Source organism: Streptomyces sp. PH10-H1, assembly GCF_030063355.1.
GTDB lineage: Bacteria > Actinomycetota > Actinomycetes > Streptomycetales > Streptomycetaceae > Actinacidiphila.
In genome coordinates, this window is the sequence record NZ_JASISZ010000017.1 from 30,501 (window position 1) to 87,284 (window position 56,784).

At 69.8% G+C, this 56,784-nt stretch carries 56 protein-coding genes, 1 tRNA gene and 1 pseudogene; 38 read left to right on the plus strand and 20 right to left on the minus strand.

Annotated features, from left to right (window positions below):
* From QMK24_RS13455 to QMK24_RS13470, 4 genes are all read right to left on the minus strand, one after another.
* Nucleotides 1–583, minus strand: a 583-nt coding sequence (locus tag QMK24_RS13455) for a DUF2637 domain-containing protein (RefSeq protein ID WP_283465917.1), incomplete at its 3' end; no start/stop codon positions are given.
* A 38-nt stretch (nt 584–621) separates the two neighbouring features.
* Nucleotides 622–2,010: an ATP-binding protein gene (locus QMK24_RS13460; RefSeq protein ID WP_283466039.1), complete on the minus strand. Its 1,389-nt coding sequence runs from the start codon at nt 2,008–2,010 to the stop codon at nt 622–624.
* Nucleotides 2,011–2,015: 5 nt separating this feature from the next.
* The gene (locus QMK24_RS13465) at nt 2,016–2,204 is read right to left on the minus strand and encodes a hypothetical protein (RefSeq protein WP_283465918.1); all 189 of its coding nucleotides are present in this window, start codon (nt 2,202–2,204) and stop codon (nt 2,016–2,018) included.
* Complete coding sequence (locus tag QMK24_RS13470; protein WP_283465920.1) at nt 2,201–2,533, minus strand: SCO3933 family regulatory protein; 333 nt, start codon at nt 2,531–2,533, stop codon at nt 2,201–2,203. The genes QMK24_RS13465 and QMK24_RS13470 overlap by 4 nt, the downstream gene beginning before the upstream one ends.
* Before the next feature lie 192 nt (nt 2,534–2,725).
* Between QMK24_RS13470 and QMK24_RS13475 the strand changes: the two genes are divergently transcribed.
* A complete protein-coding gene (locus tag QMK24_RS13475; protein ID WP_283465923.1) occupies nt 2,726–3,556 on the plus strand; it encodes a GntR family transcriptional regulator in 831 nt (276 codons plus the stop codon).
* A gap of 544 nt (nt 3,557–4,100) precedes the next feature.
* Here the strand turns inward: QMK24_RS13475 and QMK24_RS13480 are convergent.
* Together QMK24_RS13480 and QMK24_RS13485 are read right to left on the minus strand one after the other, a co-directional pair.
* Nucleotides 4,101–4,316: a DUF397 domain-containing protein gene (locus QMK24_RS13480; RefSeq protein ID WP_283465926.1), complete on the minus strand. Its 216-nt coding sequence runs from the start codon at nt 4,314–4,316 to the stop codon at nt 4,101–4,103.
* Complete coding sequence (locus tag QMK24_RS13485) at nt 4,306–5,151, minus strand: helix-turn-helix domain-containing protein (protein ID WP_283465928.1); 846 nt, start codon at nt 5,149–5,151, stop codon at nt 4,306–4,308. Before QMK24_RS13485 ends, QMK24_RS13480 begins: the two co-directional genes overlap by 11 nt.
* A gap of 569 nt (nt 5,152–5,720) precedes the next feature.
* Here QMK24_RS13485 and QMK24_RS13490 point away from each other — a divergent pair.
* The 5 genes and pseudogenes from QMK24_RS13490 to QMK24_RS13510 all read left to right on the plus strand — a co-directional run.
* Entirely contained in the window at nt 5,721–5,960 is a 240-nt protein-coding gene (locus QMK24_RS13490; RefSeq protein ID WP_283465930.1) for a DUF7848 domain-containing protein, read from the plus strand.
* A 444-nt stretch (nt 5,961–6,404) separates the two neighbouring features.
* A complete protein-coding gene (locus tag QMK24_RS13495) occupies nt 6,405–6,680 on the plus strand; it encodes a putative ATP-grasp-modified RiPP (protein ID WP_283465932.1) in 276 nt (91 codons plus the stop codon).
* Nucleotides 6,681–6,691: 11 nt separating this feature from the next.
* Nucleotides 6,692–7,651, plus strand: coding sequence for an ATP-grasp ribosomal peptide maturase (tgmB, locus tag QMK24_RS13500; protein ID WP_283465933.1), 960 nt, complete (start codon nt 6,692–6,694; stop codon nt 7,649–7,651).
* A 91-nt stretch (nt 7,652–7,742) separates the two neighbouring features.
* Nucleotides 7,743–8,768, plus strand: a complete 1,026-nt coding sequence (tgmC, locus tag QMK24_RS13505) for an ATP-grasp peptide maturase system methyltransferase (protein ID WP_502989144.1) — start codon at nt 7,743–7,745, stop codon at nt 8,766–8,768.
* Between the two features lie 166 nt (nt 8,769–8,934).
* Nucleotides 8,935–9,138 (plus strand): annotated as a pseudogene (locus QMK24_RS13510) (S16 family serine protease); the annotation flags it as partial.
* 112 nt (nt 9,139–9,250) lie between these two features.
* On the opposite strand, the gene QMK24_RS13515 reads toward QMK24_RS13510, so the two are convergent.
* Nucleotides 9,251–10,120, minus strand: coding sequence for a lysozyme (locus tag QMK24_RS13515; protein ID WP_283465935.1), 870 nt, complete (start codon nt 10,118–10,120; stop codon nt 9,251–9,253).
* Between the two features lie 211 nt (nt 10,121–10,331).
* Between QMK24_RS13515 and QMK24_RS13520 the strand changes: the two genes are divergently transcribed.
* Entirely contained in the window at nt 10,332–10,757 is a 426-nt protein-coding gene (locus tag QMK24_RS13520; RefSeq protein ID WP_283466042.1) for a MarR family winged helix-turn-helix transcriptional regulator, read from the plus strand.
* Nucleotides 10,758–10,823: 66 nt separating this feature from the next.
* Here QMK24_RS13520 and QMK24_RS13525 read toward each other — a convergent pair whose 3' ends face one another.
* Entirely contained in the window at nt 10,824–11,594 is a 771-nt protein-coding gene (locus QMK24_RS13525; RefSeq protein WP_283465936.1) for a hypothetical protein, read from the minus strand.
* A 369-nt stretch (nt 11,595–11,963) separates the two neighbouring features.
* Between QMK24_RS13525 and QMK24_RS13530 the strand changes: the two genes are divergently transcribed.
* From QMK24_RS13530 to QMK24_RS13550, 5 genes are read left to right on the plus strand one after another with little or no spacing between them, the layout of a single operon-like run.
* Nucleotides 11,964–14,342, plus strand: coding sequence for a nitrate- and nitrite sensing domain-containing protein (locus QMK24_RS13530; RefSeq protein ID WP_283465938.1), 2,379 nt, complete (start codon nt 11,964–11,966; stop codon nt 14,340–14,342).
* A complete protein-coding gene (locus QMK24_RS13535) occupies nt 14,339–14,872 on the plus strand; it encodes a roadblock/LC7 domain-containing protein (RefSeq protein ID WP_283465939.1) in 534 nt (177 codons plus the stop codon). The genes QMK24_RS13530 and QMK24_RS13535 overlap by 4 nt, the downstream gene beginning before the upstream one ends.
* Nucleotides 14,872–15,261, plus strand: a complete 390-nt coding sequence (locus QMK24_RS13540; RefSeq protein ID WP_283465941.1) for a DUF742 domain-containing protein — start codon at nt 14,872–14,874, stop codon at nt 15,259–15,261. Before QMK24_RS13535 ends, QMK24_RS13540 begins: the two co-directional genes overlap by 1 nt.
* On the plus strand, nt 15,242–15,850 hold the full coding sequence (locus QMK24_RS13545) for a GTP-binding protein (RefSeq protein WP_283465943.1): 609 nt from the start codon (nt 15,242–15,244) through the stop codon (nt 15,848–15,850). Before QMK24_RS13540 ends, QMK24_RS13545 begins: the two co-directional genes overlap by 20 nt.
* A 40-nt stretch (nt 15,851–15,890) precedes the next feature.
* Complete coding sequence (locus tag QMK24_RS13550) at nt 15,891–17,126, plus strand: styrene monooxygenase/indole monooxygenase family protein (protein WP_283465945.1); 1,236 nt, start codon at nt 15,891–15,893, stop codon at nt 17,124–17,126.
* 50 nt (nt 17,127–17,176) lie between these two features.
* Here QMK24_RS13550 and QMK24_RS13555 read toward each other — a convergent pair whose 3' ends face one another.
* The 5 genes from QMK24_RS13555 to QMK24_RS13575 form a co-directional block, all read right to left on the minus strand.
* Nucleotides 17,177–18,289, minus strand: coding sequence for a C40 family peptidase (locus tag QMK24_RS13555; protein WP_283465947.1), 1,113 nt, complete (start codon nt 18,287–18,289; stop codon nt 17,177–17,179).
* Nucleotides 18,290–18,465: 176 nt separating this feature from the next.
* Complete coding sequence (locus QMK24_RS13560; RefSeq protein ID WP_283465948.1) at nt 18,466–19,701, minus strand: PQQ-binding-like beta-propeller repeat protein; 1,236 nt, start codon at nt 19,699–19,701, stop codon at nt 18,466–18,468.
* 197 nt (nt 19,702–19,898) lie between these two features.
* Nucleotides 19,899–20,195, minus strand: a complete 297-nt coding sequence (locus QMK24_RS13565) for a DUF8847 domain-containing protein (protein WP_283465949.1) — start codon at nt 20,193–20,195, stop codon at nt 19,899–19,901.
* Complete coding sequence (locus QMK24_RS13570; protein ID WP_283465950.1) at nt 20,192–20,947, minus strand: TetR/AcrR family transcriptional regulator; 756 nt, start codon at nt 20,945–20,947, stop codon at nt 20,192–20,194. Before QMK24_RS13570 ends, QMK24_RS13565 begins: the two co-directional genes overlap by 4 nt.
* Before the next feature lie 94 nt (nt 20,948–21,041).
* Entirely contained in the window at nt 21,042–21,944 is a 903-nt protein-coding gene (locus QMK24_RS13575; protein WP_283465951.1) for an AurF N-oxygenase family protein, read from the minus strand.
* 133 nt (nt 21,945–22,077) lie between these two features.
* Between QMK24_RS13575 and QMK24_RS13580 the strand changes: the two genes are divergently transcribed.
* The 3 genes from QMK24_RS13580 to QMK24_RS13590 all read left to right on the plus strand — a co-directional run bounded on the left by QMK24_RS13580 (nt 22,078) and on the right by QMK24_RS13590 (nt 25,413).
* Nucleotides 22,078–23,193 carry a ferritin-like domain-containing protein gene (locus QMK24_RS13580; RefSeq protein ID WP_283465952.1) on the plus strand — a complete coding sequence of 372 codons (1,116 nt, stop codon included), beginning with the start codon at nt 22,078–22,080 and terminating at the stop codon, nt 23,191–23,193.
* A 73-nt stretch (nt 23,194–23,266) separates the two neighbouring features.
* Entirely contained in the window at nt 23,267–24,406 is a 1,140-nt protein-coding gene (locus QMK24_RS13585; RefSeq protein WP_283465954.1) for a CapA family protein, read from the plus strand.
* Nucleotides 24,407–24,645: 239 nt separating this feature from the next.
* Complete coding sequence (locus QMK24_RS13590; RefSeq protein ID WP_283465955.1) at nt 24,646–25,413, plus strand: polysaccharide deacetylase family protein; 768 nt, start codon at nt 24,646–24,648, stop codon at nt 25,411–25,413.
* 39 nt (nt 25,414–25,452) lie between these two features.
* On the opposite strand, the gene QMK24_RS13595 is transcribed toward QMK24_RS13590, so the two are convergent.
* Together QMK24_RS13595 and QMK24_RS13600 are read right to left on the minus strand one after the other, a co-directional pair.
* Entirely contained in the window at nt 25,453–26,904 is a 1,452-nt protein-coding gene (locus tag QMK24_RS13595) for a penicillin-binding transpeptidase domain-containing protein (RefSeq protein ID WP_283465956.1), read from the minus strand.
* Complete coding sequence (locus QMK24_RS13600; RefSeq protein ID WP_283465957.1) at nt 26,901–28,253, minus strand: FtsW/RodA/SpoVE family cell cycle protein; 1,353 nt, start codon at nt 28,251–28,253, stop codon at nt 26,901–26,903. The genes QMK24_RS13595 and QMK24_RS13600 overlap by 4 nt, the downstream gene beginning before the upstream one ends.
* A 95-nt stretch (nt 28,254–28,348) precedes the next feature.
* Here QMK24_RS13600 and QMK24_RS13605 point away from each other — a divergent pair, with 95 nt between their 5' ends.
* The 3 genes from QMK24_RS13605 (at nt 28,349) to QMK24_RS13615 (ending at nt 30,413) form a co-directional block, all read left to right on the plus strand.
* Nucleotides 28,349–29,002: a pentapeptide repeat-containing protein gene (locus tag QMK24_RS13605; RefSeq protein WP_283465960.1), complete on the plus strand. Its 654-nt coding sequence runs from the start codon at nt 28,349–28,351 to the stop codon at nt 29,000–29,002.
* Between the two features lie 9 nt (nt 29,003–29,011).
* The gene (locus QMK24_RS13610; RefSeq protein WP_283465962.1) at nt 29,012–29,500 is read left to right on the plus strand and encodes a glutathione peroxidase; all 489 of its coding nucleotides are present in this window, start codon (nt 29,012–29,014) and stop codon (nt 29,498–29,500) included.
* A 280-nt stretch (nt 29,501–29,780) separates the two neighbouring features.
* Nucleotides 29,781–30,413, plus strand: coding sequence for a hypothetical protein (locus tag QMK24_RS13615; protein WP_283465963.1), 633 nt, complete (start codon nt 29,781–29,783; stop codon nt 30,411–30,413).
* Between the two features lie 646 nt (nt 30,414–31,059).
* Here the strand turns inward: QMK24_RS13615 and QMK24_RS13620 are convergent.
* Complete coding sequence (locus QMK24_RS13620; RefSeq protein ID WP_283465964.1) at nt 31,060–31,860, minus strand: LuxR C-terminal-related transcriptional regulator; 801 nt, start codon at nt 31,858–31,860, stop codon at nt 31,060–31,062.
* Between the two features lie 670 nt (nt 31,861–32,530).
* Here QMK24_RS13620 and QMK24_RS13625 point away from each other — a divergent pair.
* A complete protein-coding gene (locus QMK24_RS13625; protein ID WP_283465965.1) occupies nt 32,531–33,376 on the plus strand; it encodes a metallophosphoesterase family protein in 846 nt (281 codons plus the stop codon).
* A 271-nt stretch (nt 33,377–33,647) separates the two neighbouring features.
* Here the strand turns inward: QMK24_RS13625 and QMK24_RS13630 are convergent, their stop codons facing one another.
* Nucleotides 33,648–33,938 (minus strand): hypothetical protein, encoded by a 291-nt coding sequence (locus QMK24_RS13630; RefSeq protein WP_283465967.1) that lies wholly within the window; start codon nt 33,936–33,938, stop codon nt 33,648–33,650.
* 7 nt (nt 33,939–33,945) lie between these two features.
* Between QMK24_RS13630 and QMK24_RS13635 the strand changes: the two genes are divergently transcribed.
* Nucleotides 33,946–34,584, plus strand: coding sequence for a helix-turn-helix transcriptional regulator (locus QMK24_RS13635; RefSeq protein WP_283465969.1), 639 nt, complete (start codon nt 33,946–33,948; stop codon nt 34,582–34,584).
* Between the two features lie 248 nt (nt 34,585–34,832).
* Here the strand turns inward: QMK24_RS13635 and QMK24_RS13640 are convergent, their stop codons facing one another.
* Nucleotides 34,833–35,168, minus strand: coding sequence for a LuxR C-terminal-related transcriptional regulator (locus QMK24_RS13640; RefSeq protein ID WP_283466043.1), 336 nt, complete (start codon nt 35,166–35,168; stop codon nt 34,833–34,835).
* 95 nt (nt 35,169–35,263) lie between these two features.
* On the minus strand, nt 35,264–36,115 hold the full coding sequence (locus QMK24_RS13645) for a helix-turn-helix domain-containing protein (RefSeq protein WP_283465970.1): 852 nt from the start codon (nt 36,113–36,115) through the stop codon (nt 35,264–35,266).
* On the opposite strand from QMK24_RS13645, the gene QMK24_RS13650 reads away from it, so the two are divergent.
* The 4 genes from QMK24_RS13650 (at nt 36,055) to QMK24_RS13665 (ending at nt 40,384) form a co-directional block, all read left to right on the plus strand.
* Complete coding sequence (locus QMK24_RS13650; protein WP_283465973.1) at nt 36,055–36,447, plus strand: VOC family protein; 393 nt, start codon at nt 36,055–36,057, stop codon at nt 36,445–36,447. The genes QMK24_RS13645 and QMK24_RS13650 overlap by 61 nt on opposite strands.
* Nucleotides 36,448–36,620: 173 nt before the next feature.
* Nucleotides 36,621–38,249: an acyl-CoA carboxylase subunit beta gene (locus QMK24_RS13655; RefSeq protein ID WP_283465974.1), complete on the plus strand. Its 1,629-nt coding sequence runs from the start codon at nt 36,621–36,623 to the stop codon at nt 38,247–38,249.
* Between the two features lie 5 nt (nt 38,250–38,254).
* Entirely contained in the window at nt 38,255–38,542 is a 288-nt protein-coding gene (locus QMK24_RS13660; RefSeq protein WP_283465975.1) for an acyl-CoA carboxylase epsilon subunit, read from the plus strand.
* Between the two features lie 120 nt (nt 38,543–38,662).
* Nucleotides 38,663–40,384, plus strand: coding sequence for a hypothetical protein (locus tag QMK24_RS13665; RefSeq protein WP_283465976.1), 1,722 nt, complete (start codon nt 38,663–38,665; stop codon nt 40,382–40,384).
* 147 nt (nt 40,385–40,531) lie between these two features.
* Here the strand turns inward: QMK24_RS13665 and QMK24_RS13670 are convergent.
* Nucleotides 40,532–40,603, minus strand: a tRNA-Arg gene (locus tag QMK24_RS13670).
* Between the two features lie 231 nt (nt 40,604–40,834).
* Between QMK24_RS13670 and QMK24_RS13675 the strand changes: the two genes are divergently transcribed.
* The 14 genes from QMK24_RS13675 (at nt 40,835) to glyA (ending at nt 56,735) form a co-directional block, all read left to right on the plus strand.
* On the plus strand, nt 40,835–41,278 hold the full coding sequence (locus QMK24_RS13675) for a response regulator (protein WP_283466045.1): 444 nt from the start codon (nt 40,835–40,837) through the stop codon (nt 41,276–41,278).
* Nucleotides 41,279–41,470: 192 nt separating this feature from the next.
* Nucleotides 41,471–42,478 carry an ArgS-related anticodon-binding protein NrtL gene (gene nrtL, locus QMK24_RS13680; RefSeq protein WP_283465977.1) on the plus strand — a complete coding sequence of 336 codons (1,008 nt, stop codon included), beginning with the start codon at nt 41,471–41,473 and terminating at the stop codon, nt 42,476–42,478.
* A gap of 14 nt (nt 42,479–42,492) precedes the next feature.
* A complete protein-coding gene (lysA, locus tag QMK24_RS13685) occupies nt 42,493–43,884 on the plus strand; it encodes a diaminopimelate decarboxylase (RefSeq protein ID WP_283465979.1) in 1,392 nt (463 codons plus the stop codon).
* 112 nt (nt 43,885–43,996) lie between these two features.
* Nucleotides 43,997–45,289 carry a homoserine dehydrogenase gene (locus QMK24_RS13690; RefSeq protein WP_283465981.1) on the plus strand — a complete coding sequence of 431 codons (1,293 nt, stop codon included), beginning with the start codon at nt 43,997–43,999 and terminating at the stop codon, nt 45,287–45,289.
* A 6-nt stretch (nt 45,290–45,295) separates the two neighbouring features.
* The gene (thrC, locus tag QMK24_RS13695; protein ID WP_283465982.1) at nt 45,296–46,387 is read left to right on the plus strand and encodes a threonine synthase; all 1,092 of its coding nucleotides are present in this window, start codon (nt 45,296–45,298) and stop codon (nt 46,385–46,387) included.
* A 252-nt stretch (nt 46,388–46,639) separates the two neighbouring features.
* Complete coding sequence (thrB, locus tag QMK24_RS13700; protein WP_283465984.1) at nt 46,640–47,563, plus strand: homoserine kinase; 924 nt, start codon at nt 46,640–46,642, stop codon at nt 47,561–47,563.
* A gap of 375 nt (nt 47,564–47,938) precedes the next feature.
* Nucleotides 47,939–50,059 (plus strand): transcription termination factor Rho, encoded by a 2,121-nt coding sequence (rho, locus tag QMK24_RS13705; protein ID WP_283465985.1) that lies wholly within the window; start codon nt 47,939–47,941, stop codon nt 50,057–50,059.
* Between the two features lie 216 nt (nt 50,060–50,275).
* The gene (locus tag QMK24_RS13710; RefSeq protein WP_283465986.1) at nt 50,276–51,400 is read left to right on the plus strand and encodes an LCP family protein; all 1,125 of its coding nucleotides are present in this window, start codon (nt 50,276–50,278) and stop codon (nt 51,398–51,400) included.
* A 191-nt stretch (nt 51,401–51,591) separates the two neighbouring features.
* Nucleotides 51,592–51,819: a 50S ribosomal protein L31 gene (rpmE, locus tag QMK24_RS13715; protein WP_138355974.1), complete on the plus strand. Its 228-nt coding sequence runs from the start codon at nt 51,592–51,594 to the stop codon at nt 51,817–51,819.
* A 108-nt stretch (nt 51,820–51,927) separates the two neighbouring features.
* Nucleotides 51,928–53,016, plus strand: coding sequence for a peptide chain release factor 1 (prfA, locus tag QMK24_RS13720; protein WP_283465991.1), 1,089 nt, complete (start codon nt 51,928–51,930; stop codon nt 53,014–53,016).
* A gap of 56 nt (nt 53,017–53,072) precedes the next feature.
* A complete protein-coding gene (gene prmC, locus QMK24_RS13725; RefSeq protein ID WP_283465993.1) occupies nt 53,073–53,918 on the plus strand; it encodes a peptide chain release factor N(5)-glutamine methyltransferase in 846 nt (281 codons plus the stop codon).
* 127 nt (nt 53,919–54,045) lie between these two features.
* Nucleotides 54,046–54,693, plus strand: a complete 648-nt coding sequence (locus QMK24_RS13730) for an L-threonylcarbamoyladenylate synthase (RefSeq protein ID WP_283465995.1) — start codon at nt 54,046–54,048, stop codon at nt 54,691–54,693.
* On the plus strand, nt 54,690–55,328 hold the full coding sequence (locus tag QMK24_RS13735; RefSeq protein WP_283465997.1) for an arsenate reductase/protein-tyrosine-phosphatase family protein: 639 nt from the start codon (nt 54,690–54,692) through the stop codon (nt 55,326–55,328). Before QMK24_RS13730 ends, QMK24_RS13735 begins: the two co-directional genes overlap by 4 nt.
* A 93-nt stretch (nt 55,329–55,421) precedes the next feature.
* Nucleotides 55,422–56,735 carry a serine hydroxymethyltransferase gene (gene glyA / locus QMK24_RS13740; RefSeq protein ID WP_283465999.1) on the plus strand — a complete coding sequence of 438 codons (1,314 nt, stop codon included), beginning with the start codon at nt 55,422–55,424 and terminating at the stop codon, nt 56,733–56,735.
* Nucleotides 56,736–56,784 lie beyond the last annotated feature (49 nt).

The window sequence follows — 56,784 nt, forward strand, 5'->3', positions numbered from 1 at the left end:
GGAGTTCCGGTTCGGGGGCCGTCAGGACCACCGGGGCGGTCTCCGCCGGTCGCGCGTCGGGAGGGGCGGGGGCCGGGGCGTCAAGGGGTGCTGCGACGGTCTCCAGGACTGTTGCGGGGGCGGGCGTTGGGGCAGGGGCGGGGATCGGGGCCAAGGCGGCTGTGTGCGCCGGGGCGGGGGTGGTCAGGGTGTGGAACTGGCGCAGGAACTGGGGGCCGACGTGTCCCCAGCCGAGGAGCAGGATCGGGGCGACGGCATCGACGGCGGCGCGGCCCCACAGGCTCAGGATCAGCGGTTCGGCGATGTTCAGGCCCAGGGTGAGCAGGCCGCACAGGTGCATCAGGCGCGTTCCCGCCCTCAGCTCACTGGCGGGCACGCCGCGCAGTGACAGGTAGCGCAGGGCCACCAGGAGCCCGACGACCGACAGGTCCACCATCGGGGCCACCAGGGGGGCGACCGACCGGGAGACGCCCAGGCGCAGGGCCAGCGCCCAGACGTTGCCGAAGGAGAACACGAACGCCAGCAGGGCGATGGTAGCCATGACGGCGGTCACGGTGCGCTGCGTGAAACGGTCCTCACCCATCGGTTCAACTCTTTCCTTGTCGTGGTGTTGGGTGGGGGTCAGGCCAAGGTGTCGGTGGTCATGTCGGGGTCGTCGGCGAAGGAGGGCTTCCAGTCGATCGGGCCGGGGTAGCAGTCGAGGAACGCGGCCGGGTCCAAGGTCAGGTGCGATGTCGCTTCGGCGATCCGAGCGGCGTCGGCGTCCGAGACCTGCGGAGTACGCACGCGGGTGAAGCCCTCACGGCCCTGGAGGGACATGGACGCCACCCCCACATAGGCCGGGTCCTGGAGGTTGACCGGGTTGGCGTCGGGCCAGTTGCGGATGTCGTCGCCCAGTGCAGCCACGGCCGCTTCCGTCGTCTTCTGCGCGAAGGACAGCCCCAGCGCGCAGACGTCGCGGATGAACGTGGGGATGGCGTCGCCGGTCGCCTTCTGCGTGGTCAGGATGACCATCATCCCGACACTCCGACCCTTCTTGACCAGGTCTTCCACCAGGCGGGCGTTCTCAGCCGACAGCTTCGCGAGCTGCTTCGTCTCGGCGTCGTTGCCCTTGTAGTCCCGGAAGTAGGTGTGCGCCTCGTCAATGATCAGGATCGTCAGCGGCCAGATCTCGGAGGGGCCGCAGTTCCACATGTTCTTCGTGCCCAGCACGCCCCGGATCGCCGAGGAGCGCGAGCGCCGCAGCCGCACCAGCCGCTTGAACAGCTCGTTTGCCTCGCCCAGGTCGTCACCGGCGAACGCGAACAGCCGGGACCGCAGGTCTGCGTAGTCCCCTTCCTGCGAGGTGGACACCTTGCCGTCGGCAACGGCGAACTGCACCGCATCCGAGGGTCCGAAGTCGCAGATCAGCCGGTTCAGGGTCGAGGTCTTGCCGGTGCCGGGCAGGCCCGCGATGCAGACCCCCGCCACGTTCGCCAAAGACAGCACCACGTCATCGGCGTACTCGTCGATCCCCAGATCCCAGGCGGTGATGTCGTAAGGCGGGAAGCCGGTGGGCACGTGCATGGTCGGCAGCGTCAGCGGGTCCAGGCGCACGCCCCGCACCACCACCCGCCCCGGACCGTCGGGCAGGACCGACACGCGGGTGCAGCGCCAGGCGTCGGCCAGGAACCGCGCCGACTTCTGGAACTCCTCCAGTCCGACCTTGGGCAGGCACTTCGCCCGCACGATCACCCCGTACCGGTCGGGGATGACCTTGATCTTGGGGACCAGGACGCGCGGCGGGGGCGTCTCGCCCTTCTGCGCCAGCATTCCGGCGATCAGGGTCGGGGTCTTGTCGGTGACCGACAGGCCCGTCATCTTGGCGAGCCGATCCCAGCCGTAGCGCACCCGCATCGCCTGGCGGACGCTGGCACGGGTCTCGCGGTCGTAGCGCACATAGCGCACCAGTACGAACAGGAGCCACGCGGCGACGAGCACCGCCAGCACCAGGGGGATGTTCACGATCATGTCGCTCACCGCGTGTCCTTCGGGTCGTAGATGTCGATGGTGACCGGGGATTCCAGGTCCGCCAGGTCCCATGCGATGTCCGGGGGGAAGCCCGCCAGGAGCAGGCGCGCGGCAGGGGAGATGGTCAGGGTCAGGCGGGGCCCCGCCCCCCTGGAGGGGGGCGGGAACGCGGAGTCGTCTACCGGGTCTTTCACGCGACGAGGTCCAGGCGGGCCGCGCGGTAGGCGACGCCGTCGGACAGGTTGCCGTTGAAGATGCGGGCCCAGGGCGTTGCGAACAGGTCCACCGGGCGGACCATCACGCCCGGCTTCAGTCCCTCGGGGATGCCGGACTGCGCAACGGTGATCTTCAGGATCTCCGCGCGGCCCTCCTCCATGAGCATCACGGTGACCGTGTAGAGGTGTTCGCCGGTCTCGCGGTCGGTGGCGATCTCGCCCGTCTGCGGGTCCTTGATCTTCACCGTCGCGTCGGTGCCCGCCAGGTAGTTGGTGATGGGCAGTACTGCCACGCGGATGCGGGTCATGGACATGGTGTCGATCCCTTGTTTCGTGGGCCGCTTGTTCGGCCTGAGATGACCATACTGATACACCCGCACGGATGCAACAGTGATACGCATGGCTTCTCATGCACCTGCTTTAGTCGCACGGCTGCCAGAGTGAGACGCGGACATGCGCAGGTGTGTCATGCGATCGGGCGCGCCGCTACCCTTGGAAACATGACACTGCCGCTCGAAGAGGACCCCCGGCCGCCGTTCGTTCAGGCCGCCGAGGTCTTGCGCAACGCGATCTTGGAAGGTGAGTTCCAGCGCGGCGAGAAGCTCCCTTCCGCTCGCATGCTGCAAGGCCGCTTCGGCATTGCCAGCTCAACCGTGCAGAACGCCCTGCGCGTCCTGAAGGACGAGGGGCTTGTCTACTCGGTCATGGGTAGGGGCAGCTACGTCTGCGACTGGCTCAACGCTCCCGTCAAGCCACAGCCCGAGATCCGCAAACCGGACCGGACAGAGCGACCCGTCACACCACCGCAGGACCACCGGCCGCCCTACATCCAGACTGCGGACGCACTGCGAAAGCAGATCCAGGACGGCGACCTAAGCCCAGGGGCCCAACTCCCGTCCGCGCGTGAACTCCAAGAGCAGTTCGGCATCGCAAGCGCCACGGCGCAGAACGCGCTGCGTGTGCTCAAGGAGGAGGGGTTGATCTACTCGATCCAGGGCCGAGGTGTCTTCGTTCGCAAGATCAGCAGCACCCGCGAGGCAATCAAGCATTGGGATAGAAGCGCTGAACGTGTGATGGCCAGGGCACGCGCCGAAAAGGAAATGGTCGACCAGAGCGGTAAGAGCGATGAGGAGGTGGCCGCAGAGGTCGAGCAGGCAAAGGCTCGACTGGCGAAGGCCCGCGCCGACCTCGACGCCGTCATGGGTCAGCTCAGCGTGCTGGTCGAAGACCAGAAGCGCCGCAAGCGCCTTCGGGGTGAACGCTCCCCTGAAGACAACGCGAAGGCCGCCCAGGAACTCCGCGATCGACTCAACAAGCCGAAGTACAGCTGAGCGGGCGATCCCACGACAGCAGCGCCCGAGCTGTTCAAAGTTTCTTTACTGGATCAAGGCGGCCCGCTGTCGCGGGCCGCGCGCGCCCGGCTTCCGGGCCGCCGCACGCTCAAGGCGTTCCGCCCCGCTTAGCGGCTGCCCTGCGTCCGGGCGCGCACCATCGGCGACCCATGGATCACATCGCCTCACGTCAATACAGCCCTCACTCCGAGGGACCAGGGGGCCGAGCACACGCGCGCCGTCGTCGTGGTGAGAGGTCGTCGGGTCGCGGGGCAGGTCCCTCGCCGATCGGCCCCCGGAGGCGTACCAGGAACCTCCAGGGGCCGCCAAGGCCAAGCGCGAGCGTGCCGGGGGCAGCCTTGGCGGCCCCTGGAGAACCCTGGTGCGGCGAAGCTGCCCGACCGACGAGGGACCCACCCCGCTCAGGCCCGCAGCCTGCCGGTGCCCAGCCAAATCGGCCGGCCGCGAGCTCACCGGCCAAGCAGCACGAAGCCCCCCAGGGCCAACTAGCGGCACTGGGGGGCTCTGTGGCGATGAGGGCGCGTCAGGCGGTAGGGAACTCGCCCGCTGCTACCGCGCCGACGAAGGCCGCGAAGGCATCGGTGGTGAAGACGAGCGCCGGGCCTGCCGGGTCCTTCGAGTCTCGCACCGGGACGACGCCCGTGAACCCGTCGGCAACTTCGATGCAGTTGCCGTCGTTCCCGCCGCTGTATGTGGACTTGCGCCAAGACGCTGTACTCAGGTCGAGATCATTCTTCATGGTCGTATTCCTTCGCCGCCGAGCGGAGCAGGGCCAGGGACGCCTTCGGCGGCAACGCGGCGGCCCGTGCTAGATCGTAGGACGCGGTGCACCGCGCCACGACAGCAGGATCATCCAACAGCTGGCCACTGTGAGGACCCTCTATGTACGCGACTGGCGGGGCATCCTCGAACGTCATGAGGGTCATGCTGCCTTCCATCAGGGCGTGCGCTCCACTGGAATACGGCATGACCTGGACCAGCACCTTCGCCCGTTCGACAAGCGAGACAATATGGCGGAGCTGCGCGCCCAAGATGTTCGAGTCTCCAACCGTACGGCGCAGAACGGATTCGTCCATGATCGCCCACAACAGGGGCGCTGTTGTGGCATCCAGGGCGCGGGCACGATCCATGCGGACCTGAACCCTGGTCTCCGTCTCTTCTGGGCTTCGGAAGGGCTGTGCCGCCTGGAAGACGGCGCGCGCGTAGTCGGCGGTCTGGAGCAGCCCAGGAACGAGGATGGCGCTGTACTCGGTGAGCGTGACGGCAAGGGGCTGGAGTTCCGCGACGGAAGCGAAGTAGTCGGCATACGGGCTGCTGTTGACCAGCTCTTCGCACAGGTGTTCAAAAAGTCCGTCGGTCGTAAGCGTCGTGTCGAACCGTCGGGCTAGGTCGAGCTGTGGTTTGCGGAGCGCACTCTCAAACTGGCCGATGTACGAGCCAGAACAGAACACGAGTTCGCCTAAAGCCTCTTGGGTGAGCCCTGCGCGCTCCCGTTGCCGCTTCAACTCCGCCCCGAAGAAGCGCCATCCGACCCGCGCACCACTGGCTCCCCTGGCTGGCACCTCGTTCGGCATCGTGCAAGACCCCCGCTCTACAGCGCTGTTGTAATGCCCCTACCCATACCGAGAGTAGCGCCGGACCGGTTGTCTGGTAACGAAGACGGCGGAGAGCGACGAACGGCGGATCATGGCCACTCAACCCACGGGTACCCCAAACCCACAGCAGCAAGCGGAACTTGCCCTCGCTGAGTTGAAGGACGCTCTGACGAGAGCAGGCATCACCCTGCCTTCGCTCGGAATCGACTACGTCCCAGCCATAGGCGGAATGATGCTCGTCTCGCTTGGACGAGCCCGCCCGGACGTGGTCCGGGAGCTTGCCGCCGTGATCCTCAAAGGGGCGGGGGAGTGACCGCCATGGAAGCGGAAGCCCCTACCTACGCCGTGGGTGACCTCGTTCACGACACGAGGCGCGACCGCATCGGCACCTTCCAGGGGACATGGAGCGGACGTGTCTACCTACGCCCTGTGTCCGGCGGTAGCGAGTGGGACGCCCGGCCGGACGAGGTTGAGCCCGCCGATGACAAGGACCGGCTTCGGGCACGCGTCGCCGAAGCCAACGAGGCATCACGTAGCGGGTGGCACTGATGGGCACCACGACGACGATGCGGTTCCGGAACTATGAGATCAAGCCCGACGCTACCGGACAGGTCACGATCGGCATGGCCTGTGTCAGCGGAGACGACTGCACCGAGTCGTCAGGGCGGCAGACCGAGCCTGAGAAGGTCGGCAAGTGGGCAGCCCAGCACATGCAAGACACTGGCCACACCCGCTTCCAGCGGCGCTACTCGGACCGCGTCACGGTCGAGCTGGGGGAATGGCTGTGACCACGGCAACCCACCTCGTCATACCTGGAATCGCCTCATGGGCGCGCGGCGACGCGCCAGACCCGCCGACGACCGACGACGGCAACACCTGGACGCACGGCAAGTGCTGGTTGTACTGCCAGCAAGAGACGCGGGTGATGTGGATCGGACCTGCGACGGTCGCCGGTGCCAACGCTCCGATGTTCGCGTGTGCCGACTGTATCGGCCGACTTCATGACCTCGTTTGGGAGTCCACACGTCAAGCCGACCGGCTTGCCCGCCGTGCCGCCAGTCCCGCCCCCGCCGAAAGACCTGTAGAGCCGCCTGCCGACCGTTCCCGCTCCGGTCGGCACCGTGCGCGCTCCGGGCTCTTTCGACGCCCCTAAGCCCCCGCTCCGGCCATGTGTTCCCCCACCATGGACCGGAGCGGGTCCACCCATCAGCACCACGCCATCCGTAGGAGGAATGTTGAGCGTCACCACCGAAGAGGCCCAGGCCGGTTCGCCCGCTCCCTGGGGCATGAGCCGCTTGGCCCCGATGCGCAACGGCGAACCGTCGCTGTGGCAGTACGAGGGCATCGACCCGCAGACCCAGACCGGCCGATGGAGCGGCCCTGACGGGCAGAGCGGCCCGGCCGAGCTGGGCAAGCACGGCACATCCGTCAACACCTACCCGCCCACGTCGATCGGCAAGGACGGCAAGACCGACCCCGACAGCGGCCACGACGCCACCCAGGATTAGGAGGTAGGACCATGGACGGACGCCCGGTGCTCGTCGCAACCGAGTACGAAGACGCGACCGCCGATCTCGTCATAGCGGAGTTGAACCGTCGCCGGGTGCCCGTCCTACGGTTCGACCCCGGACGCGACTTCCCGCGCTCAGTGACGCTCTCCGCCCACACCGGCCTGAACGGGTGGGGTGGTCAACTGACGAGCGGAGAGCGAACTGCCGACCTCTCGCAGGTGCGGGCTCTGTACCACCGACGCCCCAACGCCTACGGCCAGGCCGAGGACGACCAGGGCGCGAGGTTCGCCGCCCAGGAGAACCGGCGCGGCCTGGGCGGGGTTCTCGCCGCGCTTCCGGGGTGCCTGTATCTCAGCCACCCCCAAGCCATCGCGCGCGCCGAGTACAAGCCCGCCCAACTGGCCGCAGCAGCCAGGTTGGGGCTCACCGTGCCGAGGACCCTGATCACTAATGATCCGGCCGAAGCGAAGTCCTTCGCAGCCGAGCAGCCGACGATCTACAAGCCCTTGCACGCCGCCGCCTACGAGGTGGACGGCGAACCCGCAGGCATTTGGGCCGCCCGCGTCGAGCCCGGGGAGATCACTGACGCGATCAGCCACAGCGCCCACCTGTTCCAAGCCCAGGTGGACAAGACGTCGGACGTGCGCGTGATCGTCGTCGGGGAGCAAGTCATGTGCGCCCGCATCATCTCCCCGCCCGGCGTCGTGGACTGGAGGGCCGAGTACCGGAGCCTCGCCTACGAGGCGATTGACTGCCCGCCGGAGATACGCGGCGCGCTGCTGGGCTTCGTCGCCGAGTTCGGGCTCAGCTTCGGCGCGTTCGACTTCGCCGTGACCGCAGACGGCACATGGTGGTTCCTGGAATGCAACCCCAACGGCCAGTGGGCATGGTTGGAATCGGCAGCAGCTCTGCCGATCACCGTGGCCATTGCAGACCTGTTGGAGATCGGAGAGACCAAGAGTGAGTAGCGAGAACTCGTCAGAAGCATCACGCGCCGGGCTCGCGCATCAGCTCACCGCGTCGGGAGTGCTGCACACTCCGGCGTGGGAGGCAGCCGTGATGTCCGTTCCCCGAGAAGCTTTCCTGTCCGATGGGTGGTTCGAGCACGAGGGCGGAGGCTGGTACCGGCCCGCGTTTCTCTCAGACTCTGCGGAACGGCTCGGTCGGGTCTACGAGGACGACACCTTGGTCACCCAATTGGCCGGCGCAGTCTTCCCCCGCCAGGTCGAGGGACGCATCACGCAGCACCCGTCCTCTTCGTCCACCCTTCCCAGCTTGGTCGTGCGGATGCTCGAAGCGCTCCAGGTGTCCCCCGGTGCCCGAGTCCTGGAAATCGGCACCGGCACCGGCTACTCCACCGCCATGCTGACGCACGTACTCGGCGACGAGCAGGTGACATCCATCGAGGTGGACAGGGACGTGTCCTCACGTGCCTCAGTGGCCCTCGCAGGGCTGGACTACTGGCCCACCCTGATCGTGGGGGACGGGCTTGTCGGCTACAAGGACGGCAGCCCGTATGACCGCGTGATCGCTACGTGCGGGGTGCACACGGTTCCGCCTGAGTGGATCGAGCAGACCCGCCCCGGAGGCGAAATCCTGGTGACGGTCTGCGGATGGATGAACGCCTCCGAACTCGTTCGCCTCACGGTGGCCGACGACGGCACAGCCAGCGGCCCGATTCTCGGCGGGCACGTCTCGTTCATGCTTGCTCGCCCGCACCAACCTCCGGCCCTCGGAATGCTCCCCGATCTCGACCAGGGCGACGCTACGCCAACGGCCATCGGCGCGAACCTGCTGGAATCGTGGACAGGCCGGTTCCTCGCTCAGTTCGCCGCCCCAAGAACCCAGCGCCTCACGCTCCCTCGGAACGGCAGGGACGAACACGTGTTCATCGATGTCGACGCCGGAGCATGGGCAGTCCTGTTCGAGGACCATGGCCAATGGATGGTGCGGCAGGGGGGGACAACCCGCCTGTGGGATTCGATCGCCGAGACGCTCACCAAATGGCACGCGGCAGGAGAGCCCCCAGCAGAACAGCTAAGCCTGCACGTCGGACCGCACGGGCAGCACATCACCTGGGACTGACAGGCGCACGGGCAGTCCCAAATGTGCCAGTATGAGATGCGGCCCCGGCTGGCCCTCCCCCCCGTGGGCTCGGCCGGGGCTTCCCTATGCCTATGACCATGCGGAAGCCGCAGCCGGACGGCGCAGAGAGCGCCGACGAGAGTAGGTGTGTGAGCGAGGCTTGACCGGTGTCAAGCAGAAACTGCTCGCGGCGCACCGGGCCGGGATCACGACCGTGATCATCCCGAAGCGCAATGAGCCCGACCTGGACGACGTGCCCGCCGAGATCCTGGAGAAGCTCGACGTCCACCCGGTCTCCGACGTCCGGCAGGTGCTGAAGCTGGCACTGGAGCCGGCGACGGCCGCGGTGCGGGTGCCCGTCGCGGCGTAGGACGGAAGCGGCGCACGGCGGAAGCAGTGCACGGCGGGACATGACGGTGGGGTGGAGCGGTCCGCGAAGGACCGTTCCACCCCACCGTCATCGTGGCATCGGGTGCCCCGTGTCACCCGTTGGCGAAGGCCTGCAGACGGTCGTAGGCCCCGTTGAAGCGGTCCTGGTCACCGGGGAAGACGCCGGCGTCGGAGTACTGCCAGATGGTGTGGAAGCCCCAGCCGGCCGGGAGGGTCCCGACGCTGGTGGAGTAGCGGGCTATCCACAGCGGGTTGTTGCCCGCGAAGGCGCCGCTGTTGCCGGTGCAGGAGGACCACCAGTTGGTGGAGGTGTAGATGGTCGGGTAGCGGCCGGTACGGGCGGCGTACTGGTTGCTGAAGGAGGCGATCCAGTTGACCATCCCGCCGGCGCTCAGGCCGTAACAGGTGGCGCCGTACGGGTTGTACTCGATGTCGAGCGCGCCCGGCAGCGTCTTGCCGTCACCGGACCAGCCGCCGCCGTGGTTGACGAAGTAGTCCGCCTGGGTGGCGCCGCTGGAGACGTTGGGCAGCGCGAAGTGGTACGAGCCGCGGATCATCCCGACGTTGTACGAGCCGTTGTACTGCTGGGCGAAGTAGGGATTGGTGTACGAGGTGCCCTCGGTGGCCTTGATGTAGGCGAACCGTCCGCCGTTGGACCACGCCGCCGACCAGTCGACGTTCCCCTGGTAGCCGCTGACGTCCATGCCCGGAGTCTGCGTGACCAGTGGGGTGATCACGTTTCCGGTGGCGCTGCCGCTCTCGTGGGCGCGGATGGTCGAGCCCATCCAGTCCAGTACCGGGTGGGTCATCGGACCGCTGCCGGCCGCCGGGCCGGCCGCGCTCGCGGCGTTCGGCATCGTGAATAGGAGGGCGAGGAGGGTGACGAGCAGCCCGGCCGCGAAGGCGGGCCGGGTGCCGAAGAATCCTGGTCTGTGCACGGCGGAATGGGCTCCGAAGGACATGAGTGCCTCCAGTGGGGGACGGGGCCTGACGCACACCATGGCTTTGGGATGGCCATGACAGGATGAAGGTAGGGGCGGAAACTACGCGCGTGGAAGAGCCTCCGGGAACCGCCGTTGGTCTACACCTACGAAATACTTGAGCAGCTGCGGGAACGACGATCGCTGAAAGAAACTTTCAGCCCCCTGAAAGCGGAGCGCTGTGGACGAGCAGATGGAAGCCCTGGAACGCGAGCTGACGGTGTTCTACCGGCGCGCCCGCGCGTCCTCCGGTGAGATGGCCCGGGAACTGCACCCGGAACTGGAGCCCGCGGCCTATGGACTCCTCGTCCGGCTCCAGGAATCCGAGCCCGAGCGCGCCACCGACCTCGCCGCGTACTTCGGCGTCGGCAAGGCCACCATGAGCCGGCAGCTGCGCGCGCTGGAGGAGCTGGGGCTCATCACCCGCGAGCCGGATCCGGCCGACGGCCGCGCCTTCCTTATGCGGATGACGGACGAGGGCCGCGAGCGCTTCTCGCGCGTGCGCGCGGCGCGGCGGTCCCGCTACGTCAGCCGGCTCGCCGCCTGGGACCGCGGCGAGGTCAGCGAACTGGCCCGGCTGCTGCACCGGCTGAACGAGCTTCAGGGCTCGGAGGACTGAGGGACGGGGCGGGACGGGGCGGGACGGGGCGTGTTCCGGGGTTTCGCCCGGACGGCGCCCGGGGCGTCAGAGCTCCACGAGGGCGGCCGTCGCGTCGTCGAAGGGCTTGCCGCGCGGGACGGCGCGGCCCTCGGGGTCGGCGGACTCCGCGGCGCGGACGCGCCGGATCAGCTCCTGTGGTCCCTGCTCGCGCAGCAGCGCGAAGGTCCCGGCCCAGTCGTCCGAGCGGAAGACCTCCACCAGCCGCGTCGCCCCGTCGCTCAGGGCCGCGAACGCGCGGACGCCGGAACGCGGTGTGCTGCCGGTGACCGCGCGGGACACCACCGAGGGATCGGCGGCGGCGGTGAAGAAGCCGCCCTCGGCATTGCGCAGGGCGGAAACGGCCCGGCCCTCGGCGACGAGCCGGTCGATGCGGTCGTCGAGAACCGGCGTGATCTTGCCGTCGGGGGCTTCGAGGAGCAGGACGGAATCGGAGAGCACCAGATGCTCCACGGTGTCCTGATTCCACCGGGTCGTGACCACGGTGGCCTGCGGAGTGAGCGGGTGAGAAAGATCACAGGTGTCGCTGTGCGCCGCCGCCGTTCGGTCAATTGCGGACGCCAAGCAGTCGGAGAGTGTCATGTCCGTTCGCGAAACGGACAGTTCGAGCAGTGCACCGCCGAGCCGGGCGACGAACCACGGTACCGAGTGGACGCAGTCGCCATTGCCGGGCCGCGGCGTCACGCCGTCCAGGAGCACCAACGTGCCACCCTGCCCGGAAGCGGGCAGGGCCAGCGAGAAGAAGTCCTCGTTGGGGCGTTCGGGGGTGCCGGGCTCGGTGCTGCTCTCGATGCGCATGCGACAAGTCTGCCGGACCGCCGTTCGAACCGTTTGGTCTGTACCTGGCGCCGTCCTTCGCATGTCCTGATACTGCTCCAATACCGCCTGACGTGGGGGGATCGGGTGCGGGCGGGCATCCTGCCAGGACGTGGGCGCGACGCCAAACCCACCCCGCTTTCACGGATTGAGACATTCCGCGCCGGACTTGTCCGTCAACTCATGCGTGCGATTCACTCGTTCGGGTGTCGGGGAGGGGGACGCGCGGCCCCGTCTACAACGGGCTGAGAAGGTCGGGCCCATTGACCAGGCGAGACGGGATTGCGAGCTCCGGTGCGAAGACGACGTGAAACGCGCGACGGGGTCCCCCCCGCGGTGGGCAAAGGACGGGTGCGCCGACGACTGCTGGGTGCCCTGTTGGTCTGTGCTGTCCTCCTACCGGCCGCGGCCGCGCCCGGCGTGGCAGCCGCCGTGGGCGATCTGTCCGACGCGCAGGACCAGGTGGGAAGCGCCGAGTTGGCCATCCGGGCCATCTCCCTGGCGCACTCGCTGGCCGATGAACGCGACGACATGGCCGCCTTCGTCGCGGGCGGCCGCTCCACCGCCCCCGGAACCGGCGCCCCCGGGCTGTCGGAATCGCAGCGCAACCGGGTGGACCGGCAGGCGCAGGGCGTCTCGGCGGACCCGGGCACCCGCGCCGATCTGCGCGATCTGCTGGCCACCCTCCCGCAGATCCGTCAGGACACGCTGACCGGCACCGGTACGCCGCAGGCCGTCGTGACCGCGTACGCCCCGCTCCTCGACGCGCTGGGCCGCGTCGCAGGACCGGTCGTCCCCCCGCTCAGCCGCGCCACCGCGCTGGCTGCCAAGGAGCGCGGGCTCCTGGTGAGCGCGCTCGTCGGGAGCGGCAGCCAGCGGCCGCTGGCCACCGATGCGCAGACCGCCGCCGTGCAGGAGCGGGCCGCACTCGCCGACTTCCGCGCCACAGCTCCCCAGGAACGGCGCGACCAGTACAACCAGACCGTCACCGGCGCGGACGTCTCCGAGGCCGAACGCGATATCCAGCTCCTCACCGACCAGCCGCAGTTGACCGGCGCCGACCGGGCGCTCGGCGCGGCCAAGGTGAAGGCCGCGCTCACCGCCCGGATCGGGCTGATGCGCAGCGTCGAATCCTCCCTCGCCACCGCCGGGGCCGACGCGGCGCGGGAGCGGCGCGACGACGCGGTGACCGCCCTCGAACTGCGCGTCGCCCTCACCGCGCTGTGCCTGATCATCACCGTCGGGATCCTGGTCTCCGCCGCCCGCTCCCTCACCCGGCCGCTCGCCGCGCTGCACCGCTTCGCGCAGGGCAGGACCGACGAGGCGCGGGTGGTCGGCATCGACGAGTTCGCGGCGGTCGCCCGCCGTATCAACGTGCTCGTCACGGAACTGCGCGCCGTACAGGCCAGGGGCCTGGAACTCGGCGCGGAGAACACCCGGCTGCTCGGGATCCGCGACGCGCTGGCCGCCGAGCGCGACAGCCTGCTGCGCCGGCGGGACGCGGCCGGCGCCAGGACCGGCACCGTCCAGTCCGGTGCGCACAGCACGTACGTCAACCTGTCGCTGCGCACCCTGGGCCTGGTCGAGCGGCAACTCGCCCTGATCGAGGGCCTGGAGGAACGCGAGCAGGACCCGGACCATCTGGAGACGCTCTTCCGGCTGGACCACCTCGCCACCCGGATGCGCCGCAACAGCGAGAACCTGCTGGTCCTCGCGGGCGCCGAACACGGCCACGGCGGGGTCACCGCCAAACCGGTGCCGCTGGTCGATGTGACCCGCGCCGCGATCTCCGAGATCGAGCGCTATGAGCGGGTACGGATCCAGGTCCTGCCCGGCGGGCACCTCGCCGGACACGCGGCCGACGACACCAGCCACCTCATCGCCGAACTGCTCGACAACGCCACCTCGTTCTCGCCGCCGCAGGCCGAGGTCCAGCTCTCCGGCTGGATGCTGGAGAACGGCGAGGTCATGATCTCCGTCGAGGACACCGGCATCGGCGCCCCGCCGGAACGGCTCGCCGAGCTGAACGCCCTGCTCACCGACCCCGAGCCGGCCGCGCCGGGCGACGCGACCGGCATGGGCCTGTACGTCGTTGCCCGCCTCGCCGCGCGGCACGGGATCCGCGTCCAGCTCCGCGAGCAGAAGCAGGGCGGCATCGCTGCCGTCGTCATCCTGCCCCGCCAACTGCTCGCCGTCATCCGGCCGGACGAGGCACCCTCCACCCCGGTGGAAGCCGCGATCGCGGGCGAACCGATGCCGGTGCCGGCGCCCGGGGTCTCCCCGGAAGCGCTTCCGGCGGGACCGGGCCCGGCGGCCGGTACGGATCGGGGAACCGGCGCGGAGCACACCCGCCCGGGGGAGGGCCGGTCCGACGGGAACGAGGCCCGGTCGCGCCACTCCCGGGCCGATGACACCGGCGTCCGGGTCCCCGCTCCCGCTCCCGAGCCGGAGCCGGAGCCGGCGCCCGAGGGGGAGGGCATCACCGGCAAGGGCCTGCCGCAGCGCGTGCCGCGCAGCAGCGGACTGACGGGGGAGCCGGCCGCGCGGCGGCCGGAGCGGACAGGACCGGTGGACGCGGAGGCGCTGCGGCGCAAGTTCGGCGGCCTCCAACAGGGGCTGCGGGAGGGACGGCGGGTCGCCGAACAGGAGACTGGAGCGGCAGAACCGGGGAACGCAGGACCAACGGGGGAAACAGGCGCAGCTGAAACCGTCGAGGAGGCGAGCCGTTGAACGCGGCGAGTACAGACACGAAGGACCTGAGCCATGAAGCCCGCAATCTGCGGTGGTTGCTGAGCAACTTCGTCGAGGAAGTGCCGGGTGTCCACTCGGTCGCCGTGGTCTCCTCCGACGGACTGCTGCTGATCACCTCCGACCCGGACTCCGACCCGGACCCGGGTTCCGGCCCGGCCCCGGGGGCCGCCGGGCGGAAGCCGCCGGCCGGCCCCGCGGACTCCCGCGCGGACCTCGCCACCGTCGTCTCCGGCCTGGCCTCCCTCACCGACGGCGCGGCGCGCCTGATGGACGGCGGCAGGGTCCGGCAGACCGCCGTCGCCATGGACGAGGGCAGTCTGTTCGTGATGGCGATCAGTGATGGATCACTGCTCGGCGTGCACGCCTCGGCGGACTGCGACATGAGCGTCGTCGGCTACCACATGGCCCTGTTCGTCGGCCGGGCCGGACACGTCCTCACCCCCGCGCTGCGCAGCGAGCTGCGCCGTACGCAGGAGACCGCCGGCACCGAGAGCGGGGGCGGTCGCTGATGTCCCTGCCCCAACGCGGCGCCGACCGCCGCACCGCCCGGGTCCGCCCGTACGCGCTGACCGGCGGGCGCACCCGCTTCGGTCATGTGCTGTTCGTCGAGACGTTCGTGGCGAGCATCGACGGACCGGAGCCGCAGTTCGTGCTGACCGCGGGCCGCTGGGCGGACCGTGTCATGCCGGAGATGCGCGCCATAGTGGAGCTGTGCCGCCGGATGCGCTCGGTGGCGGAGATCTCGGCGCTGCTGCGGATGCCGCTCGGCGTCGTCCGGGTGCTGCTCAGCGACCTGGCGGACCAGGGAAGGATTCGCGTCTTCGGGACCGGGCACGGCCCGGGAAGCCCGGATCGCGCGCTGCTCGAAAGGGTGCTCGGTGGACTTCGCAGGCTTTGAGGAGACCGGCCCCACGCAGGAGTGGCAGACGGACCGCGGGCGCGCCCCCGTCTCCACCAAGATCGTCGTCGCGGGCGGCTTCGGCGTGGGCAAGACGACGTTCGTCGGCGCGGTCTCGGAGATCACCCCGCTCACCACCGAGGCGGTGATGACGCGGGCCAGCGAGTCGGTCGACGACCTGGGTTCGACGCCGGACAAGACCACGACCACCGTGGCGATGGACTTCGGCCGGATCACCCTCGACCAGGACCTCGTCCTGTATGTCTTCGGCACGCCGGGCCAGCAGCGCTTCTGGTTCATGTGGGACGACCTGGTGCGCGGCGCGATCGGCGCGATCGTGCTGGCCGACACCCGCAGGCTGGCCGAGTGCTTTCCCGCGATCGACTACTTCGAGGGCTGCGGCCTGCCGTACATGGTCGCGGTCAACCAGTTCGAGGGCACCACGGTGTACACCGAGCAGGACGTCCGCGAGGCGCTCGCCGTACCCCCGCACATCCCGGTGTTGATCTGTGATGCCCGGAAGCGGTATTCGGTAGTGGAGGCACTCATGGCGCTGGTGGCGCACGCCCTGGCCGAACAGCCGCTCTGAGCGATACGTTCACATTTTTGACGAAAGCGTGACTCCCATAATGCGCAAGGTACTTATCGTCGGAGCCGGTCAGGCCGGGCTCCAACTGGCCCTGGGCCTGCAGGGCCGTGGCTATGAGGTCACCCTCATGTCCAACCGGACGGCCGACGAGATACGTGACGGCCGGGTGATGTCCACCCAGTGCATGTTCGACACGGCGCTGCAGCACGAGCGCGACCTCGGCATCAACTTCTGGGAGGAGCAGGCCCCGCGCATCGAGGGCCTCGGTGTCTCGGTCGCCGCCCCGGACGCGTCGCGTCCCATCGACTGGGTCGGCCGGCTCGACGGTTATGCGCAGTCCGTCGACCAGCGGGTGAAGATGGCCGGCTGGATGGAGACCTTCGCCGAACGCGGCGGCAAGCTCATCATCCACGGTGTATCCGTCTCCGACCTCGACTACTTCTCGCGGGCCTACGATCTGGTGCTCGTCGCCGCCGGCAAGGGCGAGCTGGTCTCCATGTTCCGCCGCGACGCGTCCCGTTCACCCTACGAGGCCCCGCAGCGCGCACTGGCGGTCTCCTATGTGCACGGCCTCGGCCCGCGTCCCGAGCACCCCGACTACCTGGCGGTGCGGTGCAACCTGGTGCCGGGCGTCGGTGAACTCTTCGTCATGCCGACCTTCACCACCTCGGGCCCGGCCGACATCCTCTTCTGGGAGGGCATCCCGGGCGGCTCCCTCGACGTCTTCCAGGGCGTCAAGGACCCCGGGGAGCATCTGCGGCTCACCCTCGACCTGATGCGGCAGTTCACGCCCTGGGAGTACGACCGGGCCCGCGCGGTGGAGCTCACCGACGCGAACGGCACCCTCGCCGGCCGCTACGCCCCCACCGTCCGCCAGGGCGTCGCGGAGCTGCCGTCGGGCGGCCTCGTCCTCGGCGTCGCCGATGTTGTCGTGGCCAACGACCCCATCACCGGACAGGGCTCCAACAGCGCCGCCAAGTGCGCGGCCTCCTACCTGGAGAGCATCACCGAGCGCGGCGACCTGCCCTTCGACGGCGCGTGGATGCAGACCGCCTTCGACCGGTACTGGCAGCTCGCCGAGCCCGTCACCAAGTGGACGAACGCGATGCTGGGCCCGCCGCCCGAGCACGTTCTCCAGCTGATCGGCGCCGCGGGCGCGCTGCCGCCCGTCGCGCACCGCTTCGCCAACGGGTTCAACGACCCGGCCGACTTCGAGAACTGGTTCTTCGAGCCGGACCGGGCCGCGGCCTATCTCGGCGAGGTCCAGGGCGCGTAGTCAGGGCCGGACGGGCTGCATCAGCCCGTCCGGCACTTGAGCACACCGCACTAGCCGACGTTGTTGCCGCTGTCGGCGCCGCTGATGGGGGTCGCGCTGTCGGTCTTGGGCAGGGCCATCGGGACGTAATCCGGCATCGGGCCCTGGGACGAGTCGGGGCGGACCGCCCCGAGGATCGGGTTGGCCGCGATGGGGGAGACCTTCACGAAGGCACCCGGCCGGGGCGCCTGGATGACCAGGCCGTTGCCGATGTAGATGGCCACATGCGTGGCGCCGGCGAAGTAGACGACGAGGTCACCGGGGCGCAGCAGGCTCAGCGGCACCTTGGGCAGCTGCGCCCACTGCTCCTGGCTGGTGCGGGGGATGGTCTGCCCGGCGTGGGACCACGCCTGGGAGGTGAGCCCCGAGCAGTCGTAGGAGGCCGGTCCCTCAGCGCCCCAGATATACGGCTTTCCGAGCTGGAGGAACGCGTAACCGACCGCGCGGTTGCCCGCAGCGGAGGGCACCCGGCTGCCGGCACCGAGGGCCTTGGAGTCGAGGAAGTCCGCCTGGGCCTGGTTGATGCCCTGCTCCTCGAGCTTCTGCAGCTCCTCGAGCTGAACGCCTGTCAGGCCCGCGATGATCGTCTCGACGCGCTTGAGGTGTTCCTCGACCTTGGCCTTGGCGGCGCCCTGCTGGGTCTGCAGCACCTGGGCCTTGTCGAGCGCGACCTGGGCTCCGGCGTTGAGCACGGAGATCCGTGCCTCGCCGCTCTTCAGCCGCTCCAGGACGTCGGCCTGGTTGCCGGCGGCCCGCTGCAGCAGGTGCTTCTGGGCGAAGAGCCCCTGCGGGTCGTCCCCGACCAGGAGGTTGAGGTAGGGCGAGACTCCGCCGTCCTGGTACTGCCGGCGGGCGAGCAGCCCGATCTGGTCACGGCTCTCGGCGACCGCGACCCGCTGGTCGGCCAGCTGCTTGTCCAGCAGATCGGCCGCGGCGCGCTGCTTGGTCGCGGCCTCCTTGGCCTTGTTGAAGTCCTCGGTGGCCTGCTCGGTCTGCAGATACAGCGTCTGGAGCTGCTGCAGCAGCTGGGACAGCGGCTGTGACGGTGGGTCATGGGGCGCGGCGGCCGCCTGCTGGGCGGGGAGCGAGAGAGCGGCGGCCGCGAGGAGCGCGCCGCATATCACCGCTCGGTGGATCCACCCACGGTTCCGACGGGCCACTGACATCCCCTCACCTCCGGTTGCACAGCGGTGATCACCTGCTGCGTCAAGATCCTGTCACGAGTTGTCATATCTTCGACAGTGGGAATGGGCGAATCCGCTCAACCGGGTCACCCCCGCGGTGGCTCCCCGTCACCTGCTCAGCCCATCGGCAGGGCTGTCACCGTGTTCCCGTTCTGGACGAACAGGACGCTACCCCGGGCGGCGAGGCGCATGCCTCCGGCGCCGTCGGGCTTCACCCCGGGTGCGCGATATCTCCAGACCGCCTTATGGGTACGGAGGTCGAACGCCTCGACGCACGGCCGGTGGCCGGAGGTGAGCGCGTACAGCAGGCCGCCGTGCACGACCGGCGCGCAGCCCGTGGTCAGGGGCGCGGGCCCGCTCTCCCGCAGCGGGCCGCCGGTGCGGGCGTCGAGGGCGAGCACGCCCGAGGCCGGTCCGGTGGCGTAGAGGACGCCGTCGGCGATCACCGGGTCGCTGTAGGTCCGGCCGCCCGGGGCGTACCGCCAGGCGACCGCGCCGTCGGCCAGCGAGACGGCGGTGATCCCGCCGCCCGCCATGTAGGCGCGCGGACCCGCGACCGCCGGGCGCCCGTCGCCGGTGCCGGTCAGGGCGCGCGACCACTGCTGTTCACCGGTCCGCCGGTCGTACGAGGTGAGGGCGCGGCCGTCGCAGCACAGCAGGCGGTCGCCCGGCAGTACCGCCGCCGGCGCCTCGGAGGGACTGTGGCCCGCCGTCCGCCGCCACAGTTCACGGCGCGTCCTGAGGTCGTAGGCGAGCAGCAGAGCGGCGTAGTCGTCGTCGAGCGGATTGCCCTGGGACGCCGTCAGATACAGCGCGCCGCTGTCGGACGCCAGCAGCGCGTCCTGGGCGAACCGCAGGCCGCCGGTGGGTTCCAGGGTCCAGCGGACCCGGCCCTTCGCGGCCGGGTCGACCGCGCGCGGCGCCGCGGCGCCGACGGTGTAGGCCACATCCGCCAGCAGGCCGTCACCGGTGAGCAGCGGCGCGCCGTCGGGTTCGAAGCCCCCCGCGGTCCACAGCGGCTTGCCGGTGCGGGTGTCGAGGCCGATCAGGCCGTCGTAGCCCTTGAGGACGAGAAGGCCGTCGCTCACCGCCACCGGCGGGACGTCCACCAGCTCCGACGTGTCGTACGTCCACAGCGGGTTGGGTGCGGTGCCGGCCGGGTGGGTCCCCTTCGGGCGGTGCTGCGTGGACGGGCTGCCGGACGGGGACGGGTGACCCGCACCGGCGCCCGTGCCCGGCAGGAGGGGGGCGTTGCGCAGCCAGGCGATACCGGCCGCGCTCGCCATCGCGGCGCCGCCGAAGGACAGCGTCAGCAGAGCCCGGCGTGACATCCCGGCGGGCTTGTCCGACATGTGCGCGTGCTCCCTCTGCCTGGACCTGTCGAGGGAGACTACGACCGCCCCCGGCCGGAATCCAGTCCGGCCGGGGGGACGGCTGTGCGGCTACCGCCGTTTGCTGTCAGCTTACGAAGTGCGACGGAAATTGTCGGAGAATTCCCATTTGCCGAACTTGTCCCGGCTCACGGACGACCGGTGCCCGGCGCGAGCCGTCAATCCCCGGCCGGACGTGTCCCCTTGTTCCGCGCGCTCCTGGACCACGGCCACTTCAGCCGGGTGTCCGGCACGGTCCCCTCGGGGTCGTACACGAAGACCCACCGCGTCTGCCGCGCCGCCCGCGGGCCCGGGCTCGGCTCGCGGTGGTAGATGTGCACCACGGGCTTGCCCCCGGCGGCGTCCGGTACCGGCACGGTGTAGACCTTCGGCGGCTGTCCTGTCGCCCCGACCAGGACGCCCATCAGGCGCCCGTCCAACGGCCCGCCGACGAACTCCGTGTTCTCGCTTCTCACCGGCTCAGCATCCCATGGCCGCCGCCGTCGGGAAGCAGATGCGTGACAGCCTCCACGATCGGGGCGAGCCGCCGGGCCAGTTCGCCGGCCGGGCTGTCGGGGGTCTCCTGGGCGAGGGCCGCCGCGGCGATCCCGGCCGTCTCGGGGTCGGTGGTCGCGGTGATCAGCAACAGGCCGGTGAAATGATCGACCAGCCAGCTCCGCAGCTCCGCGACCGGCGGCTGCTTGCCCTCGTCCAGCCAGGTCAGCGACACGGCCTCCACGGAGGCGATCCACGAGCGGACCATCATCGCCAGCCGAGGGCCGGGATCCGGCGCCCCCAGATGCAGCAGCACCTGCTCGGCCGCGCTGCGCCGCACTCCGTCGACGATCGCGCCCGTACGGCTGGTCTCGGCGACGCTGCCGCCGCGCAGCAGCGCCGAGTACGCGGCGTCGTGCTCGTCGACGAAGGCGAGATAACGGTCCAGGGCGTGCGCCAGTCGCTGGGTCGGCGCGCCCTGGGACGGCTCGACGAAGCATTTCCGCAGTTCATCGGCGGCATTGTGCATAGCGGCCTCGTACAACTGCTGTTTTCCGCCGGGGAAGTAACGGTAGACCAGCGGCCGGGACACTCCGGCCGCGGCCGCGACGTCATCGACCGAGACGTCCTCGGGGCGGTGGTGCCCGAAGAGGTCCACCGCTGCCGCGAGCAACTGCGTGCGGCGTTGCTCGACGCTGAGTCGCCGGTATGCGGGCGCCGCGCTGCCGTTCATGGGCGCAGCTTACGGCCTGGCCCGCTCCCTATCGCGGGCTAGGCCGTAACCGCTGGGGCGCGGCGCGCAGGGTGGGCGGCGGCGCGCGGCTGATTCAGGCCAGCAGGCCCGAGGCGCGCCACAGCCGGCGGCCGGGGCCGCGCAGCACGTCGATCTCCTCGAGGAACTCGACCAGCCGCTTCGAGGACTGCAGCATGACGTCCCGGCGGTGGCCGCTGGCCTTGACCTGCTCCATCGCATACGCCGGATTGAGGCCGACCGCGGCGTACACCTTCGGGCTGACCAGCGAATGCGCCACGATCCTGGCGGTCTCGCCGGAGGTCAGCCGGGTGAGCTCGCGCTCCCAGCGCGGGGCGGTCGACATCTGCCGGGTCAGCTCCTCCCGGGCGTACCGCACATGCCGGGCCTCCTCGACCACATGGATCCGGGTCACCCCGCGCACCAGCGGCTGGACGCGCTCGTCCGGGAAGGTCAGCCGCTGCATCCAGTCGAGGATCTCCTCGACGAGCAGCGTCCCGGTGAAGGCGCCGGGCGTGGTGGAGTACGTCTTCAGGATCCGGCCGAGGTGCAGGTAGAGCCGGCTGGGCCGGTAGACGGGGGTGCCGGATTTCTTGACCAGCCGGCCGAACATCATCGAGTGCCGGCACTCGTCGGCGACCTCGGTCAGCGCATAGCGGACATGCTGACTGGTCGGGTCGAGGGCGTAGATGTGCCGGGCGAGCAGCTGCATCAGGATGATCTCGAACCAGATGCCCATTGAGGCGATGGAAGCGCCTTCGTGCCTGCTCAGCTCGATCCGCTGTTCCTCGGACATGTGCTTCCACAGCGGGGTGCCGTAGAGCGAGCACAGCTCCGGCGGCCAGAACCACTTGCCGTCCTCGAACGGAGCGTCCCAGTCCAGCTCGGTGTCGGGGTCGAAGGAGTGCTTGGCGGACGCGGCGAGCAGCCGCTCGGCGACCTTCTCGCGCTCCGTGATCTTGGTCAGGATGGAGGCCATACGCTTATGAGACTGCGTGTCAGCAAGGACGTCAATCCCTCTCGCACGACTTGTTGACCCGGCGGTAACGAACGTGTGAGTCTGCCAACGACCGCACCCCGTAAGGATTCGGGCGAGTGACGAGGAGGCGTCAGTGTCGACGCACGAGCTCTACACGCATGCACCGGCCGAAGCGCTCTGGGAGGTTACGGCGAGCGGCGCCGCCCGTTTCTCCTGGGAGTACGACGACGGCCGTGACCGGCTGCTCGCCCTCTACCAGAAGGGCAAGGACAAGCAGTGGGACGCCGTCAAGCGGATCGACTGGGACCTGGAGGTCGATCCCTACGACCCGCTCGGCGTCCCGGACGAGGCCCTCACCGTCTACGGCTCCCGTTACTGGGACAAGATGAACGAGCAGGACAAAAAGAATCTGCGGCGGCATTACGCGTCCTGGCAGTTCAGCCAGTTCCTGCACGGCGAACAGGGCGCCATGATCTGCGCCGCCCGCATCGTCGAATCCGTCCCCGACCTGGACGCCAAGTTCTACTCCGCGACCCAGACCATGGACGAGGCGCGGCACGCCGAGATATATGCCCGTTTCCTCAAGGAGAAGGTCGGGATGCTCTACCCGATCAACGATTCCCTGCAGGGGCTGCTCGGCGACACTCTCCGTGATTCCCGCTGGGACATGCCGTATCTCGGTATGCAGGTCCTTATCGAGGGCCTCGCCCTCGCCGCGTTCGGCATGCTCCGTGACACCACCGACAAGCCACTGCCCAAGCAGATCCTGGCCTACATCATGCAGGACGAGGCGCGGCACGTCGCTTTCGGGCGGATGGCACTGCGTGACTACTACAAGCAGCTCAGTGACAGTGAACTCCGCGAGCGCGAGGAATTCGTCATCGAGGGCTGCTACTTGATGCGCGACCGGCTGCGCGGCGTCGAAGTCCTGGAGAACTTCGGAATCCCGCGCAAGGATGCCGATGAACTCAGCGAGCAGTCCGAATACCTTCACCTGTTCCGGCAATTGCTGTTCAGCCGGATCGTGCCCTGTGTGAAGGACATCGGGCTGTGGGGTCCGCGGCTGCAGAAGGCCTACGTCGATATGGGCGTCTTCGAAATGGGCGACTCCAACCTCGACCTCCTCATGGCCGAGGACGAGGACATCGCCGAGAAACTCGACGCCGAGCGATTCGCCGCCGAGGAGTCGGCCCGTGTCGCGGAGGTCGCCGACGCGATCACGCTCGGCTCGGGATCGGAGAGCGGCTGAATCCCGCCGGGAGCGGTGTTGGACACAGTTCCGCCGGACGTAAACATCCGCGCGGGAGTCGTACGCTTGCTCGATGCTTGAAGGACCGAGAGCGCGACGGCGCGCACGCATAGCGCTGGGGCTCGCGCTGCTGACCCTCAGCGCCGCCTGTGGATCCGGCTCCGGGCCGTCACCCGAGGTGATGGCGCCGGTCCCCGGAACGCCCACCGCGATGCCGAACGGCGACCCGCAGGGCTCGGTGGCGCCCGAGGCGAAGGTGCCGTCACCCCCGGGGACGATCACGCTGGCGTTCGGCGGTGATGTGCACTTCACGGAGCGTACGGAGCCGCGGCTGGTCAACGGGATGACGGACCCGGCGATCGGCCCGTTGTCCAAGACCCTCGCGGCGGCCGACTTCTCCATGGTCAACCTGGAGACGGCGATCACCACGCGGGGCACGCCGCAGGCCAAGATCTACCACTTCAGGACCCCCGCCACCGCGCTCGACGTGCTCAAGAAGTCGGGCGTGGACGCGGTGTCGATGGCGAACAACCATGCCGTCGACTACGGCGCGGAGGGCCTGACGGACACCCTCGCGGCGGTCCGCGACGCGCCGATCCCGGTGATCGGCATCGGCGCCGACGACACCCAGGCCTACCGCCCGTACCTGGCGACGATCCGCGGTGTGAGGCTCGCGGTCCTGGCCGCCAGCCAGGTGATGGACATCACGAACCAGAACTGGCGCGCCACATCGTCCAAGCCGGGCATCGCCTCGGCGCTGGACCAGGAGAAACTGGTGGCGGCGGTCAAGGCGGCCAGGAAGAAGGCCGATGTCGTGGTCGTCTATCTGCACTGGGGCACCGAGGGACAGTCCTGCCCCGGGCCCGAGCAGAAGAGCATCGCGGCGAAGCTCGCGGCGGCGGGGGCGACCGCGGTCGTCGGCACCCACGCCCACGTGATGCTGGGCTCCGGGATGATGCGGCAGACCTATGTGGCCTACGGCATGGGCAATCTGCTCTGGTACGGCACCTCGCCCTACCCGAACTCCAACGAAACGGGCATCACCACCCTGACGATCACCAAGGGGAAGGTCGCCGGCGAGCGCTTCACCCCGGCCGTCGTCGACAACCGGGGCGTGCCCATGCCCCAGGACGGCGCCGGGGCCGAGCGCGTCAACGACCGCCGCGCCGGGCTGCGCGGCTGCACGGGGCTGACGGCGGTGCCGAAGAAGTAGCCGGGCGTTGAAGTAGCCGGGCGTTGAAGTGGCCGGGCGTTGAAGCAGCCGGGCTGAAGCGGTCAGGCGTGAAGCAGCCGGGCGTGAAGCAGCCGGGCGTTCGCGTTCCGGAATCCGGCATTATCCGCAGCGGACCGGAACCGGTCCGCTGTCCCCGGCATCTATCACAGCAGGAATGCGGGGGATGGCTATGCGTTCAGTCCTGCCGTGCTGCGACGCGAGAGAAGGGGACTCCACACATGGTGCGACTCACTGCGAGCCAGCGGAACATAGCGATAACCGTTGCTTCGGTTTTCGCTTTGATAGCCGCGATAGCCGGCGCACTGGCGGTGTCCGGCTACAACAAGGCGCAGGCGAAGGAATCCAAGCCCGCCGCGGACGCGAAGCCGTCCGCGCGGCCGGTGCCGATCGAGATCGTGCACGCGCCGGAGAGCGGCGGTAAGGCCGTCAACATCACCATCGACGACGGCCCGGACCCGACCTGGACGCCGAAGGTGCTCGAGGTGCTGAAGCGGTACGACGTGAAGGCCGTCTTCTGCATGATCGGCCCGCAGGCCAAGGCCCACCCCGATCTCGTCCAGCAGATCGTGGCAGCCGGGCACCGGCTCTGCGACCACTCGATCAGCCACGACACGGGGATGGACAAGAAGCCCGAGGCGTACCAGCAGAACGAAGTCCTCGACGCCCTGAAGATGATCGAGGACGCCTCCGGCGGCGCGAAGGTGCAGTACTGGCGGGCTCCGGGCGGTGCGTTCACCCCGTTCAGCCGGAAGCTCGCCGCGGCGCACGGGATGCGGCCGCTCGGCTGGAACGTGGACTCCAAGGACTTCAAGAAGCCCGGCGTCGGCGCCATCGTGAAGACCGTCGAGCAGGAGGTCGCCGGCGGTCCGACGCTCCTCTTCCACGACGGCGGCGGCCAGCGCGACCAGACGGTCGCGGCGCTGGAGCAGGTGCTGCCGTGGCTGAAGCAGCAGGGGTACGCGTTCAGCTTCCCCAAGATCTACTAGAGGTTTTTCCGGGACCCGGGCCCCTTCCGGCGGGCGGCGTCAGCCCAGGACGGCCTTCATGACGTCGCGGGCGATGGGGGCCGCGCTGCCGCCGCCGGAGATGTCGGAGCGGGCGGCCTCGGCGTCCTCGAGGACGACCGCCACGGCCACGGCCGGCTGGCCGCCGCTGGTCTTGGCGTAGGAGATGAACCAGGCGTAGGGCATGCCCGTGTTACCGATGCCGTGCTGGGCGGTGCCGGTCTTGCCGCCGACGGCGATGCCGGGGATGGCGGCCTTGCCGCCGGTGCCGGAGGTGACCACGGCCTCCATCAACTGCTGGAGCTGGGTGGCGGTGGTGGGGCTGACGGCCTGGTGGAGCGGGTGGGCGGTGGTGGTGGAGACCGTGGCGCCGTTGGAGTTGGTGATCCTCTCGACGAGGTACGGGGACATCAGCTCGCCGCCGTTGGCGACGGCCGCCGCGACCATCGCCATCTGGAGCGGTGTCGCGGTGGTGTCGAACTGGCCGATGGAGGACAGGGCGAGCTGGTCGGGGCTCATGCCGGTGTCGAAGTTGCTCGGTACGACACTCGGCGGGATCCGCAGGTTCACGTCGTTGAAGCCGAAGGCCTGCGCCTGCTTGACCATGCCGCTCAGCCCGACGTCCACGCCGAGCTTCGCGAAGACCGTGTTGCACGACACCGCGAACGCGACGAGCAGGGTGGCGTCGGAGCAGGCGCCCGCCTCGTTCGTCAGCTCGGTGCGGGTGCCGGGCAGCGGGTAGGGGTCGGGGGAGACGGTCGCGGCCTTCACGTCGGGGACCTTGCTGTGCTCCAGGGCCGCGGCGGCGGTGATGACCTTGAAGGTGGAGCCGGGCGGGTACGTCTGACGGATCGCCCGGTTGAGCATCGGCTGCTCGACGTCGGCGTTGAGGCGGGTCCACGCCGCATTGACGGCCTTGCCGGTCCCCGCGATGGTCGCGGGGTCGTACGAGGGCGAGGAGACCAGCGCCAGGATCCGGCCGGTGGCCGGGTCGAGCGCGGCGACGGCGCCCTTCCGGTTGCCCAGCCCGGCGAAGGCGGCCTGCTGGGCGGCGGGGTTGATGGTGGTGTGGAGGTCGCCGCCCTTCTGCCGGGAGCGGGTGATCTCGTTCCACAGCGGGAGGGAGGACAGCCGTGCGTCGGTGCCGGACAGCACACCGTCCTCGGTGCCTTCGAGCAGCCTGGTGCCGTACGTCTGCGAGGCGTAGCCGGTGACGGGCGCGTACAGCGGTCCCTGGGCGTACGTGCGCAGGTACTTCAGCCGGCCGCCGGTCGCGCGGGAACCGGTGGCGGAGGCGTCCGCGATCATGATGTTGCCTCGCGGCCTGTCGTAGCGGGAGATCACCGAGCGGCGGTTGGCCGGATTGCCGTCGTAGGAGCCGGTCTGGACGACCTGGACGCGGCCGGCGTTCAGCAGCAGGGCGGCCAGCAGGACGAGACAGAAGGCGGCGGCCCGCCGGATGTAACGGGTCACGAGGCTTCACTCTCCCCGGGCAGCGGCCGGCGCGCGCTGTCGCTGAGCCGGATCAGCAGCGCGACGATGATCCAGTTGGTGACGACGGAGGACCCGCCCTGGGCGAGGAACGGCATCGCCATGCCGGTGAGCGGGATCAGGTCCATCACCCCGCCCGCGATCACGAAGACCTGCAGGGCCAGGATCGAGGCGAGGCCGATCGCGAGCAGCCGCCCGAACGGATCGCGCAGCGCAAGTCCCGCCCGGTAACCACGGGCCACCAGCAGCGCGTAGAGCACGAAGATCGCCGTCAGCCCGATCATGCCCAGCTCCTCGCCCGCCGTGGAGAGGATGAAGTCGGACTTGGCGGCGAAGCCGATCAGATACGAGTGGCCCTGGCCGAGTCCGGTGCCGAGCAGACCGCCGGTGCCGAAGGCGAACAGCGACTGGGCGAGCTGGTTGGGCCCCTGGCCCGCGTCGATGCTGGCGAACGGGTGCAGCCAGTCCTGGACCCGGCTGTGCACATGCGGTTCGACCGAGCCGACGGCGAAGGCACCGACCGCCGCCAGCAGCAGGCCCACCGCGATCCAGCCGGTCCTGCCGGTCGCCACGTACAGCATCACCACGAACAGGCCGAAGAAGAGCAGCGAGGTGCCCAGGTCCCGTTCCACGATCAGGAGGCCCGCGCTGAGCAGCCAGACCGCCACGATCGGGCCGAGCACCCGGCCGGTGGGCAGCTGCAGCTTCCAGATCTGCCGGCCGGTGTACGCCAGGGCGTGGCGGTTGGCGGCGAGGTACGCGGCGAAGAACACCGCGAGCAGCACCTTGGCGAACTCGCCCGGCTGGATCGAGAATCCGGCGAGCCGGATCCAGATCTTGGCGCCGTTGACCGCCGGGAAGAAGATCGGGATGACCATGGCGAACAGCGCGGCGGCGCAGCTGACGTACGCGTAGCGCGACAGGAGGCGGTGGTCGCGCAGGACGAGGACCACGGCGATGAAGAGCCCGACGCCCAGCGTCGACCAGATCAGCTGGGTGGGCGCCGCTTCGGCGCCGAGCGCCGGCTCCAGGTCGAGCCGGTAGATCAGCACCAGGCCGAAACCGTTGAGCAGCACGGCGATCGGGAGCAGCAGCGGGTCGGCGTAGGGCGCGCGGGCGCGGACCGCGACATGGGCGAGCAGGGCGAGGACGCCGAGACCCGCGCCGTAGCCCGCCGCGTCGGGCGGGAGGGCACCGTTCTCGGCCAGCCCCACTTCCGCGTAGCCGTAGACCGAGATGAGAACCGCACCGACCAGCAGGGAGAGCTCGACGCCGCGCCTCCTGGGCAGCCGCACGCCGAGCGGGGGAGCGGCGGTGATCGTTGCGCTCATGGGCTGCAACCTAGCAAGCCATGGCGCTTATGTCCCTTATGTGATCGATAGGGACCGCGAGCCACACTGTCGGAGCCGGGACGTAGGCTGCAGAGGTGACACCAGCCGAGGAGATCGCCGACCTGCCGTACGCCGGCCTGCTGCGCCCGCACGAGGGCGGCCTGGAGGTCGACGAACGGTACGACACGGTCCACTTCGACCGGCTGGTCCTCGAGGACGAGAAGGCCTCCGGAGCCCACTTCCTCGAGTGCGCCATCACCGACTGCACCTTCACCGGCACCCCCATGCGCGGGGCCCGCTTCAACGACGTATGGGCGCAGGCCACCCGTTTCACCGGCACCGGGCTCGCCGAGTCCTCCTGGCTCGACACCGCCTTCACCGCCTGCGCTCTGGCGGGCATCGAGGCGTACGGCTCCGTGCTGCGCCGGGTCGTCTTCCGCCAGTGCAAGTTCGACTCGGTGAACCTGCGGTCGGCCACGCTGCAGGACGTCGTCTTCGAGGACTGCGTGCTGCGCGATGTCGACCTCGGCGGTGCCAGGCTCACCGGGGTGACCTTCCCCGGCACCCGGCTGGAACGTGTCCACCTCGCCCGCGCCACGCTGAAGAAGGCCGACCTGCGCGGCGCCGTCACCCTCGATCTCGCCGACGGCTACGAATCGCTCAAGGGCGCCCTCATCAGCACCCCCCAGCTCTTCGACCTCGCCCCGGCCCTCGCCCAGACCCTGGGCATCACCGTCAAGGACAAGTAGGAGATCCCTGTGAGCCTGTACGACATCCCGCTGCGCACCCTGTCCGGTGAGTCCGCCTCCCTGGCGGACCAGCGCGGCAAGGCGCTGCTCATCGTCAACGTCGCCTCCAAGTGCGGTCTCACCCCGCAGTACGAGGGCCTGGAGCGGCTGCAGCAGCGTTACGCGGAGCGCGGCTTCACCGTGCTCGGCGTGCCCAGCAACCAGTTCGCCGGCCAGGAGCCAGGCAGCGCCGAGGAGATCCAGACCTTCTGCTCCACCAGCTACGGGGTGAGCTTCCCGCTCTTCGCGAAGGCCGATGTCAACGGTGAGGACCGGCACCCGCTGTACACCGAGCTGACGCAGGCGAAGGACGCGGAGGGCGAGGCCGGGGACGTGCAGTGGAATTTCGAGAAGTTCCTGGTCGGCCCCGACGGAGAGGTGGCCGGCAGGTTCCGGCCGCGCACCGAGCCCGAGGCCGCTGAGCTGGTCGAAGCCATCGAGGCCGTGCTGCCCGCCTGACCTCGCAAGATCGTGGCGAGGGCCCCTACGGGCGGGGCCACGCCATGGCGCGATCCGGCAGGTTCCAATTCATTGTCGGGGCACCCGCTCTCCTGCTTTTCTCTTCTTACCGCCTCGGCGAGGAAGGGACAGCGGAGTGCAGGAGAGCGAATTCCGTACCGGGCATCTATGCGTGGACACGGATCCTGCGCTGTGCCTCCCTTGCCAGGAGCGGTTGGATCGGCAACTCGCCTTGCTTCCCCGGGTATATGGCGAGTTGGAGGCTGCGCTCGTTCCGGCTGTGGACGGTGGCGACCGTGTCACCGGTGGTGGCCGGCCCGGCATCCCGCTGAACGGGCCGGCTGTCGATGCGCGCGCCGACATCCGAGGCACCCTCGCCTCCTGGGCCGATCTGATAGTCGAGGGCCGCACCGTCCGCCTCCCCCTGCGGACGGTGCCGGCCCTCGCCGCCTTCCTGCGCCGACACCTCGGCTGGCTGGCCGTGCATCCGGCCGCCGAGGACGCCGCGGCGGAGGTCGACGCCCTCGTCCGCCGCTGTATGAAGATCGCCCGGCCCCGGCTGGAGCGACGCATCCCCGTCGGCCCGTGCATCGTGCAGTCATGCCCCGGACGCCTCACCGCCGTCGTCCGCGAGCCCGGCTCCACCCTCCCCCCGGCCGTCGAATGCGATACCGACCGCGCCCATGTCTGGCCGCCGGAGCGCTGGCGCGCCCTCTACCGGGGCCGCGCCTGCGACGGAATCCCGCCGGGGCTCAGCGCCCGCGAGATCTCCTCGGCCTGGCGCATCCCCGCCGGTACGGTCTACTGGCTCGCCAACGAGCACCAGTGGCGCCGGAAGCGTGACGGGCGGCAGGTCTTCTACGCCCAGGAGGACGTCCTGGAGACGCTGGGCCGCGACCGCCTCACGGGCTGAAACGGGCTGAGGCGGCCTGAGGCCGTGCGGCCTCACAGGCTGAGAACGGCCGGGAAGAACGGCCGGGAATCGCTGCGCACGGCTGGAAAGATCCGGTGCGAGATGGCTGGAACTCGCCGCTGCCGTGGCTGCAACGCGCCTGGACGCAGAAAACGCTGTACGGCCCGCGGCGTAGCCGCGAACCGTACAGCGCTGTGGGGGGAGGGGGAAGGTCTGTTGTCAGGCGGTCGCCGCGGACGGAACCCACACAGCGGGCGCGGCTGCCGGAACCCACACAGCGGGCGTCGCCGACGGAACCCACACAGCGGGCGTCGCCGACGGAACCCACACGTCTGGCGCGGCTGCCGGAACCCACACAGCGGGGCTGGCGCTCTGTTCCGTGCGCTTCGTCTCCGTGGAGGAAGCGTGCGTCGCGGCCAGAGCGGTGCCGCCAACTGAAGAAAGGGCGAGCACCAGGGCTGCGACCGCAGTGATCTTGGTCAGGTGCTGCATGCTCGACATCGTGATCCTTGTCTGGGGAGGCAGGAAATTGCTCACGGGTTCGGGATGCCCTTGTAGCAATGCAAGGGTGCCAAAAATGGACGGCAAATGGCCAGTTCGGGCAGGTGCGTAAGTGCGCAATGGCGCGAATCGGAAGGTCATCACTTCAGATGAACCCATGAGTCACGGCGAGGACTCCGGCCTGAAACCGGCTCTCCGCCTGCAGGTATCTCATGACTTCCGACACCAGACGGCTCACCGTACGCAGCGAAATCCCCAGTTTCCGGGCGATTCGCTCATCGGTCAGTCCGTTGGCCAGGAGTCGCATGGTGGTGCGGTGCTGTTCGGTCAGTTCGCTCGCGGAGTCGAACCGGTCAGCTACTTTGCTCGAGTACGGCACGGAGCGCAACCAGCAGTCCTCGTAGAGTGCGCTGTAGGTGCGGACCAGTGCCGTACCGCGCACCAGGAGCGCCGCCTCCGACGGGTTGTCCGGGTTGGCGGCGAGCATCGCGGTGTGCATGTCGCCGATGCTCAGGTCCAGCGGGACCTGGGGCGCCAGCCGCACCTCCACGCCTGCGGTGGCCAGCTCGGACAGGTACTTGCGCTGACGGGGCGCCGAGTTGATGCCCTGGGTGTAGATCGCCTGTACCCGGATACCGCGTTTCACCATGTCGGAGTCGCCCTGCAGGGACTCGGCCAGGGCTTCGGCCGGCGGCAGCGGCCCGGGATGCATGGACCGTGAGCGGGTGGTGAGGGTGGCGTAGTAGTCGCCGACCATCTGCCGCTTGCGGCCGTCGCCGGTGATGATCTCGACCTCGACCTTCGCCGCGTCCCGCTGCACGGCCGGCCGGTAGCGTTCCATCAAGGACTCGGACGCCCGGACGATCGCCGTCAGTTCCTCGCGCTGTGCCTGCAGTGCGGACCGCTGCCGGTCCAGCAGGCTGATGAGGGCGGTATCCGGATCCACAGGGTCGACCTCCTCCGGGCTGCGCCCGGCGCGAATCAGCCCCAGCTCCCGGAGTTCCGCCCAGCCGTTCGCTGCTTCGGTGGCGGTGAGACCCAGCCGTGCCGCGGCCCTCGCCGGCGGGCACGACCCATGATCACGCAAAGCTTGATACAGGGCAAGACCGACATCGTCGGATTCCGCCGCCCCGCCTCGGACAGTCACAGCCATGGCTACCCCCTCACCCAGAGGCGACTTTAGCAACGGATGTGCCGTATGCCAGCGGCCCGCAGGCAGCAGTTGGTCGGCCGCAGCGGCCGCGCACCATTGCTGGGCCGCCGCGGCCGGGTGTGAGGGGTGAGGGTGGTTGAAGGCTCTCCGAAATGCCGGGCCGTGACGTACAGGGAGGGCGGAGGACGCTCCTGGGGTCAACTCCGTCTGCGCGCCGCACGGTTGGCGGCACGCGTCACCAACATGAAAGTCATCCTCTTGGCCGCTGGCAGGCCGTGTCAACCGGTTCGCGCAACCGCTGCCTCAGCCGTCGCCCAGATCATCCGACGACATGTGCGGGACCCGTTCCACGCCGGTCCGCCCGGAGCGCGCTCCGGGCCCGGTCCGTGAAGGGGCCGGCGCAGGGGGCGGTGGCCAGGACATAGGGGTTCTTCCCCGCCGGACACTGTTCTACCCTCGGCGGATGTCTCAAGGGAAGTTGCTGGGCATCAGCGACCTGCATGTCGCGCACCCGGAGAACCGGAAGATCCTCGAGGAGCTGCGCCCGGACAACCCGTCGGACTGGCTGATCGTCGCGGGCGACGTGGGCGAGATGCTCGACGACATCGAATGGGCCCTGGAACTACTGAGCGTGCGCTTCGCGCATGTCGTGTGGGCGCCGGGCAACCACGACCTGTGGACCCCGCACGGCGATGCCGTACAGCTGCGCGGCGAGGCCCGCTACCGGCATCTGGTGGAGATCTGCCGGTCGCTGGGGGTGCACAGCCCGGAGGACCCGTACCCGGTCTGGAGCGGTCCTGGCGGCCCGGTCGTCGTCGCTCCGCTGTTCCTGCTCTACGACTACACCTTCCGCACTCCCACCGCGACCTCCAAGGAGGAGTCGCTCGCGCAGGCCTACGAGGCCGGGATCGTGTGCACGGATGAATTCCTTCTGCACCCCGATCCCTACCCGTCGCGGGACGCCTGGTGCCGCGCCCGGGTGGAGGAGACACAACAGCGGCTCGAAGCCTGCGATCCGGAACTGCGGACCGTACTCGTCAACCATTTTCCCTTGGTGCGCGAGCCCACGAATATCCTGCGTTATCCCGAATTCGCCCAATGGTGCGGAACGGAACGGACCGCGGACTGGCACACCCGCTTCCGGGCGGCGGCCGTCGTCTACGGGCACCTCCACATCCCGCGAACCACCTGGTACGACGGGGTGCGGTTCGAGGAGGTGTCGGTCGGCTACCCCCGCGAGTGGCGCACCCCCGGCCACCCCAGGAACGTGCCGCGGCAGATCCTCCCCGAACCCGTGGTGGCCGTCTGAGAGCCCGCCAGATTACGCCCGGCGGAGCACTCGCGCTGCGCTGGAGTACTTACTGCGGTGCAACTTCCTGCCATCGTGGGGCGCGAGTTCCCTGCCTACACTGGATTCCTGATTCAACGGGGAGAATCCTCCGATTCAATTCGCCAGTGTCAATGTGCCCTCCTGGGGACGAGGGCCGGTTATTCCGGCCGACGGGAGCGCGGGTCCGCACTGGATTACGGGGACAGTGGGGGCGAAGATGATGCTGATCGACCGTGAGGCGGAACTGGCGCTACTGGACACGGCTTTGGCCGGATGCATGGCAGGGCATGCCCGGATCGTGCTGGTCGAGGGCGCGGTCGGCTGCGGGAAGAGTGAACTCGTCGACACCGTCGCCGAGTCGGCCGGGGCGGCGGGGGCCGTCGTGCTGCGGGCGCTGGGATCCGCGGAGGAACGCGCCCTGCCGCTGGGCGTTCTGGGGCAGCTCGTCAACAGCGCGCCGCCCGGGACGCTCCCGGAGCCCGCGCAGAACCAGGGTTCGTCGCGGATCGGGGCGATGCGGGCGTTCAGCGACGCGGTCCATGAACTGAGTGCGCGGACGCCCGTGGTCCTGGCGCACCGACGCCGCCGAGGCGCTGCTGCAGCTCGGCGAGGCGCATCGGGCGGAGCGCTTCGTGGCCGACCAGCTCGCCACCCGCGACGCCGCCAACCCGTGGGTGTCCGGCATCTCGCTGCGGGCGCGGGTGGCGACCCGGGAGCCCAGGGAACGCCAGATCCTGCTCGCCAAGTCCATCGACGAGCTGCGCAGATCCGGCGACCGCTACGAGCTCGCCCGCTCCATGGCGGAGCTCGGGCAGGTGCTCAAGGAACTGGGCGAGCCCACCCGCGCCAACACGGTCAACCGGCGGCCCTGGCACCTGGCGCAGGAGTGCGGGGCCGAGGCGCTGCGCGAGAAGACCCTGCCCGGGCACAGCGCCGTGACCGGGATGCCGGAAGATCCGGCGCCGGTGGCCGCCTACGCGGACCTGGAGGCCAAGCTCAGCGACTCCGAGAGGCGCGTCGCCATGCTCGCGGTGCACGGGCACACCAACCGGGAGATCGCGATGAAGCTCTACATCACGGTGAGCACCGTCGAACAGCACCTGACACGGGTCTATCGCAAGCTCAGCATCAGCAGCCGCCAGGAGCTACCGGTGGACCTGCGGCTCAGCGTCACCGAGATGGCCTGAGCGCGCCCCTCCAGGGCGCCGCCTACCCCACATCAGCCGACCGAAGTGCGACCGCCGCCACGTTCTCGGCCGTCAACGCGAAGCCAGGTCGGCGTCCCGTGCCCGCCGGATGAACAGGGCGACCGACGGCACGTTCTGCATCTCGTGCACATGGCACTCCGCCGACGGGGCACCTCCGGCGGTAGCCGGGGGAGCCTGGACCGCCCATCATCGGTCGGACAGGCCCTGGTTGATCCTCCGGTGAGGCTTTAGCGAAGCCCATGAGACCGGGCGCACGCTCGTACGGCTGCCCCGCCTCCCCTACTCCCCCGCTGGGGAGCCCGGGCAACCCGCGAGCCCCGCCCCAGGGTCTTCCCCCGGACCCCTGGGCGGGGCCTTCGCCATCGGGCCCTCAGAGGTGACGGCCGCCGCGCCCCCACGAGGTGGGCGACCTGGGTGCGGGACACGACGCCGAGATTCTTGAAGATCCGGCTCGGATACGTCTCCACCGTCTTGGCGCTGAGCTGCATCCGGCCCGTGATCTGCTGGTTGGTGAAGCTCGCGCCACCGTACTCGCCCGCTGCACGTTCGATCAGAGTGCGCATCGCGCGGATCAGCCAGTACGCGTCCGGGTCGGGCGACGCCGGAACACCGGCTCCGCTGCCGGACACCTGTGCGGCCGGTGCCGTCCGCGGTGTGGCTACGACCGGCTGGTCTCGGCGGACTGATCCGGCGAACCGGCGTGGCCGTCGTGGCCGTCGAGGCCGTCGAGGCTCCGGGCTCTGAGGATCTCGGCGGTCGCGTCGTCGGCCGGGAGGAACGCCTCCAGATGGAGTTCGGCCAGGGTGATGTCGACGGCGGTCGCGAACGAGGTGAGGGTGGTGAGGAGCCGCAGTTCGCCCTCGGCGGAGCGCAGCCGCAGCGGGACGGCGAAGCCGAGATGGTCGGCACCCGGAACCGTGGGCGGGACGTAGCCGTCCAGTTCCGCTATGAGTTCATCGAGCCGCGCGTCGGGGCTCCGCAGGGCGCGGGACCGCAGGCTCTCGGTGATGTGCCGGCCCCAGGCGTCCAGATTCTCCACCCGGGGAGCCAGCCCGCGCGGATGGAGCGCCAGCCGCAGCATGTTCACCGGCGGTTCGAGGAGTTCGGGGGCGGCGCCCTCGGTGAGGACGCCGATGGCGCTGTTGGCGGCGACCAGGTCGCCGTACGGGCCGACCACCATGGCGGGATAGGGCAGATGCCCGTCGAGAATGCTCTCCAGGGCCTCGCGGACGGGGCGCAGCAGCGGCTCGTCCAGCGGCGACTCGAGGAACACCGGCGCGTAACCGGCCGTCAGCAGCAGGGCGTTGCGCTCCCGCAGACTCAGGCCGAGCGACTCGGCGAGCCGGACGACGATGGACCGGCCGGGCATCGACCGGCCGCGTTCCATAAAACTCAGATACCGCTGGGTGGTGCCCGCGCGGATGGCGAGTTCGAGCTGGCTCACCCGGCGTGCGCTGCGCCAGCGCCGTAGCTCGCTCGCGAATTGGTTCGTCTCGATTCCAGTGCTCACGGGCCAGTTGTAGCAGCGGCGGGAACCGGTGCGCGCCGGGCGCGTCCGACCCGTGCTCCGACTCCCTCGTCGACCCGTCGGGTGCCGGTCCCCGCATCCGGTTCCAGATCGTCCCCGAGGCCAAGTCCGTCAAGAACCGGATCCACTTCGACCTGTGGGTGAGCGGCGGCCGGGACGTTCCCCTGGAGACCCGTACCGCCATCGTGGACGCCGAGGCCGCGCGCCTCATCGCCGCCGGTGCCTCGCAGATCCGCGTCCTGTCGCAGGACGGCCTCGACCACTACGCGATCGTCCTCCAGGACCCCGAGGGCAATGAGTTCTGCGTCGCGTAGCCGTGTAGCCCGCCCCTTGGCAGTACCCATATCGGACGGGGAACAGGGGTGGCACGGCGGAGAGCAGGGGGTCAACGCTGTGGCGACGGCTTCGAAGCCGCGGCTTCAATGAGGTTCAGGCTGTTTCATATATCGCTTCAATCGCCTGACCGAGCGGATGGGTGAACCGAACCATGACCATTGCCGAGGACATCACCTCGACCCGGCCGCAGACGCCGGCCCCCGTGACGGGGCTGCTCCCGCCACCCCGCCCCGACCCGCGGTCCCGGGTGGCGCTGTTCAATCTGGTCAAACAGACGGTCAGGGACGGACCGGGGCCGCGCGCGACGGAACAGCAGTGGGCCAAGGGCAAACTGACGGTCCATGAGCGGCTGGAGCTGCTCTTCGACGAGGGCACGTTCACCGAGATCGAGCCGCTGCGCCGGCACCGCGCCACCGGCTTCGGCCTGGAGAACAAACGGCCGTACACCGATGGCGTGGTGACCGGCTGGGGCGAGGTCATGGGCCGCACGGTCTTCGTCTACGCCCATGACTTCCGGATTTTCGGCGGTTCGCTGGGGGAGGCCCACGCCGAGAAGATCCACAAGGTGATGGACCTGGCCGAGTCGGCAGGTGCGCCTCTGGTCAGCCTCAGTGACGGCGCCGGGGCGCGGATCCAGGAGGGCGTCACCGCACTCGCCGGATACGGCGGCATCTTCCGTCGCAACGTCCGTTCCTCTGGCGTCATCCCGCAGATCAGCGTGATGCTCGGCCCGTGCGCGGGCGGCGCCACGTACTCGCCGGCGCTCACCGACTTCGTCTTCATGGTGCGCGGCACCTCGCAGATGTACATCACCGGGCCCGATGTGGTGCGGGCCGTCACCGGCGAGAAGATCTCCCACGACCAGCTCGGCGGCGCCGATGTGCACGCGTCGGTCTCCGGCGCGGCCCAGTTCGTCTACGACGACGAGGCCGGGTGCCTCTCCGAGGTCCGCTATCTGCTCTCGCTCCTCCCGTCGAACAACCGCGAGCTGCCGCCGGCTGTCGCGACGGCCGATCCGGCCAACCGCGGGAACGAGTCGCTGCTGGAACTGGTGCCTGCCGACGCGAACCGCGCGTACGACATCCGGCCGGTGATCGAGGAAATCGTCGACGACGGCGAATTCTTCGAGGTGCACGCCGCCTGGGCCACCAACATCGTCTGCGCGCTGGCCCGCCTCGACGGCCACGTGGTCGGGATCGTGGCGAACCAGCCGGCCTCGCTGGCCGGGGTCCTGGACATCAACGCCTCGGACAAGGCCGCGCGCTTCGTCCAGATGTGTGACTCGTTCAGCATTCCGCTGGTCACCCTCGTGGATGTGCCGGGTTTCCTGCCCGGCAGCGCGCAGGAGCACGGCGGCATCATCCGCCACGGCGCGAAGCTGCTGTACGCGTACTGCAACGCCACCGTCCCGCGCATCCAGGTCATCCTCCGCAAGGCCTACGGCGGTTCCTACATTGTCATGGACTCCCGTTCCATCGGCACCGATCTGTCTTTCGCCTGGCCGACGAACGAGATCGCGGTCATGGGTGCCGAAGGCGCGGCCAACGTCGTCTTCCGGCGTGAGATCGCCGCGGCCGACGACCCGGACGCCGTCCGCGCCGAGCGCATCAAGCAGTACCAGGAGGAGCTGATGCACCCCTACTACGCTGCGGAGCGCGGTCTCGTCGACGACGTCATCGACCCCGCGACGACCCGCTCCGTACTCATCCGCTCCCTGGCGATGCTCCGCACCAAGCACGCGACGCTTCCGTCCCGCAAGCACGGAAACCCGCCGGTGTGACGGCCATGACGACGACAGGCACACCGGAAACGGGACCACCGACACCGAGCCCGCCGGAAGCGGAAGTACTGGCCTCGAATGAGGAGAGCGTTCCCGAGGAGCTGCTCATCCAGTTCGTCCGCGGAGAGCCGGACGACGAGCAGGTGGCCGCGGCGACGGTCGCGCTCCTCGCCGTCCTCCGGCAGAAGGCCGCAGCCGACGACGACCTGAGCGGGCGCGCCGGCCGGAGCAGCCGGCCTCCCGGCTGGACCCCTGACAGCTACGCGCCGCCCGGCGCCTGGTCCTACGGCTGACACTCCCCTCCGACCGTCCGCCCCGCCACGGGTGCCCGCTGCGGGCCGGCGCCGGCCCGCAGCGGACAGCCGGGTGACCGACGAGCGTGACGTGGCGGCCGCTGCGGGGTTCATCTCCGTGTGAACGCAACTTCGCAGGCCCTCTTCAAGCGTCCCAACCGTCCCGCCCGGCTCGGCGCCAAGACCGCCCGCCGGCCGCCGCGGGCACTCGCCGAGCCGGCCGCGGTCATGGCCGGCACCGCCCTCGTCGGTGTGCAGGCGATGCGGCTCGGGCGCTGGATCGTCGACGACGCGGCCATCACATACGCCTACACCCGCAGCATCGACGAAGGCTACGGCCCGGTCCAGCAGGCCGGTGCCCCGCCGGTGGAGGGGTACTCCAACCCCGCCTGGCTGGCGCTGCTGGTCGCCGGGCGGCGGCTGCGCCTCTTCGACCACGGGGCACTGTTCGGGGTGCCGGACCTCGTGTGGTTTCCCAAACTGCTGGCGCTGCTGTGCGTGGTGGGGATGCTCGCCGCCGTGGCGGCCGCCGCGCGGGCGGCGCTGCCGGGGCGGGCGGGGGCCGTGACGCTCCTCGCCGGTATGGCGATGGCTGGGAACTTCTCGCTGGTGGCATGGCTGTTCTCCGGTCTGGAGAACCCGCTGTACGGCCTGGCCACCACCGTCCTGGCCGCCGTGCTGGTGCGGGGCGTCGCACGGGATGACCTGCTCGACCTGCCGCGGCCGCGTACCGCCGTCGCGGCCGGGCTCCTCGCGCTCCTCGCCGCGCTCACCCGCCCGGACGGCGTCGTTTACGCGGCCGCCTACCCCCTGACGTTGCTGCTGCTTCTCCGCTGTTCGCACTCCGCCGGTGCGTTCCGCTCTGCCGCACTCTCGACGGCGGCCTTCGCCGTCCCCTACGCGGCGCATCTGCTGTGGCGGCACGCCGAGTTCGGCCGCTGGATTCCCAACACCGCGGTCGCCAAGGCCCAGCGCATGCCGGGCTCGGCGGCCGTGGCGCACATCGGTGAGCTGGTCTCCTTCGCCGGCTGGGCACTCGTCCTCGCCGCGGTGGTCTGCACCGGTCTCGCCCTCCGCCGCCCGGGACCTCCCCGCAGGGCGCTGGTCGCCGTACTCGTCCCGCTGTCCCTCGCCCTGGCCGCCTACGGAACGCTGGAACGCGACTGGATGGACCTGTACCGCTTCGCCACCCCGGTGTGGACGCTCGGAGCCTTCGCCGGCTCGCTCGCCGCCGTGACCGTCCGGGACCGCGAACGGCCGCGCGTGCGCGTGGTGTTGACGTCCGCCCTACTGGCCGGGATCGTCCTGTCACTGGCGGGACAACGGCACCGGGCGGAGGAGTTCCGGGCGCACCCGACCGTGCCGATGTGCTTCATCGCCGACCGCTACGGCCGGCTGTTCAACAGCTACGCCGACCGGCTCGGCCTGCCCGACGCGGTCCTCCTGCTCCCCGACCTCGGCGGCACCCTCCTGACCAGCCGGCTCCGCCTCGTCGACCTCGCGGGGCTCACCGACCCGGCCATCGCCGACGCGTACGCGGCGGACGACATGCCCCGCCTCCGTACCTACGTCTTCGACCGCGTGCGCCCCACCTTCATCCACGTGCACACCCCATGGTCGACGGTCTCCGGCCTCACACCCCCGGTCCTCACCGCCCACGGCTACGTACCGCTCTCCACCCAGGCCGACACCGGCGACTGGGTACGCCGCCGAGCCGTCCCCGACCCCGGCCGCCTCACAGCCCTCCAGCGCACCACCCTCCCCGCCATCACCCATCTCACCCACCTCCGCACCACCAGCCCCCACCGCAGCTGCGGACCGCGCCTCACCCCGACGCCGTAAGGGATCCCCGACAGGCGCAAGCGGCGCTGCTCACAGGGGCGTTCGGCTGCATGTCGCTGCATACCGCTGGAGATGGCTGGAGATACGCGAAGACCCCGTTCCCAGCGTTTCCGCTGGTGACGGGGTCTTCGGACACCTCTTGCAAGGTGCCCCCGGCAGGATTCGAACCTGCGCATCCGGCTCCGGAGGCCGACGCTCTATCCCCTGAGCTACGGGGGCGTGTCATCCGCTGTGGCGGTGACGGGTGAAACCCTACCAGCTTGTGCATGGTGCCTGGGTACAGGGTTTTGGGGTGGTGGTGTCGGGTGCGCGGGGGAGGTGGGGGGCGTCTTCAGCGCATGGGGTGGGGTGGTCGGGGGTGGGTGTGGAAACCTCCCTCTCACGGGGAAGAAGTGGGCAAAACGCGGACGGATCGCGATGGCCGCGCCTACTCTTCGAGATGTGCCGGGCATGTCCGGCCGGGTGCTTGTCGTCGACGACAACAAGGTCATCCGGCAGCTGATCAGGGTCAATCTCGAGCTGGAGGGCTTCGAGGTCGTGACCGCGGCTGATGGTGCCGAATGCCTCGACATCGTGCACCGGGTGCGCCCCGATGTGATCACTCTCGATGTGGTGATGCCGCGGCTCGACGGGCCGCGTACGGCCGCGCGGCTGCGGTCCGACATACGGACCCGGGACATACGGATCGCGATCGTCAGCGCGTGCACCCAGCTTGAGGCCGAGCGCGGCGTGGCGGCCGGGGTGGACGCGTTCCTGGGGAAGCCGTTCGAGCCCGCCGATCTCGTGCAGATGGTGCGGCGGTTGGCGTATGGCCGACCGGGCACACCGGGTGGCGAGCCGGCCGCCGGGGCACCGGCGGAGGATCAGGCGGCAGCGGCCCCCGGCAGCGGCTGAGGCTGACGTTTGCGTATCGGCTGAGGCTGGGCTGGGGCTGACCTATGCGGATACGGATGGAGAAACGCCGGGAACCCGGACACTCCGGGCCCACCGAAACGCCCCGCACGACCTCCCCGCCCCTCGCGCACGAGTGGAGCCGGGCCTCAACCCGGTCGCGTACGTACCCCTCTCCTCGCCTACCCTTTGCATGTGACCCCCGCCGAGCTCTCCCGTGCTGTGCTGAGCACGGTTCGCCGTGCCGTCGCGGCCGATGAGCTGCGGGTGACGGTGCCGGACCGGATCAGCGTGCAGCGCCCGCCGCGCCCCGGGTGCGGCGACTACGCGACGAATGTCGCGCTGCAGCTCGCGGGCGCCGCGGGGTGCCCGCCGCGGCAGGTCGCGGAGATCCTGCGCAAGCGGCTGGCGGCGACACCCGGCATCGCGCAGGTGGTGATCGCGGGCCCCGGATTCCTGAACATCACGCTCGAGGCGGCGGCCTGCGGCGACGTGGTCCGCCGGGTGCTGGAGCGGGGAGCGGACTACGGTCACGGCGACGCGCTGGCCGGCACGTATGTGACCCCGGTCCATGACGGCGAGCCGCGCGCGACCGTCACCGCCCAGGCGCTGGAACGGCTGCTGCGGGCCTGCGGCGCGCAGCCGGGGTCGGCCGGCGGTGTACCCGAAAGAGTGGTCGTCCGGGCGGCCGGCGCGACCGAGGGCGAGCTTCGCGAGCGCCTCGGCTGTGACGCGGCTCGCTGGGCGATGCTGCGCCCCCCGGCCGACGACACGCCGTCCCTGGACCCTGCGGTCCTGCTCGCACAGCGCGCCAGCAATCCGCTCTTCCGGGTCCGGTACGCCCACTCCCGCAGCAGAGCGCTGCTCCGCAACGCCCACGATCTGGGCATCGAACCCTCCACGGACGCTTCGGACGGTACGTTTCACCATCCCGCCGAGACGGACCTGCTCGGCCTCATCGCCGACTACCCCCGTGTCGTAGAGACCGCCGCCCGGCACCGCGCCCCCGATCGGGTCGCCCGCCACCTGGAGCGGCTCGCGGACGCGTTCCTTCGCTTTCACGACGAGTGCCCGCCGCTGCCGAGCGGCGACGAGAAACCATTGGCCGCCCACCGTGTCCGGCTGTCGCTCGCCGAAGCGACCGGCACCGTGCTCGCAGGCGGCCTGCACCTGCTCGGCATCAGCGCGCCAGAACACCTCTGAGGAGACAGAGTCCAGTGAGTCGATCAGCCCACATCGCCGGGCCCCGCTACGCCGATGTCCTTCACGAGGGGCACTACACCGCGCCCCCCGCCGACCTGAACGTCCTCGACCCGCGTGTGTGGGCCCGTACGGTCACCCGCAACGCCGACGGCGCGGCAACGGTCGGAGGTCTGGACGTCCGTGCGCTCGCCGAGGAGTTCGGCACGCCCGCCTACTTCCTCGACGAGGCCGACTTCCGGGCCCGCTGCCACGCGTGGCGGGACGCCTTCGGCACCGGAGCGGACGTGTTCTACGCGGGGAAGGCGTTCCTGTCCCGTGCGGTGGTGCGCTGGCTGTACGAGGAGGGCCTCAACCTCGACGTATGTTCCGCCGGGGAGCTGGCGGTGGCGCTGTCGGCGGGGATGCCGGCCGACCGCATCGCGCTGCACGGCAACAACAAGTCGCTGGCGGAGATCGAGCGCGCCGTCGAGGTGGGTGTCGGGCGGATCGTCCTGGACTCGTTCCAGGAGATCGTGCGGGTCGCGCACGTCGCCGAGCGGCTCGGGAAGCGCCAGCGCGTGCAGATCCGGGTGACGGTCGGTGTCGAGGCGCACACCCATGAGTTCATCGCGACGGCCCACGAGGACCAGAAGTTCGGTCTGGCGCTCGCGGGCGGGCAGGCGGCCGAGGCGGTGCGCCGGGTCCTGAAGCTCGAGGCGCTCGAGCTGGTCGGCATCCACTCGCACATCGGCTCGCAGATCTTCGACATGGCCGGCTTCGAGGTCGCCGCGCGCCGGGTGGTGTCGCTGCTCGCCGAGGTCCGCGACGAGCACGGTGTGGAGCTGCCGGAGATCGACCTGGGCGGCGGTCTCGGCATCGCGTACACCTCGGAGGACGACCCGGCCGAGCCGCACGACATCGCCAGGGCGCTGCGGGAGATCGTGACCCGCGAGTGCGAGTCGTCGGAGCTGGGTGTTCCGCGGCTGTCGGTGGAGCCGGGCCGGGCGATCGTCGGCCCGACCGCGTTCACCCTCTACGAGGTGGGTACGGTGAAGCCGCTGGAGGGCCTGCGGACGTATGTGAGCGTGGACGGCGGGATGTCCGACAACATCCGCACCGCGCTGTACGACGCCGAGTACAGCGTCGCCCTGGTCTCCAGGACCTCCACGGCCGAGCCGATGCTGGCGCGGGTGGTCGGCAAGCACTGCGAGTCCGGCGACATCGTCGTCAAGGACGCGTTCCTGCCCGCCGACCTCGCGGCCGGCGACCTGATCGCGGTTCCGGCGACCGGGGCGTACTGCCGTTCCATGGCCAGCAATTACAACCACGCGCTGCGGCCGCCCGTGGTGGCCGTGAATGATGGCGAGGCGCGGGTGATCGTGCGTCGTGAGACGGAGGACGATCTCCTGCGTCTTGACGTCGGCTGACGTGAAATCTCAAAAATATCGGGACTGGTCTCACACACCGGACAGGAGATGGATTCTCGCGTCCGGTGCGTGAGACTGGTCCCACCCCGAGAGCTGTGAGAAACGAGGTCGGATGATGCGTACGCGTCCGCTGAAGGTGGCGCTGCTGGGCTGTGGTGTGGTCGGCTCAGAGGTGACGCGCATCATGACGACGCAGGGCGCCGATCTCGCCGCGCGGATCGGAGCCCCTGTCGAGCTCGCCGGAATCGCGGTGCGCCGCCCGAACCGGGTGCGCGAAGGCGTGCCCGCCGAGCTGCTCACCACCGACGCCACCGCCCTGGTCAAACGTGGCGACATCGATGTCGTCATCGAGGTGATCGGCGGCATCGAGCCGGTCCGCACCCTCATCACCACCGCCTTCGAGCACGGTGCGTCCGTGGTCAGCGCCAACAAGGCGCTGCTCGCCGCGGACGGCGCGACACTGCACGCCGCCGCCCTCAAGCACAAGGTCGACCTCTACTACGAGGCCGCCGTGGCCGGTGCCATCCCGCTGATCCGCCCGCTGCGCGAGTCGCTGGCCGGCGACAAGATCAACCGCGTGATGGGCATCGTGAACGGCACCACGAACTTCATCCTCGACAAGATGGACTCCAGTGGCGCGGGCTATTCCGAGGCGCTCGACGAGGCCACCGCGCTCGGCTACGCCGAGGCCGACCCGACCGCCGACGTCGAGGGTTTCGACGCCGCCGCGAAGGCCGCGATCCTGGCCGGGATCGCCTTCCACACCCGTGTGACCATGGATGATGTGTACCGCGAGGGCCTCACCGAGGTCACGGCCGCCGATATCGCGTCCGCCAAGCGGATGGGCTGCACGGTCAAGCTCCTGGCCATCTGCGAGCGCACCGCCGACGGCAAGTCCGTCACTGCCCGGGTCCACCCGGCGATGATCCCGCTCAGCCATCCGCTGGCGAGCGTCCGTGAGGCGTACAACGCGGTCTTCGTCGAGGCGGAGGCCGCTGGTCAGCTCATGTTCTACGGTCCCGGCGCGGGCGGCGCACCCACCGCCTCCGCCGTACTCGGCGACCTGGTGGCCGCCTGCCGCAACAAGCTGGCAGGCACCACAGGCGCCGGCGAGTCCGCGTACACGCAACTGCCGGTGAGCCCGATGGGCGATGTGGTCACCCGCTACCACATCAGCCTTGACGTTGCGGACAAACCGGGCGTTCTCGCCCAGGTCGCCACTGTTTTCGCGGAGCACGACGTGTCGATCGACACGGTCCGCCAGCAGGGCAAGGACGGCGAAGCGTCCCTCGTCGTCGTCACTCACCGTGCGCCCGACGCCGCTCTGTCGGCGACCGTCGGAGCACTGCGGAAGCTCGACACCGTACGCGGCGTCGCCAGCATCATGCGCGTGGAAGGGGAGTAACCCACTATGAACGCAGTCACTGACCACCCCCGAATGTCCGGCACCCACCAGTGGCGCGGCATCATCGAGGAGTACCGGAGCCGGCTGCCGGTCTCCGCGGACTCCCCGGTCGTCACGCTCCTGGAGGGTGGCACCCCGCTCGTTCCCGCCCAGCTGCTCTCCGAGCTGACCGGCTGCGACGTGTTCCTCAAGGTCGAGGGCGCCAACCCCACCGGCTCCTTCAAGGACCGCGGGATGACCATGGCCATCACCCGGGCCAAGGAGGAAGGTGCCAAGGCCGTCATCTGCGCCTCCACCGGCAACACCTCCGCCTCGGCGGCCGCCTACGCGGTGCGCGCCGGAATGGTCTGCGCCGTCCTCGTGCCGCAGGGCAAGATCGCGCTCGGCAAGATGGGCCAGGCGCTGATCCACGGCGCGAAGATCCTGCAGGTCGACGGCAACTTCGACGACTGCCTCGACCTGGCTCGCAGATTGTCGGAGAAGTACCCGGTGGCGCTGGTCAATTCGGTCAATCCGGTACGGATCGAGGGCCAGAAGACCGCGGCGTTCGAGATTGTCGACGCGCTCGGCGACGCGCCCGACATTCACCTTCTTCCGGTGGGCAACGCGGGCAACATCACCGCGTACTGGAGGGGCTATCGCGAGTACGCCGCCGACGGCATCTCGACCCGCAAGCCGCGCATGTGGGGCTTCCAGGCGGCCGGTTCGGCACCGATCGTCAACGGCGCTCCGGTGCGCAACCCGCAGACCATCGCGACCGCGATCCGGATCGGCAATCCGGCCTCCTGGCAGTTCGCCGAGGAGGCGCGGGACGAATCCGGCGGTCTGATCGAAGCGGTGACCGATCGTCAGATCCTTTCCGCCTACCGGCTGTTGGCCGCCAAGGAGGGCGTCTTCGTGGAGCCCGCCTCGGCCGCCTCCGTCGCGGGTCTGCTCAAAGCCCTCGAAGAGGGCAAGGTCGACCCGGGCCAGCGGATCGTCTGCACGGTGACGGGCAACGGGCTCAAGGATCCGGACTGGGCGGTCGCCGGGGCACCCCAGCCGGTCACCGTCGCGGTGGACGCCGACGCGGCCGCCGAGAAGCTCGGACTGGTCTGACACAGCGCGGGGGCGCACGAAGAAGCTCGCGACACGCATCACGCGCTGTTCGTGCGCCCTATGTCGCAGCAGAACCTTCCTTCGATAGGCTGGACCCCACCGGCGCCGCAGTGTGCTGATCCGGCTCATGCCACAGGCATTGCCGCCCCGTCGTACACCCAGCCCCGCCGTACACGCCGATGCTCGGCATTTCGGGGCAGAACCGTACTTCTGCACAAGAACAAGCACCAGCACAAGGAGAATCGTCGAACGATGGCCGGTCCCGCGTTCCGCGCCGCCGCTGTCCGAGTGCGCGTCCCCGCGACCAGCGCCAACCTCGGCCCCGGCTTTGACGCCTTCGGCCTGGCTCTGGGGTTGTACGACGATGTCGTGGTCCGGGTCGCCGATTCCGGGCTGCATGTCGACATCGCGGGCGAGGGAGCAGAGAATCTGGCCCGTGACGAGAAGCATCTGGTCGTGCGCTCCATGCGTACCGCCTTCGACCTGCTCGGCGGTCAGCCGCGCGGCCTCGAAGTGGTCTGCGCCAACCGCATCCCGCACGGCCGCGGCCTGGGCTCCTCGTCCGCCGCGATCTGCGCGGGGATCATGGCCGCCCGCGCGGTGACCATAGGCGGACCGGAGCGGCTCGACGACGCCGCGCTGCTGGAACTGGCCACCGAGATCGAGGGCCATCCCGACAACGTCGCCGCCTGTCTGCTCGGCGGCTTCACCCTCGCCTGGACCGAATCCGGCGCCGCGCGCGCGATCCGGATGGATCCGGCCCCCTCCGTCGTCCCGGTGGTCTTCGTCCCGGCCAAGCCGGTGCTGACCGAGATCGCCCGCGGACTCCTGCCGCGTACCGTCCCGCATGTGGACGCCGCGGTCAACGCGGGCCGTGCCGCGCTGCTGGTGGAGGCGCTCACCCGCCGCCCCGAGCTGCTGCTGCCCGCCACCGAGGACCGGCTGCACCAGGACTACCGCGCTCCCGCGATGCCCGAAAGTGTGGCTCTGGTGAACCGGCTGCGCGCTGAAGGCGTCCCTTCTGTCATCTCGGGAGCGGGACCGACGGTCCTCGCGTTCACCGAGGAAGGGGCCGCCGACAAAGTCTCCCGGCTCGCGGGCGAGGGATGGGCGGCGAACCGTCTGGCCCTCGACGCGGCAGGGGCGTGTGTGCTGCCCCTGGCAGTGGGGCAGTGACACGATTGCCGGTTGGAGAGAGGGGGAATGTTTGTTGGATCCGGTAGTGTTAATCTCAAGCCTGCACTCGACGGCCCATGCATATGAATGGTGCCGAAGTGCACGCAGAAGTGATCTGTGTCCCTTCTGGGGACCGCCACTCTTCCGGGAGCCTCCCACACTGCCTGAGCATCCTGCCTAAGCAGTGTCGAGCACGCTCCGGAGTCGGCGCGAATTATCTCCTTCAAGCCCTTCGCGCCGGAACCATGTATGTCTTTCTGCCGCCATCAGGCGGACCATCGCCCCGGCTCTGAGCAGCGGAAACGCCCAGATCCGGACAGCACAACCGGTCGCCGAGCCAGACAGGCCGACGTCCGCTCCAGGGAAGGACCCTTCGTGAGCGACACCACCGATCTGATGGGCGTGCGTGCAGACGCCGCGCCCGCTCCGGACGCCGCTGCCGCGCCTGCCACCGGTGCTGCCCCCAAGCGCCGCCGGTCGGGGACCGGCCTCGACGGCATGGTCCTGGCAGAGCTGCAGCAGCTTGCCTCCGGTCTCGGTATCAAGGGCACCGCGCGGATGCGCAAGAGCCAGCTGATCGAGACGATCAAGGAGACGCAGTCCGGTAAGGGCGCTGCGACCAGTGCTCCCAAGGCCGCCGCGGTCGCCCAGACGGCCACGGCCACGGCCGAGGCAGTTGTCGAGAAGCCGAAGCGCCGGGTGACCTCCCGGGCCCGCACGGTGGAGAGCACCGAGCCCGCGGTCGCGGCTCCGGCCGCCGCCGCGCCGTCCGAGGCGAAGCAGATCGAAATTCCCGGCCAGCCCGCCGGTGAGCAGCCCAAGGCTGTCAAGAACGAGCGCGCCAACGAGCGTGCCGAGGCCGTGGCCGACGTCGTCGAGGGCAAGCCCGCGGCCGACGCCAACAAGTCCGCGTCCGGCGAGGACCGCCAGGACCGGCAGCGCGGCCAGCGTGGTGACCGGCAGAACGACCGCCGCGAGCGGCAGGAGCGGCAGCGCGAGCGCCGCAACAACCGCGGCGACGAGAGCGGTACCGCCGGCGCCGGCGCCGGCACGGAGGGTGGCAACCGCCAGAACCGCGGCGGCAACCAGGGTGGCGGCCAGGGCGGTGGCCAGGGCCAGAACCCGCAGGGTCAGAGCCAGGGCCAGGGCCAGAGCCAGGGTCAGGGCCAGAGCCAGGGCCAGGGCGGCCAGAGCCAAGGCGGCCAGAGCCAGAGCCAGGGTCAGAACACGCAGGACGACGACGAGTTCGGCGATGGCCGCGGCCGCCGTCGTGGCCGTTACCGCGACCGCCGCGGCCGGGGCAGCAACCGCCGCGAGGAGCAGCAGCAGTTCGGCAACGAGCCGACGGTCAACGACGATGACGTCCTGATCCCCGTCGCGGGCATTTTGGACATCCTCGACAACTACGCGTTCATCAGGACCTCCGGCTACCTCCCGGGTCCGAACGATGTCTACGTCTCGCTCGCCCAGGTCCGCAAGAACGGCCTGCGCAAGGGTGACCACGTCACGGGCGCCGTCCGGCAGCCCAAGGACGGCGAGCGCCGCGAGAAGTTCAACGCGCTGGTGCGGCTGGACTCGGCGAACGGCATGGCGGCCGACTCCGGCCGTGGCCGCCCCGAGTTCCAGAAGCTGACCCCGCTGTACCCGCAGGACCGGCTCCGCCTGGAGACCGACCCGGGTGTGCTGATGACCCGGATCATCGACCTGGTCGCGCCGATCGGCAAGGGCCAGCGTGGCCTGATCGTGGCCCCGCCGAAGACCGGTAAGACCATGATCATGCAGGCTATCGCCAACGCGATCACCGTCAACAACCCCGAGTGCCACCTGATGGTCGTCCTGGTCGACGAGCGTCCGGAAGAGGTCACCGACATGCAGCGGTCGGTGAAGGGCGAGGTCATCTCCTCGACCTTCGACCGCCCGGCCGAGGACCACACCACCGTCGCCGAGCTGGCCATCGAGCGCGCCAAGCGTCTCGTCGAGCTGGGTCACGACGTGGTCGTCCTGCTGGACTCGATCACCCGCCTGGGCCGCGCGTACAACCTCGCGGCACCGGCCTCCGGCCGCATCCTGTCCGGTGGTGTCGACTCGACCGCGCTCTACCCGCCGAAGCGCTTCTTCGGTGCGGCGCGCAACATCGAGGACGGCGGCTCGCTGACCATCCTGGCCACCGCGCTGGTCGAGACTGGCTCGCGCATGGACGAGGTGATCTTCGAGGAGTTCAAGGGCACCGGCAACATGGAGCTCAAGCTCGACCGCAAGCTCGCCGACAAGCGCATCTTCCCCGCGGTGGACGTCGACCCGTCCGGTACCCGTAAGGAAGAGATCCTGCTCGACCGCGACGAGCTCGCGATCGTCTGGAAGCTCCGCCGGGTGCTGCACGCGCTGGACTCCCAGCAGGCGATCGAGCTGCTTCTGGACAAGATGAAGCAGACGAAGTCGAACGCTGAGTTCCTGATGCAGATCGCGAAGACGACCCCCGGTAACAGCAACGACTGACGGGTCCGAGAGCTTCGTCACAGAAGCGTCGCAGGAAACGAGGGAATGGGCTCTCGGGCACCCCGGAAGGGGCACCTGAGAGCCCGTTCTCATGTTCGGCGTGCACACTCGGCAGGAACCAGGTCGGACGATTCACCGTCTGACATTTGAGACACGCCACGCCTGAGCGCCACAGCTGGGGGTAGCCGGAGACCGACGGACAAGGACTGAGGAGCCATGGCGGACGATACGAGCGATACGCACGGGACGAACGGTCGGCGCGCGGCGCGCGCGTCCGGCCGCCGCCGCGGGACGACTCCGCGCCGCCGGATGCTGCGAATAGCCGTCTGGGCCGTCGCAGGACTGGTCGTGCTGGGCAGCGCGGGGGCCGGCTATCTCTACTTCAAGTTCAACGGGAACATCAAGAGCGTGGACATCCAGGCCGCGCTGGGCAACGACCGCCCCCCGGAGGTCGACAACGGCTCGCAGGACATTCTGGTCCTCGGCTCCGACTCCCGCGCCGGCAAGAACAACCAGTACGGCACGGACGAGGGCAGCGCCCGCTCCGACACCGCGATGATCGTGCACCTCTACCAGGGCCACAAGAAGGCCAGCGTGGTGAGCATCCCGCGCGACACCCTGATCACCCGCCCGGAGTGCGCCAAGCCCGGCGGCGGCACCTCGCCCGAGGCGCGCAAGGTGATGTTCAACGAGTCGTACTCGGTCGGTGGCCCGGCGTGCGCGGTCAAGACCGTCGAGTCCATGACCGGTATCCGGATGGATCACTACGTCGAGGTCGACTTCACCGGCTTCAAGGGCCTGATCGACGCCCTGGGCGGGGTCCCCGTGACCACCACCAAGGCGATACACGACAAATCCAGCCACCTGGACCTGGCGGCCGGCACCCACACCCTCAACGGCGAGCAGTCGCTCGGCCTGGTCCGTACCCGGCACGGTGTTGCCGACGGCAGCGACCTCGGCCGAATACAGCTGCAGCAGGCGTTCATGAAGGCGCTCATGGACCGCGTGAACGGCCTCGGCGTGCTGTCGAGCCCCACCCAGCTCTACAAGGTCGCCGACAAGGCCACCAAGGCCATCACCACCGACTCGCAGCTGGCGTCGGTCAAGGGCCTCATGAGCCTCGCCGGAAGCCTCAAGGGCCTCAGCTCCAGCAACATCAACATGGTCACGCTGCCCGTCCAGTACGCCAAGAGCGACCCGAACCGGGTCGAGCCGCTGGACCAGCAGGCCGCCCTGGTCTGGCAGGCGCTCAAGGCCGGATTGCCGATCCCGGCCGGTGCGACCAAGGGCTCGGCGGGCGACGAGGTCACCGCCAAGGGCGTCGTCGGAAGCGGTTCCTGAACCGGTCCCCGGCCGGTGCCGGAGCGGATTCCCGGCCTTTTCCGGGCCGCTCGCGGCCGCCGGGAATGAAACCGGGCCGCCTCTCGTTTTGGGAGATGCGGCCGGTCCTGGCAGACTGGACCGCTGGCCCCGGTTCACGTGACGCAAACCCGCTGCACGACCCGGCGCCCTCCCGAATCTAGGAGCATCCCTTGAAGCGCGAAATCCACCCCGAGTACGTCGAGACCCAGGTCACCTGCACCTGTGGCGCGTCGTTCACGACCCGCAGCACCGAGAAGAGCGGCGTGATTCGCGCCGACGTCTGCTCCGCGTGCCACCCGTTCTACACGGGCAAGCAGAAGATCCTCGACACCGGTGGCCGCGTGGCCCGCTTCGAGGCCCGCTTCGGCAAGAAGGCCGCCGGGTCCGCCCAGAAGTAGCGACCCGAAAGCGCCGGTTCTCGGTCTCCCGACCTTTCGGGGACCGGACCGGCGCTTTGTCGTCCGGTACCGGTAGCAGTCCAGGGTTGTCCAGGAGAGGCACAGCAGATGTTCGAGGCAGTCGAGGAACTGATCGGCGAGCACGCCGACCTCGAGAAGCGGCTCGCCGATCCCGCGGTGCACGCGGATCAGGCCAATGCCCGCAAGCTCAACAAGCGCTACGCCGAGCTGACGCCCATCATCGGCACCTACCGCTCCTGGAAGCGGACCGGCGAGGACGTCGAGACCGCGCGCGAGTTCGCCCAGGACGATCCGGACTTCGCGGCCGAGCTCAAGGTGCTGGACAAGCAGCGCAACGAGCTGACCGAGAAGCTGCGGCTGCTGCTCGTACCGCGTGACCCGCACGACGAGAAGGACGTCATCCTCGAGGTCAAGGCCGGGGAGGGCGGCGAGGAGTCCGCGCTGTTCGCCGGCGACCTGCTGCGGATGTATCTGCGGTACGCCGAGCGCGTCGGCTGGAAGACCGAGATCATCGAGGCCAACGAGTCCGACCTCGGCGGTTACAAGGACGTCCAGGTCGCGGTGAAGACCAAGGGCGGCAACGGTGCCACCGAGCCCGGCCAGGGCGTCTGGGCGCGGATGAAGTACGAGGGCGGCGTGCACCGCGTGCAGCGGGTGCCCGCCACCGAGTCGCAGGGCCGGATCCACACCTCGGCTGCCGGCGTGCTGGTCACGCCCGAGGCCGAGGAGGTCGAGGTCGAGATCGGTCCGAACGATCTGCGGATCGACGTCTACCGCTCGTCGGGCCCCGGCGGCCAGTCGGTCAACACCACCGACTCCGCGGTGCGCATCACCCACCTGCCCTCCGGCCTGGTGGTGTCCTGCCAGAACGAGAAGAGCCAGCTCCAGAACAAGGAGTCGGCGATGCGTATCCTGCGTTCCAGGCTGCTGGCCGCCGCGCAGGAGGAGGCCGATCAGGAGGCGTCCGACGCCCGGCGCAGCCAGGTCCGCACGGTGGACCGCTCCGAGCGGATCCGTACGTACAACTACCCCGAGAACCGCATCTCGGACCACCGCGTGGGCTTCAAGGCGTACAACTTGGACCAGGTCCTCGACGGGGACCTCGACGCGATGATCCAGGCGTGTGTCGATGCCGACTCCGCCGCCAAACTGGCCGCGGCCGGCGACGCCGGCTAAAACCGGTCGAAGCACAAGCTGTCCGGCCACCGCGTGAGCTAACAGGAGGGCAATCAGTGAACGTGCTGCTCGCCGAGGTGGCGCAGGCCGCCCAGCGGCTGGCCGACGCCGGCGTGCCGTCCCCGCGTTTCGACGCGGAGGAACTGGCCGCGTACGTGCACGGCGTCAAGCGCGGCGAGCTGCACTCGGTCGCCGACTCCGACTTCGACGCCCGCTACTGGGAGGCCGTCGCACGCCGCGAGGCCCGTGAGCCGCTCCAGCACATCACCGGACGCGCCTTCTTCCGGTATCTGGAGCTGCAGGTCGGACCCGGCGTCTTCGTCCCGCGTCCCGAGACCGAGTCCGTGGTGGGCTGGGCGATAGACGCCGTACGGGCCATGGATGTGGCCGAACCGCTGATCGTCGACCTGTGTACGGGCTCCGGGGCGATCGCGCTGGCGCTGGCCCAGGAGGTGCCGCGCTCGCGTGTGCACGCCGTGGAGCTGTCGGAAGCGGCTCTGGAGTGGGCCCGCAAGAACATCGAGGGCAGCAAGGTCCAGCTGGAGCACGGCGACGCGCTCACCGCGTTTCCCGAGCTGAACGGCCAGGTCGACCTCGTCATCAGCAATCCGCCGTACATCCCGCTCACGGAGTGGGAATATGTGGCGCCCGAGGCTCGTGACCACGACCCCGAATTGGCACTCTTCTCGGGCGAGGACGGCCTCGACACCATCCGCGGAATCGAGCGCACGGCACACCGGCTGCTCCGGCCTGGCGGCGTCGTCGTGATCGAGCACGCGGACTCCCAGGGCGGTCAGGTTCCGTGGATCTTCAAGGAGGACGCCGGCTGGGCCGACGCCGCCGACCACCCCGACCTGAACAACCGGCCCCGCTTCACTACCGCTCGCAAGGCAACGCCATGATGCCGGGGGTACGGGGGTCGTCCCCCGGACGAAAGCAGCACTACCGCTCGCAGGGCGACGCCATGATGACGCGGGTCAACAGCACGGACGGTGCCGCAGCGGCGGCGCACAGCCTGGAGGTCAGCTAATGGCACGGCGTTACGACTGCTCGGACGCGACCGACCGCGCCGCCGGACTGCGTGAGGCGACGTCCGCCATCAAGCGCGGTGAGCTCGTCGTGCTGCCCACCGACACCCTGTACGGCATCGGCGCGGACGCGTTCGACGCCCAGGCCGTCAGCGATCTGCTGGAGGCCAAGGGCCGGGGCCGCAATATGCCCTCGCCGGTGCTGATCGGCTCCCCGAACACGCTGCACGGCCTGGTCACCGACTTCTCCGAGCGGGCCTGGGAGCTCGTCGACGCCTTCTGGCCCGGTGCGCTCACCCTCGTCGCCAGGCACCAGCCGTCCCTCAACTGGGACCTCGGTGACACCCGGGGCACCGTCGCCGTCCGGATGCCGCTGCACCCCGTCGCGATCGAGTTGCTGACCGCCACCGGGCCGCTGGCCGTTTCCAGCGCCAACCTGAGCGGTCACCGCTCTCCCGAGGACTGTGACGCCGCGCAGGAGATGCTCGGCGATTCCGTAGCGGTGTACCTGGACGGCGGGCCGACGCCGGCCACCGTTCCGTCGTCGATCGTCGACGTGACCGGCAAGATCCCGGTCCTGCTGCGGGCCGGCGCGATCAGCGCCGACCAGCTCCGAGAGGTCGTACCCGACCTGGAGGAGCGCAATTGACCGCGCCCGAAAGGCGTGGCATACCGGGTCAGCGCGATGACCGCTTCCGCATCCTCCACGTCTGCACCGGCAATGTCTGCCGCTCGCCGATCGCCGAGCGGCTGACCCGTCATGCGCTGACGCTGCGCCTCGGCGACGGAGCCGCCGGCATCCTCGTCGAGTCCGCCGGCACCTGGGGCCACGAAGGCGCCCCCATGGAGGCGCACGCCGCCGCCGTACTGACCGAGTACGGCGCCGACGCGACCGGTTTCATCGGCCGTGAGCTGCTCGACGACCACGTCATCGACGCCGACCTGGTGCTCACCGCGACCCGCGACCACCGCGCCCAGGTCATCTCGATGGGGCACGCCGCGGGGCTGCGCACCTTCACCCTGAAGGAGTTCACCCGGCTGGTGCGGGCCATAGATCCCGCGACCCTCCCTGAGGGCAGCGTGACCGAGCGCGCCCGCGCCCTGGTCCGGGCCGCCGCCGCGCTGCGCGGCTGGCTGCTGGCCCCGAGCGCGGAGGCCGACGAGGTCTACGACCCCTACGGCGCCCCGATCGGCTTCTTCCGCAGCATCGGCGAGGAGATCCAGGGCTCCCTCGACCCGGTCGTCACGGCCCTGACCGGGATCCGTACGCCGACCCCGCGCTGACGGCGGCCTGATTCGCTCTCTCACCAGGCGCCGCGGCAGCAGCGCCCCTACAGTTGGGCTACACAGACCCGATCCTCCTGCGGGAGTCCTGCTATGCCGGTCGCCGGAATCACCTCACAGACCTCGCTGCGGCCCGCCGCCCAGACGTGGCGCCCGGATTTTGACGCGCTGCGGAGGCAGGACCCCGAACTGGCGGGGGCGCTGCTGGCCGAGCTGGAGCGGCAGAGCACCACCCTGCAGCTGATCGCGGGGGAGAACTTCATCTCGTCCGCCGTCCTCTCCGCGCTCGGCTCGCCGCTGGCGAACAAGTACGCCGAGGGCTATCCGGGCCGCCGCCACCACTCCGGCTGCGAGCTCGTCGATGTGGCGGAACGGCTGGCGGTGGAGCGGGCCACCGGCCTCTTCGGCGCCGAGCACGCGAACGTCCAGCCCTACTCCGGGTCCTCCGCCGTGCTGGCCGCGTACGCGGCGCTGCTGGTCCCCGGGGACACGGTGCTCGCGATGGCGCTGCCGCACGGCGGCCACCTCACCCACGGCTCGCAGTCCAATTTCTCCGGCCGCTGGTTCCGCTTCGTCGGCTACGGCGTGACCGCGCCTGCCTCCGCCGACGGGGGCGGATTCATCGACTACGACCAGGTACGGGCGCTGGCCCGGGAGCACCGCCCCAAGGCGATCGTCTGCGGCGGCATCGCCTATCCCCGGCACATCGACTACCGGGCCTTCCGGGAGATCGCCGACGAGGTCGAGGCCTATCTGATCGTGGACGCCGCGCACACCCTGGGCCTGGTCGCGGGCGGCGCGGCGCCCAGCCCGGTGCCGTACGCGGATGTGGTGTGCGCGACCACCCACAAGGTGCTCCGCGGTCCGCGTGGCGGGCTGATCCTGTGCGGTGCGGACCTCGCCCAGCGCATCGACCGGGCCGTCTTCCCGTTCTCCCAGGGCGGCCCCCACCTGCACTCCATCGCGGCGAAGGCGGCGGCCTTCGCGGAGGCCGCGACCCCGGCCTTCGCCAGCTACGCCCACCAGGTCGTCGCCAATGCCCGGGTGCTGGCCGACGCGCTCGCCGCCGAAGGGCTGCTGATCACCACCGGCGGCACCGACACCCACCTGATCACCGCCGATGTCACTCCGCTGGGTGCGACCGGCGTACAGGCCAGGGGCCGCTGCGCCGCCGCCGGAATCGTCGTCGACAAATACGCGCTCCCGTACGATCCGCAGCCGTCCGACATCGGGTCCGGCATCCGCATCGGCACCGCCGCGGTGACCACCCAGGGCATGTCGGAGCCGGAGATGTCGCAGGTCGCGCCCTTGATGGCCCGTGCGCTGCGCGAGGAACCGGGGCTCGCCTCCGAGGTCGCGGAACTCGTCGGAGGCTTCCCTCCTTACCCGGAGCGACCGTCAGGTTGAGTACCCTGGAACCACGGCCGGCTCCTGTGAGTCTTCGCAGATGTTCGCA

Coding starts and splice junctions, on each gene's coding strand:
- QMK24_RS13460 (WP_283466039.1), bottom strand. CDS start 2,010: ATGATCGTGAACATCCCCCTGGTGCTGGCGGTGCTCGTCGCCGCGTGG.
- QMK24_RS13470 (WP_283465920.1), bottom strand. CDS start 2,533: ATGACCCGCATCCGCGTGGCAGTACTGCCCATCACCAACTACCTGGCG.
- QMK24_RS13475 (WP_283465923.1), top strand. CDS start 2,726: ATGACACTGCCGCTCGAAGAGGACCCCCGGCCGCCGTTCGTTCAGGCC.
- QMK24_RS13480 (WP_283465926.1), bottom strand. CDS start 4,316: ATGAAGAATGATCTCGACCTGAGTACAGCGTCTTGGCGCAAGTCCACA.
- QMK24_RS13485 (WP_283465928.1), bottom strand. CDS start 5,151: ATGCCGAACGAGGTGCCAGCCAGGGGAGCCAGTGGTGCGCGGGTCGGA.
- QMK24_RS13490 (WP_283465930.1), top strand. CDS start 5,721: ATGGGCACCACGACGACGATGCGGTTCCGGAACTATGAGATCAAGCCC.
- QMK24_RS13495 (WP_283465932.1), top strand. CDS start 6,405: ATGTTGAGCGTCACCACCGAAGAGGCCCAGGCCGGTTCGCCCGCTCCC.
- tgmB (WP_283465933.1), top strand. CDS start 6,692: ATGGACGGACGCCCGGTGCTCGTCGCAACCGAGTACGAAGACGCGACC.
- tgmC (WP_502989144.1), top strand. CDS start 7,743: ATGTCCGTTCCCCGAGAAGCTTTCCTGTCCGATGGGTGGTTCGAGCAC.
- QMK24_RS13515 (WP_283465935.1), bottom strand. CDS start 10,120: ATGTCCTTCGGAGCCCATTCCGCCGTGCACAGACCAGGATTCTTCGGC.
- QMK24_RS13520 (WP_283466042.1), top strand. CDS start 10,332: ATGGAAGCCCTGGAACGCGAGCTGACGGTGTTCTACCGGCGCGCCCGC.
- QMK24_RS13525 (WP_283465936.1), bottom strand. CDS start 11,594: ATGCGCATCGAGAGCAGCACCGAGCCCGGCACCCCCGAACGCCCCAAC.
- QMK24_RS13540 (WP_283465941.1), top strand. CDS start 14,872: ATGTCCCTGCCCCAACGCGGCGCCGACCGCCGCACCGCCCGGGTCCGC.
- QMK24_RS13550 (WP_283465945.1), top strand. CDS start 15,891: ATGCGCAAGGTACTTATCGTCGGAGCCGGTCAGGCCGGGCTCCAACTG.
- QMK24_RS13560 (WP_283465948.1), bottom strand. CDS start 19,701: ATGTCGGACAAGCCCGCCGGGATGTCACGCCGGGCTCTGCTGACGCTG.
- QMK24_RS13570 (WP_283465950.1), bottom strand. CDS start 20,947: ATGAACGGCAGCGCGGCGCCCGCATACCGGCGACTCAGCGTCGAGCAA.
- QMK24_RS13575 (WP_283465951.1), bottom strand. CDS start 21,944: ATGGCCTCCATCCTGACCAAGATCACGGAGCGCGAGAAGGTCGCCGAG.
- QMK24_RS13585 (WP_283465954.1), top strand. CDS start 23,267: ATGCTTGAAGGACCGAGAGCGCGACGGCGCGCACGCATAGCGCTGGGG.
- QMK24_RS13590 (WP_283465955.1), top strand. CDS start 24,646: ATGGTGCGACTCACTGCGAGCCAGCGGAACATAGCGATAACCGTTGCT.
- QMK24_RS13600 (WP_283465957.1), bottom strand. CDS start 28,253: ATGAGCGCAACGATCACCGCCGCTCCCCCGCTCGGCGTGCGGCTGCCC.
- QMK24_RS13625 (WP_283465965.1), top strand. CDS start 32,531: ATGTCTCAAGGGAAGTTGCTGGGCATCAGCGACCTGCATGTCGCGCAC.
- QMK24_RS13630 (WP_283465967.1), bottom strand. CDS start 33,938: ATGGACCGCGTCGCTGAACGCCCGCATCGCCCCGATCCGCGACGAACC.
- QMK24_RS13640 (WP_283466043.1), bottom strand. CDS start 35,168: ATGCGCACTCTGATCGAACGTGCAGCGGGCGAGTACGGTGGCGCGAGC.
- QMK24_RS13655 (WP_283465974.1), top strand. CDS start 36,621: ATGACCATTGCCGAGGACATCACCTCGACCCGGCCGCAGACGCCGGCC.
- QMK24_RS13660 (WP_283465975.1), top strand. CDS start 38,255: ATGACGACGACAGGCACACCGGAAACGGGACCACCGACACCGAGCCCG.
- QMK24_RS13675 (WP_283466045.1), top strand. CDS start 40,835: ATGTCCGGCCGGGTGCTTGTCGTCGACGACAACAAGGTCATCCGGCAG.
- QMK24_RS13690 (WP_283465981.1), top strand. CDS start 43,997: ATGATGCGTACGCGTCCGCTGAAGGTGGCGCTGCTGGGCTGTGGTGTG.
- thrC (WP_283465982.1), top strand. CDS start 45,296: ATGAACGCAGTCACTGACCACCCCCGAATGTCCGGCACCCACCAGTGG.
- thrB (WP_283465984.1), top strand. CDS start 46,640: ATGGCCGGTCCCGCGTTCCGCGCCGCCGCTGTCCGAGTGCGCGTCCCC.
- QMK24_RS13710 (WP_283465986.1), top strand. CDS start 50,276: ATGGCGGACGATACGAGCGATACGCACGGGACGAACGGTCGGCGCGCG.
- prfA (WP_283465991.1), top strand. CDS start 51,928: ATGTTCGAGGCAGTCGAGGAACTGATCGGCGAGCACGCCGACCTCGAG.
- QMK24_RS13730 (WP_283465995.1), top strand. CDS start 54,046: ATGGCACGGCGTTACGACTGCTCGGACGCGACCGACCGCGCCGCCGGA.
- glyA (WP_283465999.1), top strand. CDS start 55,422: ATGCCGGTCGCCGGAATCACCTCACAGACCTCGCTGCGGCCCGCCGCC.